The 57,671-nt window shown below is 38.7% G+C and carries 44 protein-coding genes and 15 pseudogenes (1 of these 59 running past the window's edge); 16 read left to right on the top strand and 43 right to left on the bottom strand.

From position 1 onward, the window contains the following. The 3 genes from EGT34_RS00285 to EGT34_RS00275 form a co-directional block, all read right to left on the bottom strand. A protein-coding gene (locus EGT34_RS00285) for a SurA N-terminal domain-containing protein (protein WP_000443420.1) crosses the window boundary here: on the bottom strand, positions 1–441 show its 5' end (the start). Its footprint begins 1,425 nt before the window's first position; only the first 441 of its 1,866 coding nucleotides appear in the window; it begins with the start codon at positions 439–441; its stop codon lies off the left edge, out of view. A 131-nt stretch (positions 442–572) separates the two neighbouring features. Next, the gene (locus tag EGT34_RS00280) at positions 573–845 is read right to left on the bottom strand and encodes an HU family DNA-binding protein (RefSeq protein ID WP_001043034.1); all 273 of its coding nucleotides are present in this window, start codon (positions 843–845) and stop codon (positions 573–575) included. Positions 846–1,014: 169 nt separating this feature from the next. Further along, the gene (locus tag EGT34_RS00275) at positions 1,015–1,470 is read right to left on the bottom strand and encodes a phasin family protein (RefSeq protein WP_000368000.1); all 456 of its coding nucleotides are present in this window, start codon (positions 1,468–1,470) and stop codon (positions 1,015–1,017) included. Positions 1,471–1,680: 210 nt separating this feature from the next. On the opposite strand from EGT34_RS00275, the gene EGT34_RS00270 reads away from it, so the two are divergent. From EGT34_RS00270 to fdx, 8 genes are all read left to right on the top strand, one after another. Continuing rightward, positions 1,681–2,328: a hypothetical protein gene (locus EGT34_RS00270; RefSeq protein ID WP_000005343.1), complete on the top strand. Its 648-nt coding sequence runs from the start codon at positions 1,681–1,683 to the stop codon at positions 2,326–2,328. A 110-nt stretch (positions 2,329–2,438) separates the two neighbouring features. Continuing rightward, positions 2,439–2,912, top strand: coding sequence for an Rrf2 family transcriptional regulator (locus EGT34_RS00265; protein WP_001241480.1), 474 nt, complete (start codon positions 2,439–2,441; stop codon positions 2,910–2,912). Position 2,913: 1 nt separating this feature from the next. Next, entirely contained in the window at positions 2,914–4,131 is a 1,218-nt protein-coding gene (locus EGT34_RS00260) for an IscS subfamily cysteine desulfurase (RefSeq protein WP_000828390.1), read from the top strand. 66 nt (positions 4,132–4,197) lie between these two features. Next, positions 4,198–4,584, top strand: a complete 387-nt coding sequence (iscU, locus tag EGT34_RS00255; RefSeq protein ID WP_000331712.1) for a Fe-S cluster assembly scaffold IscU — start codon at positions 4,198–4,200, stop codon at positions 4,582–4,584. Positions 4,585–4,614: 30 nt separating this feature from the next. After that, a complete protein-coding gene (gene iscA / locus EGT34_RS00250; protein ID WP_000581597.1) occupies positions 4,615–4,935 on the top strand; it encodes an iron-sulfur cluster assembly protein IscA in 321 nt (106 codons plus the stop codon). 85 nt (positions 4,936–5,020) lie between these two features. Further along, positions 5,021–5,539 carry a Fe-S protein assembly co-chaperone HscB gene (hscB, locus tag EGT34_RS00245; protein ID WP_001015254.1) on the top strand — a complete coding sequence of 173 codons (519 nt, stop codon included), beginning with the start codon at positions 5,021–5,023 and terminating at the stop codon, positions 5,537–5,539. A gap of 38 nt (positions 5,540–5,577) precedes the next feature. Continuing rightward, positions 5,578–7,437: a Fe-S protein assembly chaperone HscA gene (gene hscA, locus EGT34_RS00240; protein ID WP_001196574.1), complete on the top strand. Its 1,860-nt coding sequence runs from the start codon at positions 5,578–5,580 to the stop codon at positions 7,435–7,437. A gap of 18 nt (positions 7,438–7,455) precedes the next feature. Continuing rightward, positions 7,456–7,794 (top strand): ISC system 2Fe-2S type ferredoxin, encoded by a 339-nt coding sequence (gene fdx / locus EGT34_RS00235; protein ID WP_001137383.1) that lies wholly within the window; start codon positions 7,456–7,458, stop codon positions 7,792–7,794. Between the two features lie 48 nt (positions 7,795–7,842). Here fdx and EGT34_RS00230 read toward each other — a convergent pair whose 3' ends face one another. From EGT34_RS00230 to EGT34_RS00195, 8 genes are all read right to left on the bottom strand, one after another. Then, a complete protein-coding gene (locus tag EGT34_RS00230; protein WP_123785629.1) occupies positions 7,843–9,312 on the bottom strand; it encodes an adenylate/guanylate cyclase domain-containing protein in 1,470 nt (489 codons plus the stop codon). Between the two features lie 52 nt (positions 9,313–9,364). Further along, a complete protein-coding gene (locus EGT34_RS00225; RefSeq protein WP_000492048.1) occupies positions 9,365–9,799 on the bottom strand; it encodes an HIT domain-containing protein in 435 nt (144 codons plus the stop codon). 200 nt (positions 9,800–9,999) lie between these two features. After that, the gene (gene mfd / locus EGT34_RS00220; RefSeq protein ID WP_024432818.1) at positions 10,000–13,461 is read right to left on the bottom strand and encodes a transcription-repair coupling factor; all 3,462 of its coding nucleotides are present in this window, start codon (positions 13,459–13,461) and stop codon (positions 10,000–10,002) included. A gap of 134 nt (positions 13,462–13,595) precedes the next feature. After that, positions 13,596–13,952, bottom strand: a complete 357-nt coding sequence (locus EGT34_RS00215; protein WP_000473791.1) for a hypothetical protein — start codon at positions 13,950–13,952, stop codon at positions 13,596–13,598. Between the two features lie 79 nt (positions 13,953–14,031). Continuing rightward, on the bottom strand, positions 14,032–14,964 hold the full coding sequence (locus tag EGT34_RS00210; protein ID WP_001222567.1) for a Dyp-type peroxidase: 933 nt from the start codon (positions 14,962–14,964) through the stop codon (positions 14,032–14,034). A 145-nt stretch (positions 14,965–15,109) separates the two neighbouring features. Beyond that, a complete protein-coding gene (locus EGT34_RS00205) occupies positions 15,110–15,892 on the bottom strand; it encodes a glutathione S-transferase N-terminal domain-containing protein (protein WP_086241977.1) in 783 nt (260 codons plus the stop codon). Positions 15,893–15,916: 24 nt separating this feature from the next. Further along, the gene (gene rraA, locus EGT34_RS00200; RefSeq protein ID WP_000108830.1) at positions 15,917–16,423 is read right to left on the bottom strand and encodes a ribonuclease E activity regulator RraA; all 507 of its coding nucleotides are present in this window, start codon (positions 16,421–16,423) and stop codon (positions 15,917–15,919) included. A 12-nt stretch (positions 16,424–16,435) separates the two neighbouring features. Next, complete coding sequence (locus EGT34_RS00195; RefSeq protein WP_000156082.1) at positions 16,436–17,101, bottom strand: NAD(P)H-binding protein; 666 nt, start codon at positions 17,099–17,101, stop codon at positions 16,436–16,438. A 212-nt stretch (positions 17,102–17,313) separates the two neighbouring features. Here EGT34_RS00195 and rpsT point away from each other — a divergent pair, with 212 nt between their 5' ends. Next, positions 17,314–17,580, top strand: a complete 267-nt coding sequence (gene rpsT / locus EGT34_RS00190; RefSeq protein ID WP_000013652.1) for a 30S ribosomal protein S20 — start codon at positions 17,314–17,316, stop codon at positions 17,578–17,580. 56 nt (positions 17,581–17,636) lie between these two features. Here the strand turns inward: rpsT and EGT34_RS00185 are convergent, their stop codons facing one another. Both EGT34_RS00185 and EGT34_RS00180 read right to left on the bottom strand, forming a co-directional pair. Next, positions 17,637–18,371 (bottom strand): histidine phosphatase family protein, encoded by a 735-nt coding sequence (locus EGT34_RS00185; RefSeq protein ID WP_001162376.1) that lies wholly within the window; start codon positions 18,369–18,371, stop codon positions 17,637–17,639. Positions 18,372–18,428: 57 nt separating this feature from the next. Beyond that, entirely contained in the window at positions 18,429–19,286 is an 858-nt protein-coding gene (locus EGT34_RS00180; protein ID WP_000471059.1) for a 3'(2'),5'-bisphosphate nucleotidase CysQ family protein, read from the bottom strand. Positions 19,287–19,595: 309 nt separating this feature from the next. On the opposite strand from EGT34_RS00180, the gene EGT34_RS00175 reads away from it, so the two are divergent. After that, positions 19,596–19,964: a hypothetical protein gene (locus tag EGT34_RS00175; RefSeq protein WP_000979740.1), complete on the top strand. Its 369-nt coding sequence runs from the start codon at positions 19,596–19,598 to the stop codon at positions 19,962–19,964. Positions 19,965–20,017: 53 nt separating this feature from the next. On the opposite strand, the gene EGT34_RS00170 is transcribed toward EGT34_RS00175, so the two are convergent. From EGT34_RS00170 to EGT34_RS00140, 7 genes are all read right to left on the bottom strand, one after another. Next, positions 20,018–20,677 (bottom strand): SOS response-associated peptidase family protein, encoded by a 660-nt coding sequence (locus EGT34_RS00170; RefSeq protein WP_000332555.1) that lies wholly within the window; start codon positions 20,675–20,677, stop codon positions 20,018–20,020. A gap of 107 nt (positions 20,678–20,784) precedes the next feature. Then, positions 20,785–22,515 carry an ABC transporter ATP-binding protein gene (locus EGT34_RS00165; protein WP_001295043.1) on the bottom strand — a complete coding sequence of 577 codons (1,731 nt, stop codon included), beginning with the start codon at positions 22,513–22,515 and terminating at the stop codon, positions 20,785–20,787. A gap of 12 nt (positions 22,516–22,527) precedes the next feature. After that, complete coding sequence (locus EGT34_RS00160; RefSeq protein ID WP_000953840.1) at positions 22,528–23,670, bottom strand: ABC transporter permease; 1,143 nt, start codon at positions 23,668–23,670, stop codon at positions 22,528–22,530. A gap of 7 nt (positions 23,671–23,677) precedes the next feature. Then, the gene (locus EGT34_RS00155) at positions 23,678–24,616 is read right to left on the bottom strand and encodes an ABC transporter permease (RefSeq protein ID WP_000881924.1); all 939 of its coding nucleotides are present in this window, start codon (positions 24,614–24,616) and stop codon (positions 23,678–23,680) included. 12 nt (positions 24,617–24,628) lie between these two features. Continuing rightward, the gene (locus EGT34_RS00150; protein WP_086241976.1) at positions 24,629–26,662 is read right to left on the bottom strand and encodes a M3 family metallopeptidase; all 2,034 of its coding nucleotides are present in this window, start codon (positions 26,660–26,662) and stop codon (positions 24,629–24,631) included. Beyond that, positions 26,663–28,486, bottom strand: a complete 1,824-nt coding sequence (locus EGT34_RS00145; protein ID WP_086241975.1) for an ABC transporter substrate-binding protein — start codon at positions 28,484–28,486, stop codon at positions 26,663–26,665. It abuts the gene before it with no gap. Positions 28,487–28,501: 15 nt separating this feature from the next. Further along, the gene (locus EGT34_RS00140; RefSeq protein ID WP_001993958.1) at positions 28,502–30,292 is read right to left on the bottom strand and encodes an ABC transporter substrate-binding protein; all 1,791 of its coding nucleotides are present in this window, start codon (positions 30,290–30,292) and stop codon (positions 28,502–28,504) included. Positions 30,293–30,453: 161 nt separating this feature from the next. On the opposite strand from EGT34_RS00140, the pseudogene EGT34_RS00135 reads away from it, so the two are divergent. The 6 genes and pseudogenes from EGT34_RS00135 to EGT34_RS00110 form a co-directional block, all read left to right on the top strand. After that, positions 30,454–30,546: pseudogene (locus EGT34_RS00135) on the top strand (hypothetical protein); the annotation flags it as partial. Positions 30,547–31,066: 520 nt separating this feature from the next. Beyond that, positions 31,067–33,739 (top strand): TonB-dependent receptor, encoded by a 2,673-nt coding sequence (locus EGT34_RS00130; protein ID WP_000731496.1) that lies wholly within the window; start codon positions 31,067–31,069, stop codon positions 33,737–33,739. Between the two features lie 144 nt (positions 33,740–33,883). Then, positions 33,884–34,600 (top strand): energy transducer TonB, encoded by a 717-nt coding sequence (locus tag EGT34_RS00125; RefSeq protein WP_000525885.1) that lies wholly within the window; start codon positions 33,884–33,886, stop codon positions 34,598–34,600. Positions 34,601–34,640: 40 nt separating this feature from the next. After that, positions 34,641–35,522, top strand: coding sequence for a MotA/TolQ/ExbB proton channel family protein (locus tag EGT34_RS00120; RefSeq protein WP_031971902.1), 882 nt, complete (start codon positions 34,641–34,643; stop codon positions 35,520–35,522). Positions 35,523–35,537: 15 nt separating this feature from the next. Further along, positions 35,538–35,960, top strand: coding sequence for an ExbD/TolR family protein (locus EGT34_RS00115; protein WP_000525862.1), 423 nt, complete (start codon positions 35,538–35,540; stop codon positions 35,958–35,960). Between the two features lie 19 nt (positions 35,961–35,979). Continuing rightward, positions 35,980–36,393: an ExbD/TolR family protein gene (locus tag EGT34_RS00110; protein WP_000525666.1), complete on the top strand. Its 414-nt coding sequence runs from the start codon at positions 35,980–35,982 to the stop codon at positions 36,391–36,393. Between the two features lie 65 nt (positions 36,394–36,458). On the opposite strand, the gene EGT34_RS00105 is transcribed toward EGT34_RS00110, so the two are convergent. The 23 genes and pseudogenes from EGT34_RS00105 to EGT34_RS21150 form a co-directional block, all read right to left on the bottom strand. After that, a complete protein-coding gene (locus tag EGT34_RS00105; protein WP_000609116.1) occupies positions 36,459–36,908 on the bottom strand; it encodes a GNAT family N-acetyltransferase in 450 nt (149 codons plus the stop codon). Positions 36,909–37,011: 103 nt separating this feature from the next. Then, positions 37,012–39,177: a malate synthase G gene (locus tag EGT34_RS00100; protein WP_000126961.1), complete on the bottom strand. Its 2,166-nt coding sequence runs from the start codon at positions 39,175–39,177 to the stop codon at positions 37,012–37,014. A 461-nt stretch (positions 39,178–39,638) separates the two neighbouring features. Next, positions 39,639–39,836: a hypothetical protein gene (locus EGT34_RS00095; RefSeq protein ID WP_125305474.1), complete on the bottom strand. Its 198-nt coding sequence runs from the start codon at positions 39,834–39,836 to the stop codon at positions 39,639–39,641. A gap of 124 nt (positions 39,837–39,960) precedes the next feature. Next, the gene (locus EGT34_RS00090) at positions 39,961–40,515 is read right to left on the bottom strand and encodes a lysozyme (RefSeq protein ID WP_031975085.1); all 555 of its coding nucleotides are present in this window, start codon (positions 40,513–40,515) and stop codon (positions 39,961–39,963) included. After that, positions 40,505–40,723, bottom strand: a complete 219-nt coding sequence (locus tag EGT34_RS00085; RefSeq protein ID WP_001083663.1) for a hypothetical protein — start codon at positions 40,721–40,723, stop codon at positions 40,505–40,507. Before EGT34_RS00085 ends, EGT34_RS00090 begins: the two co-directional genes overlap by 11 nt. Continuing rightward, positions 40,720–41,076, bottom strand: a complete 357-nt coding sequence (locus tag EGT34_RS00080) for a hypothetical protein (protein WP_000138204.1) — start codon at positions 41,074–41,076, stop codon at positions 40,720–40,722. The genes EGT34_RS00085 and EGT34_RS00080 overlap by 4 nt, the downstream gene beginning before the upstream one ends. A gap of 438 nt (positions 41,077–41,514) precedes the next feature. Beyond that, positions 41,515–47,127, bottom strand: a pseudogene (locus EGT34_RS21185) (phage tail protein). A gap of 56 nt (positions 47,128–47,183) precedes the next feature. Continuing rightward, positions 47,184–47,849: a tail assembly protein gene (locus EGT34_RS20930; protein ID WP_171456078.1), complete on the bottom strand. Its 666-nt coding sequence runs from the start codon at positions 47,847–47,849 to the stop codon at positions 47,184–47,186. Further along, positions 47,829–48,571, bottom strand: a pseudogene (locus EGT34_RS21405) (C40 family peptidase); the annotation flags it as partial. The pseudogene EGT34_RS21405 and the gene EGT34_RS20930, both read right to left, overlap by 21 nt. A gap of 6 nt (positions 48,572–48,577) precedes the next feature. After that, a pseudogene (locus EGT34_RS21510) lies at positions 48,578–49,094 on the bottom strand (phage minor tail protein L). A gap of 151 nt (positions 49,095–49,245) precedes the next feature. Further along, positions 49,246–49,384, bottom strand: a pseudogene (locus EGT34_RS21505) (phage minor tail protein L); the annotation flags it as partial. Between the two features lie 25 nt (positions 49,385–49,409). Further along, a pseudogene (locus tag EGT34_RS00060) lies at positions 49,410–49,786 on the bottom strand (phage tail protein); the annotation flags it as partial. Positions 49,787–50,004: 218 nt separating this feature from the next. Further along, entirely contained in the window at positions 50,005–50,193 is a 189-nt protein-coding gene (locus tag EGT34_RS21170; RefSeq protein WP_228713126.1) for a hypothetical protein, read from the bottom strand. 153 nt (positions 50,194–50,346) lie between these two features. Further along, positions 50,347–50,732: pseudogene (locus EGT34_RS00050) on the bottom strand (phage tail protein). After that, positions 50,725–51,051 (bottom strand): annotated as a pseudogene (locus tag EGT34_RS21165) (hypothetical protein). The pseudogenes EGT34_RS00050 and EGT34_RS21165 overlap by 8 nt, the downstream one beginning before the upstream one ends. Positions 51,052–51,127: 76 nt before the next feature. Further along, positions 51,128–54,735: pseudogene (locus tag EGT34_RS00040) on the bottom strand (transglycosylase SLT domain-containing protein). Between the two features lie 445 nt (positions 54,736–55,180). Continuing rightward, positions 55,181–55,420 carry a hypothetical protein gene (locus EGT34_RS00035; RefSeq protein WP_125305473.1) on the bottom strand — a complete coding sequence of 80 codons (240 nt, stop codon included), beginning with the start codon at positions 55,418–55,420 and terminating at the stop codon, positions 55,181–55,183. Positions 55,421–55,441: 21 nt separating this feature from the next. After that, positions 55,442–55,655 (bottom strand): annotated as a pseudogene (locus EGT34_RS21160) (hypothetical protein). Between the two features lie 35 nt (positions 55,656–55,690). Then, positions 55,691–56,200, bottom strand: a pseudogene (locus tag EGT34_RS00025) (phage tail assembly chaperone family protein, TAC). After that, a pseudogene (locus EGT34_RS00020) lies at positions 56,200–56,668 on the bottom strand (phage tail tube protein). Before EGT34_RS00020 ends, EGT34_RS00025 begins: the two co-directional pseudogenes overlap by 1 nt. Positions 56,669–56,743: 75 nt before the next feature. After that, positions 56,744–57,109: pseudogene (gene gp17 / locus EGT34_RS21155) on the bottom strand (tail completion protein gp17). Then, positions 57,109–57,590, bottom strand: a pseudogene (locus EGT34_RS00010) (HK97-gp10 family putative phage morphogenesis protein). Before EGT34_RS00010 ends, gp17 begins: the two co-directional pseudogenes overlap by 1 nt. A gap of 3 nt (positions 57,591–57,593) precedes the next feature. Next, positions 57,594–57,671, bottom strand: a pseudogene (locus EGT34_RS21150) (head-tail adaptor protein); the annotation flags it as partial.

Raw genomic sequence — 57,671 nt, 5'->3', positions numbered from 1 at the left:
TAAGCCTTCGCTTGTCATACCAATCGAACGCAAATAATTTTCATATAATTTTTGTGAAAACTGGCCATTTTCTTGCAAACTTGGCTGCTGAGCTAACATTTGCTCGATTTGAGCATCGCTTAAAGAAATACCTAATTTTTCAGCTTGTTGAATGAGCAAATTACGGGATACCAATATATCAAGAGCTTTGGCTTGAATTACCGGTAAATTAAGTAAACTTTCATCACCCTTTACAGCAGCTAAATATTGTTCTTTATACCTTTGCGTTAAAGTTTCAAGGTCTTTTTTTGATATGTCCTGTCCATTTACAGTTTTTGCGACATCTGCCTTGTTTCCCCTATTAAAATATCCTTCAATACCTACAAGCGCTAAAGGGGTCAAAAACAAAACTAAAAGGACTTTGCCGAGCCAACCCTTAATGACTGTACGAAACGATTCCATAAGTATTCCAATATTTTATTTCGAGGAGAATTTTAACTGAAAAACCACAATGAATGAATGAGCAATATTGGTCAATTCAGATTTTTAATAAAAAACGCGCCTATATTGGCGCGTTTAATCATCTTAAAAGATTAAGCAACTGAATCTTTAAGACCTTTACCAGCTTTAAAGCTAGGTACTTTTGTTGCTTTAATTTGAAGCTCTTCACCAGTTTTAGGGTTACGACCAGTACGTGCAGCACGTTCTTTAACACTGAAAGTACCAAAACCAACTAAAGTTACTGTGTCACCTTTTTTAAGTGCTTCAGTAATTGACGCAATTGTCGCATCGAGTGCCTTGCCTGCATCAGTCTTAGATACTCCCCCTTTTTCAGCAATTGCATCGATTAATTCTGATTTATTCATGAATAAAACATCCTCTTAATATCGTTTGTTTAAGGTCCAAGGCTATAGTTTAAAAGGCCATGACGCCTTTATAGCAATGCTTTGGGGGAAAACGCAATACTAGAGCAGAGCTTTTAGCAAAAATAAATGCTAAAAAACTGTTATATATTTGCTAAATCCCTACATTTTTTTACTTTTCATTCAATTTTGCCTTCAATTTCTGATTTTCTTCAATTAAAGCATCTACCTTTATATGCAGTTGAACTAGGAGTTGTTCAATGTGCTGTAAATCCTTCGGAGTGACCAAGCCAATTCTATTTAAAGAGTGGTTTACACTCGTATCTAAAATTTTCTCGACCTTGTCTTTTGTATCAGAAACCGACTCTTTTGCTTTTTCGGTTACTTTACCAACAGTTGTATCTGCTAAATCACCTGTTTTGGATTCTAACTCTTCCCCTACTTTGACTAATGAGTCAAATAGTTTGTTCCCTTCTTCTTCGGCACGTGAAAAAGCACCCAAACCTGCCAACCAGATTTGTTTAGTATACTTTCTAAAATCTAATGCAGATTTCCTAGAACTTTTTGATTTTGATTTATTTTTTTCTCCTTGCTCTTCTGCTTGTGTTTCTATGTTTGCATTATCCATTGATCTAAGCTCCTGATCGGATGAGAGAGACGAAGTGTTATTTAACCACAAAATATTCTTATAATAACAAAGTCAAGACTTGATACATTTATGAAACTGTTCTACAAAACAATCATGTCATGTAAATATATTTAACAGGACATTGTGTTAAGTTTGAGATAGGATGTCTCATTCTCTCAATTAATCTCTAATATTTAAGGATAAACTTTTATGAGTGAAACGCAACAAAGACAAAAACATCCACGTCTGTTGCTGAATATTGTTCTAATTATTTTAGAAACTTTTTTCTCATTTATTCTCACCCACGATGGTGTTCTTCGCTTGCAAGCGAAAAAGTTTATCGCCAATAAAATAACAATCCGTATTAATAGCTATTTGCCATTTTTCGACTTCTATGTGCAGTTTACGGAAAAAGGATTGCTATTTGATATTCACTCATATGACCGTCGGATTGATTTAGAAATTAATAGTACTCTCGTTGACCTTATCAAAATTTTTGTTTTTTCAAATCAACGTAGCCTGAATAACATGCGAATTGATGGGGATGCAGAGACTAAAAAAGAACTCATCGATTTAATTTCGCATCTCACTTTACCTAAACTTCTAGCAGACTGGAAGCAGTGGTTCAACGCACCAGATGATGAAGCCGAAGCACTAGCCTCTCGCAAAAAAATTGCTCCATTACTTGAAAAAATCGACCAACAACGCTCAGAAATAAATTCGTTGCATGTCGAAATTAAACAGTATCAAAACCGAATTGCACGTTTACAACAGCGCCAACGGAACATTAACTTGTGCTTTGGTATAATTAGCCTAATATTTATTGTTTATTTCATATATAATTTGTGGGTAGCTTAACTTATTTTTTCTAATTTGATCCTGCACTTGAATTAAAATTAAAAAAACTTGACTATTTTAGTCGGGATTCATAAAATCCTATTATCTAGTCTTAACATGTGTATCGAATCATGCGCCTTACAACTCGCGGTCGCTACGCAGTGACTGCTCTACTTGATTTAGCTTTGCAGCCAACTGAACAAACGATCACGCTCGCCGAAATTGCCGCACGTCAATCTATTTCAGTTGCTTATTTAGAGCAGTTGTTCGCAAAACTTAAGCGTCATGGGTTAGTTTCTAGTGTTCGCGGTGCAAATGGTGGTTACCATTTGGCTCGAAACGCTGATGAAATTACTGTGTTAGAAATCATTGAAGCCGTAAATGAAACCGTTGATGCAACGCGTTGTGACCATAAAGGCAACTGCCAAAATGGTGCAATGTGTCTTACTCACGATTTATGGCAAGAACTCTCTCATCATATTGCCGACTATTTAGCTAAAATCACTCTTGCCAACCTCATTAGCCGAGACAACGTTCAAACTGTTGCATTACGCCAAAATGTAACTGGCACAGATTCAGCTCTTTTATCGGGTACAGGTATTTGATATGAAACGTCCAATTTATCTTGATTACGCAGCAACCACTCCAGTAGATCCGCAAGTTGCAGAACGTATGATGGAGTGTTTAACTTTCGACGGTACCTTTGGTAATGCTGCATCTCGTTCCCACGCTTATGGCTGGCAGGCAGAAGAAAAAGTTGAATATGCACGTGAGCAAGTCGCAAACTTAATTAAAGCTGACCCACGTGAAATCGTTTGGACTTCTGGTGCAACTGAATCAGACAACCTTGCTCTTAAAGGTGTTGCTCAATTCTATGCATCTAAAGGCAAACATATCATTACAAGTAAAATTGAACATAAAGCTGTTCTAGATCCTTGCCGTGAATTGGAAGAACAAGGTTTTGAAATCACTTATTTAGAGCCAGAACCACAAACAGGTTTAATTACTCCTGAAATGGTTAAGGCTGCCCTTCGCCCAGATACTATTCTTGTTTCACTTATGATGGTAAACAATGAAATTGGTACAGTTACAGATGTAGCAGCGATCGGTGAATTAACACGTGCAAATAAAACGTTTTTCCATGTAGATGCAGCACAAGCAGCTGGTAAAGTCGATATCGACTTATCTACTATGAAAATTGACCTAATGAGTTTCTCTGCTCATAAAATTTATGGTCCAAAAGGTATCGGCGCATTATATGTACGTCGTAGCCCACGTGTTCGTCTAAAAGCACAAATTCATGGCGGTGGACATGAACGTGGTATGCGTTCTGGTACTTTAGCGACTCACCAAATTGTTGGTATGGGTGAAGCTTTTGAACTTGCAGGCAAAACAATGCATGCAGAACAAGAACGTATTCGTAAACTTCGTGACAAACTTTGGAACGGTTTACAAGACCTTGAACAAGTATTCTTAAATGGCCACCCAACTCAAAACGTTGCTAACTATTTAAACGTCAGCTTCAACTTTGTTGAAGGTGAATCTTTAATGATGTCGCTTAAAGACGCTGCTGTATCAAGTGGTTCTGCTTGTACTTCTGCTACTTTAGAGCCTTCATATGTTCTTCGCGCATTAGGTTTATCTGATGAGCTAGCACACAGCTCAATTCGCTTTAGTTTTGGTAAATACACGACTGAAGAAGATATTGACCACGTGCTTACAATTACCAAAGCCGCTGTTGAGAAATTACGTGAACTTTCTCCGCTTTGGGATATGTACAAAGAAGGTATCGATCTTTCTACAGTTGAATGGGCAGAACACTAATTATTGAAATTAGTGTTTTAACCCTCATATTAATATTAGGCTGACCCCGAGGTTTGGAGAAGCGAAATGGCTTATAGCGAAAAGGTAATTGATCATTACGAAAACCCACGTAATGTTGGTGTTTTAGACAAAAACTCTGAGAATGTTGGTACAGGTATGGTGGGTGCACCTGCATGTGGCGACGTAATGCGTTTACAGATTCAAGTAAATGACAACGGTGTAATCGAAGAAGCACGTTTCAAGACTTATGGTTGCGGTTCTGCAATTGCATCAAGCTCACTTGTAACAGAATGGTTAAAAGGCAAGACTCTTGATGAAGCTCAAGCAATCAAAAACATTGATATTGCAACTGAGCTAGCTCTTCCGCCAGTAAAAGTTCACTGTTCTGTATTAGCTGAAGATGCAATTAAAGCTGCGATTGAAGATTATCGTAGTAAAAAATCAAAAGCTTAATTTGTTACCATTATAAACGTTGGAGTTTTCATGATTCATTTAACTGAAAATGCTGCGACTCATATTAGCAATTACCTTAAAAACCGAGGTAAGGGTGAAGGCATTCGCGTTGGTGTGAAAACTTCTGGTTGTTCTGGGTTGGCTTATGTTCTCGAATTTGTAGATGATATCGATGAACATGATCAAATTTTCGAACAATTCGGCGTTAAGGTTTTTGTAGATCCTAAAAGCTTAGTTTACTTAGACGGCTTAGAAATGGACTATGTTAAAAATGGCCTTAATGAAGGGTTCGAATTTAACAATCCTAATAAAAAGGGTGAATGTGGTTGTGGTGAGTCATTCACTGTTTAATCCTCTCCTTTCCTTTTTCTCATTAAAACAGTGCCTTTTAACAGCACTGTTTTAATGTATTTAATTAATGTGGACCTCATTTCTAATGAATCATTTTGAGTTGTTCAATTTACCTGTGGCACTCGATATCGATTTGGCGAGCTTGAAATCAAATTTCTTAAGTTTGCAACAACAATATCATCCAGATAAAGCCGCAGATAAAGATCAAGCATTGATCAAATCAAGTGAAATCAATCAAGCTTTTAAAACGCTTTCTCAAGTTGATAGCCGCGCTGCTTATCTTTTAGCTCTTAAAAAGCAAGATCATCATCTTGATCAATCTATTAGTGATTTCGAATTTCTACAATCCGCTTTAGAACTTCGTGAACAACTTGATGAAGCGACATCATCTGAACATTTACGTACTTTAAGATTAGAAGTACAACAATGGATTGATGGTTTGGTCCGTGAATTCAAAATTGATTACAGTGAAGAAGATTGGGCAGAAGCACGCGATACCGTACGTAAGTTACGTTTCTTTCAACGTGTTTTAAACGATATTGATAAAGCAGAAGATCAACTGTTAGATGATGAAGACAGTTTTGATTTAGACGACGATTTTTAATTTTGCTTTCTCTACTTTATTTTCAAGGGATTTAACTCATGGCACTTTTGCAAATTGCTGAACCGGGTCAATCCAGTGCCCCACACCAACATCGCATTGCGATTGGTATTGACCTAGGAACAACACACTCATTAGTTGCGACAGTGTTATCAGGCAAACCTAAAGTACTCAATGATGTTCAAAATAGAAGATTACTTCCTTCTATCGTTCATTATGGGGACAATACAACTCATTATGGTGAAGAAGCTAAACCGTTTATCATTGCAGATCCAAAAAATACAATTGTTTCTGTTAAACGATTTATGGGCCGTTCAAAGGCAGATATTAAATTTCAACACCCTTATGAGTTAGTAGGCTCAGAAAATGAAATGCCTGCTTTTGAAACCCGTGCTGGACGCAAAACACCAGTAGAAATCTCAGCTGAAATTTTAAAACAATTAAAAGATCGCGCTGAAGACAGCTTACAAAATCCTGTTAATGGAGCAGTAATTACCGTTCCTGCATATTTCGATGAAGCTCAGCGTCAAGCAACTCGCGATGCAGCTCAACTTGCAGGTTTAAATGTATTACGTTTATTAAATGAGCCTACAGCTGCCGCTGTAGCTTATGGATTAGATCAAGAAAGTAATTTAGCGACCGACCGTAATTATGTAATTTATGACTTGGGTGGCGGTACTTTTGACGTATCTATCTTACGTTTTTCACAAGGCGTATTTGAAGTTTTAGCGACTGGTGGTCACACTGCTTTAGGTGGTGATGACTTAGACCGTCTAATCGTAAAATGGGCTAAAAAACAGCTTAATATTGATGTATTAAGTGATGAAGATTATGCCGTATTTATTGTGGCAGCACGTCAAGCTAAAGAACAATTATCAACTCAAGATTCAGTTGAATTAAAGTTACTCGAAGCAACTCTCACACTAGATCGCCCTACATTTGAAAGCATTATTCAAGTAGCATTAGACAAAACGATTAGTGTTTGTAAGCGTGTACTGCGTGATGCAAAACTCGAGTTAACCGATATTCAAAATGTTGTTTTGGTAGGTGGTTCTACTCGCTCTTATGCTGTTCAAAAAGCAGTACGGGAAGTTTTTGCCCAAGAACCTCTTTGCACGATCAACCCGGATGAAGTGGTGGCAATTGGCGCTTCTATTACAGCCAACCAGTTAATCGGTAATAGCCAAGATGGCTCTCTTCTTTTAGATGTAACTCCTCTTTCTCTTGGTCTAGAGACTATGGGAGGACTCGTTGAGCGTCTGATATCTCGTAATACAGCGATTCCTGTTGCACGTCGTCAAGAGTTCACCACCTATCAAGATGGCCAAACTGCTATGTTAATTCATGTAGTTCAGGGCGAACGTGATTTAGTTGAACATTGCCGTTCATTAGGTAGATTTGTACTTCATGGCATTCCACCAATGACTGCAGGCCAAGCTCGTATTGAAGTCACTTTCCAAGTTGATGCAGATGGCTTACTCACCGTTTCTGCTCGTGAAGCAACTTCTGGCGTGCAAGCTCATATCGATATCAAACCATCTTATGGTTTATCTGAGGCAGATACGGAACGCTTATTAATTGAAGGTTTCCAACATGCCGAAGAGGACAAAAATCTTCGTCATTTAAAAGAAACTAAAGTTGAAGCAGAACGTGAGCTTGAGGCTCTTGAGCAAGCATTAAAAGTAGATGCAGATTTACTTGATGAAAAGCAGCTTGAAGCACTCAACTCTGCTAAGGAATCATTAAAAGCTCAGCTTGAAGGCAGTGATATTCAAGCAATTGAGCAAGCAGTTCAACAACTTAAAGTACATAGTGATGCTTTTGCAGCACTACGGATGAATCGACATATTGACCATGCCTTAAAAGGCACGAAGCTCGATGATTGGTCAAAATCAAATTAAAAGGTATAGGTGATCAATATGCCACGTATTAAAGTACTTCCTCACGCTCAATTTTGCCCAGAAGGAGCAGAATTTGAGGTTGAACAAAATGCAAATCTTTGCCAAAGTTTGCTCAACAAAGGAATCAAAATTGAACATGCTTGTGATATGTCTTGCGCATGCACAACTTGTCATGTGATCGTTCGTAAAGGCTTTGATAGCTTAGAAGAAATGAATGATGTTGAAGCCGATCTTCTAGACCGTGCTTGGGGATTGGAACCTGACTCACGTCTTTCATGTCAGGTGAAAGTTGTAGATGAAGATCTTGAAATTGAGATTCCGAAATACACAATTAACCACGCTTCGGAAAATCACTAATAAATAATAAAAAAAGCTGCTTAGGCAGCTTTTTTTATTTATATAAATTTATACCTGATCTTGTTCTTCATCGATATTTATAGGCTTAACTTCATCCTCAAGTCTAAGCTGAGCAACACCTTGAGTATTAACCAAAGTTTGTTGAACTTTAATGCGCTGAATCATTTTTTCAAGCACTTCAACCAACTCAGGGTATTCGTAGTTTTGTACTTCTTCTAAATTTAAAACTAAATGGAAACCTTTATATTCATAATCAAACCATTGTTGATGGTCTGATTTATTTCCTGTGTATTTTTCCATGACTTGCCATGTTTTTACTGCCCCTTGAATACCCTTTAAATAAATTGGGGTCTTAGGCGCACATAGAAAATCACTTTTGATTAATTGATAAGTATCATCAGAAATGAGTATTTCATCAATTTCAGCAGCATACTGTAAACGTGCCGCTAAATTTACGTCGCGACCTACAATCGTATAAGCCATACGATGGGTTGCACCATAATTCCCTACGTGGCAATAACCTGTACTAATACCCATACGGATATGTAAGGCCGAATATCCCATTTTCTTCCATCGTTCGCGCAACAACTTCATTTGCTGACGCATAGCAATTGCCATTTCTACACAGGATTTGGCATCTTGCTCAACCCCTTGTGAATTTGGATCTCCAAAAAATATGAGAATCGCATCTCCCATAAATTTATCGACCGTCGCTTCATATTGCTTTGCAATTTCAGTCATATGACTTAAATAATCGTTAAGCAAGAAAGCTAAGTCATCAGGAATTAAAGTTTCTGATAGTTCAGTGAACCCCTGAATATCAGAAAAGAATACAGTCATTTTTTTACGTTTATATTCGATTTTTGCTTCAGCTTCCCCACGCATAATCGACTGCCATAATTGTAATGGAGCATAGCGGCTTAACTGATTAGCAAAAGCAATATAACGTGTCATCTGGTCATAATAATGCTGACGTTGCTGACTAATTTTTTTAACCCAGCGGTGTTGGTAATAATTTCCGATAGTGATAAACATTACCAAACCAAGTAAGGTAATTACTGTTAATTCTTGGCTTGTGGCTTCGAAATATGGATGAAAACCAAATAGGAAAAATGTACTTAAATAAAAAATAATCGCCCCAAGCAGACTCGTTAAACAAATAACTGCAAAGGAAATACGACTATTAATTGCTGAGTAAAATAATGCAAAAAGGGCAATAAATGTTGGAACGAGATTAAGGTGCACTCCTGCTAGAGTAACAGCCACTACAATCGCATCTATTGCAAAAAAAACACTTTTTTGAGTTTTCTTATCAAACTGATACTGCAACCAGTGTTCTAGTTTAGAACTGACAAAAAGTAAAAAAGGAAAAAAAGGAGGAATATAGATTTGATAATTAGTATTCGGTGAGGTAAAGGCATAGATCACTAAAATTAATGACAGAATTGAATATCCCATCAAACGATGAAAATATGCAAACTGCTTAGGTTCCCGATCTATAAACCTCTCTAATTGCACTCTATCCTCCACATTTCAATGTTGCCACATTGATATGTGGCATTACATTGATTTAATCCATGCGCCAATCAAAAGGCATATCACCTTGGCCACGTAGAGCAAGCATAAGAGTCTGACGCATATGAGCTAAAACATCACTTGTATATGGCACAGCTGGTGTACCCCATACAGGTTTCGGCCAAGCTACATCATTTTGATAGCGGACAACATGATGGAAATGCAATTGAGGCACCATATTACCTAAAGCTGCTACATTCATTTTATCAGCACGGAAAACGCGAGATAACTGGCTAGATAACCAGCTTGATTCACGTAGAAACTGTTCTTGGTCAGCTTGACTCAATTCGTATAGTTCCGTGATTCCTGGTACGCGTGGTACTAAAATCAACCAAGGAAATTGCATATCATTCATTAAACGACATGTTGAAAGCGGGAAATCGCCTACAAAAAAAGTATCTTGAGCAAGTTGTGGATGCAAACTAAACATATCTTTTATAAATGACAATAAACAATAATGGCTAATACTATCACATCAGTTTTGATGTGAATATTATTAGTAGCCCGTTTGCTTACAAATAACAATGATTTTATGCACTTATTCATATCTCAAGGTATAAATAGTGCATAAAATCCGATTACATCAAAACAAATGTCCTAATTAGCTAGCGCTGGTTAGAAAAACAGGTCTCAGGCATGTAGTTCACTCATCAATTTTTGCAATAAATCATTGATAAATTGAATTCGTTTTTCATACTCTTCAAGCTGCACCATCACCTTCAAACGTTGTCCGCCTTCCATACGGTAATAGGTCGGATTTTTTTGCATTAACTGAATAATACTAATGGCTTGAACTGGCGTATCTGGTGAAAACTCAATATTTCCACCTTGAGTATTAATATCAATTTTCGTAATACCTAAATGTTCTGCTTTCAAACGGATTTGATGCACGCTAAACAAGTGCTTAACCGACTGCGGTGGAATACCGAAACGGTCAATAAGCTCCATACGGATGTTATCTAGTTTTTCCTGTGTATCGGTATTACTAATACGTTTATAGAATAATAGACGTTGATGAACATCACCCAGATAATCATCTGGAATAAGTGCAGGAATATGTAAGTTAATTTCGGCAGTTAACGACAATGGAGCATCAAAATTCGGGGTTTTACCTTGTTGAATTGCTTTAGTCGCTTTCTCAAGCATTTCCATATACAAGCTATATCCTATCGCCTGCATTGAGCCACTTTGTTGCTCACCTAACAATTCGCCTGCTCCACGAATTTCCAAATCTTCCGTAGCGAGCATAAAGCCTGCACCTAATGTCGAAGCACGTTGAATCGCATCAAGGCGTTTTTCGGCATCACCTTTTAAGTGTTTAATCGAAGGTACTAACAAATAGGCGTATGCTTGGTGATGTGAACGACCTACACGGCCACGTAACTGGTGTAATTGCGCTAAACCAAGTTTATCCGCACGTTCAATTAAAATTGTATTGGCATTTGGAACATCGATACCTGTCTCAATAATGGTTGAGCACACCAGCACATTATATTCTTTGTGATAGAACTGCTGCATAACTTGCTCAAGTTCGCGTTCACGCATTTGTCCATGTGCTACCGCTACACGTGCTTCGGGTACAAGCACACGAATATTTTCAGCAGCTCGCTCAATGGTCTCTACTTCATTATGTAAGAAATAAACTTGTCCACCACGAAGTAACTCACGCAAAATCGCTTCCTTGATTGAAGCATCTGTATGCTCTTGCACAAAGGTTTTTACTGCTAATCGACGGGCTGGCGGAGTCGCAATAATCGACAAATCACGCATACCCGAAAAAGCCATATTAAGCGTACGAGGAATTGGCGTTGCTGTAAGTGTCAACATATCAACATCGGCACGTAAAGCTTTGATACGCTCCTTATCACGCACACCAAAGCGATGCTCCTCGTCTACAACCATTAAACCTAAATCTTTAAACTGAACATTCTCTTGTAGAAGCTTATGTGTACCTACCACAATATCGACTTTACCATTTGCCAAGTCTTCAATATTTTTCAAATGTGTTTTGTTTGAACCAAAACGTGAGAGTACTTCAATACGTACTGGCCAATCAGCAAAACGGTCTTTAAAAGACTCATAATGTTGTTGAGCTAGTAAAGTCGTAGGAACTAAAACAGCGACCTGTTTGCCATTTTGTACCGCTACAAATGCTGCACGCATGGCCACTTCGGTTTTCCCAAAACCCACGTCGCCACACACCAACCTGTCCATTGGTTTTGCTTGCTGCATATCATAGAGCGTGGCTTCAATTGCATTAGCCTGATCAAGGGTTTCTTCATACGCAAAACCGCTTGCAAATTGCATATAGAGCGACTGATCCAGTTCAAAAGCGAAGCCAGGTTTTGACTGACGACGTGCCTGAATATGTAAAAGCTCAGCTGCAACATCATGAATTTGCTCTAATGCTTTACGCTTAGCTTTACTCCAAGCGTCAGTTCCGATTTTATGTAACGGTGCTAAATCCGGGTCGCCACCACTATAACGGCTAATTAGATGCAAGTTCGTTACTGGAACATAGACTTTTGCATCTTCGGCATAATCTAGTTGTAAGAACTCATAGTCTTGTCCTTCAATCGCGAGTGTAATTAAGCCAGCATAACGCCCCACACCATGATCGATATGTACAACAGGAGCACCAATGCTTAGCTCAGTTAAGCTTCGGATCAGAAACTCTTCTGAAACTTCCTGTTGACGCTTGCGACGACGCTGTACAACTCGGTGCTCGTAAAGCTGATTTTCTGAAATAACCGTTAATTGATCAGTTAAAAGTAAGCCACGATCCAGAGGCGCATTAGTAATAGCAATTGCAAACTGACTAATTTGGAATTGCTCAAAATTCTCTACATTCGGAATCTCACCTAAACTTGAACGCAACGCATCTTTTAAGCTTTCACGACGTCCTGCACTTTCCGCAACCAATAGAACAGGATGATTTGCTTCATCAATATATTTTTTTACGGCACTAAATGGTTTTTCTTTTTTCGGATCGACTGGCAACTTGGGTGGTTGTTCAGTTTTAAGATTAAGTGCACCAGCTTTTTCTTCAATAGTTTCTGCGCTTACAAGCATTCGCGGAAACTGGTTTAAAGCACTTAACAAATGATTTGGAGAAATAAATAGTTCTTCTGGAGCAAGAATAGGTTGATCCATATTATGGCGCCGGTCTTCATAACGACGCATAACTTCTTTCCAGAAGTTCGTTAAATCAGTGTCAATATCACTAGTTGTAATTACAATGCAATTCTTTGGTAAGTATGTTGTGAACATACTTTGTGACTGCATTTGTTCTTTATCAAAAAATAGCGGTAAATAAAATTCAATACCAGGCGATGCTATACCATCTAAAACGTCCTGATAAATTGGATTTTTCTTAGGATTGGCAGTAGGAAAAAACTCAGAATAACGATCTCTAAATACTGAACGTCCTTCTTTTAAAGGGAATTCTTTCGCGGGTAAAACTGTAAAACTTTTTAGTGTGGTTGTTGTTCTTTGAGTTTCAGGGTCAAAGAATTTTAAAGAATCAATTTCATCGTCAAATAAATCTATGCGGATTGGAGATTCTTGCCCAGATGCAAAAATATCCATAATACTGCCGCGTACAGCAAACTCACCATGGTCATAAACTGTATCTACTAAGTGGTAGCCCGCCTGAACTAACCTTAATTTTTGTTGTTCTAAATCAAATTTTTGCCCCACTTTTATATCAAAGTGTTCTCCCAATACCCATGAGTAAGGCGCAACCCGTTGAGCCAAGGTACTTGCTGAAATCAGTAATACGCCTTGCTGGGGCATATTAGATAAAATAGCAAGACGTTCTGACACAATATCTTGATGGGGAGATAAACGGTCATAAGGCAAAATTTCCCAATCCGGAAAAATTGTCGGCTTAACTCCATAAAACTCAAGTTCACTTTCTAATTGAGCAACATGTTGGTTGTTTCGAGCGACTAATACCAATAAAGAAGAATGCTGAGTGGCAATTTCTTTAAGCAATAAAGCTGCTGATGAACCTAATAATGACCCCACCCAACGCTTTTCACCGGCCTTGAGCTGTTGCAAATTCAATTGAGAGATTTCTTGTTGAAACATGTATATGGCTTTTATGAGCTAAAAAGATATGAGGTTAATAGTAGCATGATGTTTTTAGTGAATTGAGTTATTTTTCTGCAATCAAGCTACTACTTTATGATACTTTTTTATAGTTCTTAAACAATCATTTGAAGTTATTTGTCTCGTAAAAACATCACATAATATTGGTTTAATATCTGTATGATTGCTTTAAGCTCAAGTAACTTTTCTTGTGTATTACCTAACCTTTCCACATATCGTTGCGTTGCAATCTCTAAATCAATCTTTTCATTAATTTGTGGTGTAATTTGAAATAGCTTAGGTAAGTTATCAAAATTCTGTAATTTACGATTTGAAAAATACTCAAGGTGCTCTGACCACTTTTCATTAATCACGACATCTTTAATAACTGGACCACGCTCTGAATCAAAACTGAGCTGATTCTCTTGTAAATAAATTTGTTCTGGTGTCTCTTTCGAACCTTGAAAAAGTTGGGTTAATTTTTTAAACATCTCATCACATCATATTAATTTCAATTTATATAGTAGAGGTAATCTACTCACCTCTACCATCTAAGTTTATTTTTAATGCCTACTCGTCACCCAAGCCATCTAGAAAATCTACTGTCGGTACGAAAAATAGAGTTCCTGTTTGGGCAGTACTAAAGTCAAGTAATCGGTCAAGATTACCTTGCTCATTTCCTAAGAACATATTTTCAAGCATTTGACGTGTCGTACTAAATTTACGTGAGTAACCAATAAAAAAAGTACCATATTCATTTTTGGATGGATTCGAAAAAGGCATATTTGCACGCATAATTTTTAGTTCATTGCCTTCTGCATCATGCGCTTTACTTACTACATTATGTGCTGTTAAAGGCTTCTCGTCATCATCAAGCTCAATATCGTTGAACTTTTTACGCCCGATAACTTTTTCTTGTTCCTCATCGCTTAATGCACGCCATTTTTCCATATCATGGGTATATTTTTGGATAAATGCATAACTTCCCCCAATAAAGTCAGGATCTTCGTTACCCACTAATGCCCATTGTGCAGCAATTACAGGTTCAGGATTTTCTGTTCCATCTACAAAGCCAATAATCGCACGCCCATCGAAATATCGAAAACCATGCACTTCATCAATTGGGTAAGTTACTTTACCTAACTGTTCATTGATGATACTTCCTAACTCATAACATAAAGCTTGTCGATCAGCACGAATATGAAAGAATAAATCCCCGGGTGTTGAAACGGCTGTGTATTTTGGGCCTTTGATTTCTTGAAATGTTTCTAATTCTTGAGGCTTTGCTTGCTGTGGAAATAAAATATCCCACGCGTTTGAGCTAAAACCTAATATGGCATTAAATTTAGTTTCAGGATAACGGTTAGACAAACTTCTGGTTAACGCTGAGAATTTACCAGCAAAATCTTTTACTTTTTCTACAACAGAATCACCTTGAGCTAATCCTAATACAATAAATAAAGCATTTTCTCCAGGATGACTCGTTACAGGCTGAATTCTCATACATTCCATAAAACAGGCCTTATTTTGGTAATTTAAGGTAGTAATTTAGCATATTCATGTTTTTATCGTATGATTTCTTATTGTTGTCGCTTCTTAAAAGAGACTGAGTTATCTCAATCTCTAGTGTGTTTTTCTCATTTATATTTTAACTGCCATATTGCTTTTTTAGGTACTTTACAATTTCCGCAGATTCAAACATTTTAACGCCTGTATTTGGGTCCACTAAATAAGGCACTTGCATTTTACCTTGCATGACCAGCAACAATTTTTCTCGCTTTCCCTCTTTTAAAGGTTCATATTTGCCCGGTTTTAACCGAAGAATCGCAGGCCCCATATCTTGCCATCTTTCTTTGGCAACACTATGTAAAATGTAAGGTAGCTCAAGCTCACTTAATACACTTCTTACTACTCTTGAATACGGACTTGCTTCAAAGCTCCATAGTTCAAGTTTATGCTCAGGCGCAGCTCTATTTACTATTTTTTTATTAATCCAGACCCCACGAGCACCATTTAATAATGTTCCGGCAAACGCCAGATATGGCATTTTTGGATAATTTGAAAACTTATCAGGAGTTTGGCCTGTCTTACCATAGTATTTAAATAAATGATGAATAATATCTTGTGATTCGTATAATTTGTCACCTGTATTTTCATCAATAAAAAAAGGAAACTGTAATTTACCGCCAATTTCTTTAACTATGGAGCGATATTTTAATCCACCTTTCGGGCATGGATAAATTTCGACATCCAAATTTAAAAGTGTAATCACTTCACGAACGCGGCGACAAAATGGTGAACCCTCAAATTCATAAAGTTTAAGAGCTCTAACAGGCTGTTTAGGAAATGCTGTACCTGTAACACCTCTACCACCTTCAGCAATTGCAGACGCTAATGCTTGCAGTACTTTAATTTGATGATCCACCATTATGCATTCCTTTATTTAATTGTGAAGCTAGACTAGTTTTTCTTTAGCAATCACAATTCCATTATTATCTGCATAGATAAAATCACCAGATTGAATTGTGACTCCACCAAAATACAAAGGAATATCTACTTCACCAATGCCCTTACGGTTACTTTTTTGCGGAATTGCAGCCAATGCATGTACACCTAAATCTAAGGTTGCAAGTGCATCAACATCACGTACACAGCCATAAATAACCACACCATTCCAGTTATTTTTAACTGCCGATTCCGCAATCATATCTCCCATAAGTGCACAGCGCATTGAAGCACCACCATCCACAACCAATACCTTCCCTGTACCATCTGTAGCCAATAACTCTTTTACACGCGAGTTATCTTCAAAACACTTTACAGTCACAACTTGTCCACCAAAAGTTTGACGTGCGCCATAGCTTTTAAAGAACTTACCGTCCATTGATGGCGTGACCACTTGCAAATCTTTTTCCGGATTTTCATCTAATAAATCACATGTCACAAATGGTACTGTCGACACTTTTATTCTCCCTTATCGAGTTTGTTGTATGCTGAGATTATCATATCGTTTAAAAGCTTCAATTTGCGTTAGTGCCGCTACGACCATGGTATGAGCCAATTGCTCTGCTGTAACTGGTTTATATTTGAAAGGCTTAGTCCATTTATTTTCAATAAGTTTAAATAGACTTTGTCCTAAATCTTCAATAAAACGCACATCGCTACGCTTACCAATCAATAGAGAAGGTCTAAAAATAGATAATTTTTCGATTCCTAAACTTTGAATATAATTTTCTAATTCTCCTTTTACTTTATTGTAAAAAATTGGCGAATTAGCATTTGCCCCAAGTGCACTAACAATTAAAAAATGAATATGTTTATCTTGGATTAAATCTGCAAAGTGAGCATTTATCTCATAATCAACTGCATAAAAGCGTTGTTTTGAGCCTGCTATTTTTAAAGTTGTACCTAAGCAACTAAATGCATGAGTATGACCATTCACATCTTCATCATTGAGCAATAAAAAATCGTCTATAACGAGCTGAGTAACTTTCTTATATGTATTAAGTAGTTGTGATTCTTTTCTTACTACAACGGTAATGGCCTCAAATTCTGGTGTTTGCTCAAGTTGTTCAACAAGCGCTAAACCAACGAGTCCTGTAGCACCTACTACAATTGCTTTTTTCGTACTTATAGTCATTTTTTATCCAACCCTCTTTAAGTTTGTATCAAATTTAACCTTTTCTTACGGTTTTAGCAGCCCCTAAAACCGCTTAAAATGCTCTCAAGGCTTGACTTCACGGTATTGATTCATCACAATATGGCACTTGTTTACGGGCTGGTGATGGTTACACCAGTTTACTGGATTGACCACAGCCCGCCCAGACCAACTTATTTTCAAGGAGTGCAAGAGTGGCAAACTCTGCTCAAGCTAAAAAACGTGCGCGCCAAAACGTTAAAGCGCGTAAACACAACGCAAGCTTGCGTTCTATGGTTCGTACTTACATCAAACGTACTTTAAGTGCAATCGCTGGTGGTGATTATGCTGTTGCTACAGAAGCTTACAAAAAAGCTGTTCCTGTAATCGACCGCATGGCTGATAAAGGCATCATCCACAAAAATAAAGCTGCTCGTCATAAGAGCCGTTTAAATGCTCAAGTTAAAGCTTTAGCTAACTAATTGAAGCATGTAAAAAAAGCCCAACAGGGCTTTTTTTATTGTCTACGTTTTTGTGTTTACTGTACTTTATGGAACTCAGAAACATCTAACTCGTAAGTTTTGCCTCTCCAAATCCACTTTAATTTACAATTTGGAAATTCATCACCTTCAAACCATACAAACAGCCCTTCCATCATGGCAGGCCAATCTGCTTTTTGTATTTGGTTATTGCCTGAAATTACTGCAACAATCGCTGCAATAATTGTGTCGTGACTTACAGCTAAACTTAGACCACTTTTTGTTTTAGGATGAGTTTGATAGATCAGTTCTAATACATCTAATACGCCAGTAATTGGATGTTTCATACCCGGTAAGGCATTGTTCACAAAGCTATTAATAAAACCAAGTGCCCCTTGTTTACGGAAATAAGGCGCCGCCTGCTGAATATCCAGTACAAAGCTACCAGGTTCAACCAACAAACCTTGTTCAACTATTTCAATTGTATGTGTATTCGGCTCAGGACTCACCCCATCTGCTCCTTCAATCATAAGTGCAGCAGTGTCTACACAACGTTGAATTGGGCTAGAAATGCAATGTTGAATTACACGATCCGTGTTTTTAATTAAATAGCTACCCCATTCCTGAGCAAGCTCACGTCCTTGCGGTGTAAGCTGAAGATCATATCCTGCCAAGCCTTGCCCATCTACCAACTCTCTTAAGGAGTGACGTGTAAAAAGGGTTACAGGGGTCGAAGCATCAGGCAATAAATCAATTGCTTCAAACATGCTTTTAGGCAATAAATCGAGTGCCATTTTTATCTTGTCATCTTTTCTCAATATTTTGCCACTATAGCATGTCTACAATAACTCTCAATCCAAAACACCTGATTGAGCTAAAGCTTCAAATGCTATTTTTTTGCTTTCCTGATCACGAAATGCGATAAAGCCCCCATTTAATACGGTATCACGCTGGTTATATTCAAAGGGTTTACCTGTTAGAGTGAGTAAACCTCCACCTATACTTTCTAATAATCCTTGACCTGAGCTTGTATCCCATTCTGATGTCGGATGAAATCTAGGATAAATATCGATCTCGCCTTCTAACATCATACAAAACTTATAAGCGCTACCTGCTTCACGTCGAATTACGGTACGAATCTTTTCAATAGGTTCAATGAATTTCTGATATTTTGGATTTTTACTACTATGACTTAAACCAATTTGTACAGGTGCTTGTGTTGAATAAGGTGTTTTTTGATATTGATACCATTGTTGTTGGCTAAAGCTATATTTAAAAGGTAAATCTTTTAAATAACCTAAATAAACAACTTGCTCACATGGCACAACAATCACCGAAAAAATTGTTTCACGCCCTTCAATCAAACTCAAGTTTATCGTGAACTCATCTCGCTCATGTATAAACTCTTTTGTACCATCAAGTGGATCTAGCATCCAGCAAGAAGACCAAGCATGGCGAGCACTATAGTCACTTTCTTCTGACAAAACCGGTAACTCAGGTGTAATTTCTGCAAGATGCTTTAATAAAAAACGATTTACCTTTAAATCTGCTTGCGTTACAGGTGAATCGTCATGTTTTTCTTGAATCGTAAATTCATATCCAGCCGAATAGTTTTGATATTCTTGTAATAAGATTTGGCTAGCTTCTTCCAAGATTGGTAGTAGCTGTTCAATTAAAGCATCATTGGGGCGAGTTGTTGTTATAAACATAAATAAGCTCTATTTACTTTCCTTTTCATTATAAGTGAATTATGACAAATTCAATATTCACCAACAGTCTAGTATCCTTACAAAAAGACTTAACTTTTTATTAAGAACACTATTATTCCTTCAATAGCTGAATCTTTATATTTTAACTTGATCAGACGCTTATTACTCAAGAGAAAGCTAAGTTAATTTTTGTATAGAAAATATGCTATAACTTATGAAAAATAAACAACTTAAAGTAAATTCAACCATTTCTTTTTCACGCATTTCTTGCTATGTTCAATAGCACAATAACAAAATGGAAGACTAAATATGATGCTATATGGATATCACTTCTCAACAATTGAAAATAACTGGGAAGACTTAACTCCATTAAATGAGTTTTTACAAACATTTGCAGATGATGATGGTGATGTCTCCCAAAGAGATAAAGAATCGCTTAAAGAAATTATTGCTAAATCCGATACAGCTTTGGCCTTAGCTAAAGAAATGGGTTGGGATGGTAGCTATACAGGCTGTCCTTATTTATTTTGGTTACCAAGTAAAAATACGCAATCTTTTGAATATGGATTTGTTTTTAAACAAACCTCAGATAACTCAACTTTTGTAATCTCACCAATTGAATTGGCTTATCTGGCGCAAGATGAGCAGGTACAAACTTTAAGTAAGAATATTGATTAAATATCAAAGGTTATTGACTTAAAAATTAAGCCAATAACCTAACTCCAATGCAGTTATTCAAACATACTTAATTGAGGTGTAGGTTTTATAATCTTCTCTTTAGGAACATGTAAACATTCAAATTCCTCAACAGGAAAGCCTTCAATAAAGCTTGAAATATCTGGTGTTTCTAAACTTAACCATTCATCTAAGCGGTCATGTGGAATCACAATGACTGATCTTTTAACATCACCCGGTTCATGGAAGTCTTTCATCATGGGATGATCAATCGCATCCATGGTTAACATACTCGCAGAACGGACAATCGTTTCATTCATTTTGCAAATTTCATAGATTGCTGCGATAAAAAAAGCCTGCCCATCTTTACGGCGTACGCCCCACCGCTCAGGTTTATCATTTATATATTTACTCTCATAAAACTCCGTGACGGGTATCACACCGAACTTACATTTAAGAGCAGCTTCTTGAAAACTCGGTTTTTGGAAAATCGTTTCATGACGGGCGTTATAAGTATGTTTTGCTATATTCGTATCTTCTGCCCATTTAGGAACCAAACCGAACATGACTTCACGCCACTCAAAACCTTGCGGTGATTTGAATAATAATGGCATTGTCCCACCCGGATAAACCTCATCGGCATAGCTAAAGCCGACCACAGGCAACTGAAGTTGCTGCAATTGGGCAAGAGTTAAAGGCTTAAAGTTGGCACACATAGCAGGAATAAAATACTGTACTTTTACATCTCTTATTTTATAAGTATTTATTCTATAAACCAAATAAAAAGGCACTCGAAAGTGCCTTTAACGACATAACTTTACGCTTAAGAAACGTGCTGAATTCCTTGTGGAATGGCCTGCAATAGTCGTTTGGTGTAGTCATGTTGCGGATATGCATAGAGCTCATCCGAGTTGGCAATTTCAACAACTTCACCATGATTCATGACCATAACCTGATCAGAGATATATTTCACAACCGACAAGTCATGTGAAATAAAAATATAACTAAGCCCAAACTCATCTTGTAAGTCTTGTAATAAATTAAGTACTTGTGCCTGAACTGAAACATCTAACGCCGAAACAGATTCATCACAAATTAGAATTTCAGGCTTTAGCGTTAAGCAGCGCGCAATCGCAATACGTTGGCGTTGACCGCCCGAGAACTCATGTGGGTATCGATAATAAGCTTGTTCAGGCAGATTCACTCTCTCAAGTAAACCAAGCGCAATTTGCTTACGTTCCGCATCATCTTTACCAATTCCATGAATTTGCATAGGTTCCAATAAGATCTGCCCAATCGTAAAGCGTGGATTTAGTGAAGCATATGGATTTTGAAAGATGATTTGGATCTTCCTTTGATATTTGGCAAACTCTTTTTCAGTTAAAGAAAGAATATCTTTACCTTCAATTAAAGCCTGTCCCCCCGATGCTTGATGTAAGCGCATGAGCAATAACCCAACAGTCGTTTTACCGGAGCCCGATTCTCCTACCAAACCAAGCGTTTTTCCTTTAGCCAGTTTAAAAGAAACACCTTTTACCGCCTGAAATTCTTCTTTGCCAAACAATCCTTTACGACTATAAAAGCTTTTTTTCAGATCTTTTACTTCTAAAATAATTTGCTCATCGCCATTTAAACCACGTTTACGCTCAGGAATTTCTGAAACATCAAAGCTTTGCTCTACCAATATATTGTTTTCTTGTCGCATAAAATCACTGGTTACAGGCAAACGATAAGGTCGTTGTGACATTTGAGGACGACAGTAAAGTAAGGCTCGGGTATATACATCTTTAGGCTGTTCCAAAACTTGTTCAGCGGTACCTTGCTCTCTAATTTCACCATGACGCATCACAATCACTTGATCTGCAATTTCACCAACCAAAGCCAAATCGTGAGTAATAAAAAGCATCGACATTTGACGGCGCTGACGCAATGATTCAAGTAAATCAATAATCTGTTTTTGAATGGTGACATCAAGTGCCGTAGTCGGTTCATCGGCAATCAGTAGTTTGGGCTCACAAGCAATTGCCATTGCAATCATGACACGTTGCTGCTGACCACCCGAAAGCTGGTTAGGATAAGCATCAATTTTCGTTTCTGGTGAAGGTATACCGACCTCTTTAAGCAACTCTAAAACACGTTGCCGCGCCTGTTTTCGGCTCATACCCATATGTAAACACAACACTTCTGCAATTTGATTGCCAACCGTAAAAACCGGATTTAATGATGACATCGGTTCCTGAAAAATCATGGCAATATCTTTACCACAGATTTTTCGCATCTCTGTACGCGATAAGCCAAGCAAGTCTTTACCTTCAAAAATAATCTTACTTTTCTCATCAATCTTGCTTTGGCCCACAGGTAATAAACCCATAGTTGCTAAAGAAGTAACAGACTTACCACTACCTGATTCACCAACCAAAGCTACAGTCGTATTGGTCGGAATATCAAAGGAAATTCCTTTCACAGTTTCGATATATTGTTTATCTTCACCTTTAAAGCTTACACGTAAGTTTTCAATGTGAAGTAATGGGGTCTTTTTTTCTTGTTCTGACATTTGGATTTCCTCTTATTTTAGTTTCGGGTCTAATGCATCGCGTAGCGCATCAGTAAACATTGAAAATGCCGTAACCAAAACAGCCATTGCGACAGAGGCTGCGACAAGCTGCCACCACTTACCTAAAAGAAGTTCACTTTGTGCTTCATTTAACATACTGCCCCAAGACACTACACCTACTGGCACACCGAACCCTAAGAAACTCAAAATAACTTCCGATTTAATAAAAGAAACCACCAAAATAGACATTTGGACCAATGCAATATGGCTGACGTTAGGAAAAATATGAATAAACATACGGCGAAAATGCCCGACACCAATGGCTTTAGCTGCAAGTACATATTCGCGTGCCGTATGTTTCATATATTCAGCACGAATTAACCGATAGACACCTGTCCAGCCCGTTAAGCCTAAAATCAGAACAATAGATAAAATGCCCTTTTGTTGTAGTACAGCAGCAATCGCAAGAACTAATAATAAATATGGAATGGAAGTAAAAATATTATAAAACCAGTTGAGAATATCATCGACCCAACCACCAAAATAACCTGAAATTGCCCCTAAAAGCGTTCCTAATGTGACTGCCAGTAAGGCAGAAACAAGCCCTACAATAATTGAAGTTTCAGCGCCTTTAATGGTTTTTTTAAGGACATCTTGTCCCCATTTGTCAGCACCAAAAATTAGGGTACTTTTTAGTTCACTTTGCTGATCAAGTAAATGTCCACCGAGTTGCTGATCAATTGCTTTCATATCATCAGCTAATGGATCAACTACACCATAATAATCAATTGCACTTCCAGAGCTCTTTTCTTGTTTGATTTCAGCCTTGAGTTGGTGAATTACATCTTTTAAGGGATCGACTGGATTTTCCGGTAATTCCTCATCTACAGCGGCTGTACTTTTCAAAGCTTCAGTTGTCTTATCTGCACCTATAAATGTAGGAGGCGCATAACTGACAGCAACTTCTTTATTCCAATCAGATGCAATCACACCCGTTAGAGATAGTATTAATACGATCAAATAGAACAACACAACAATGAGCGATGCCATTGCAATTTTATCGGCCCGAAGGCGACGCATGGCAAGTCGCCATAGCCCCGCTGAAGCAGGAGCTGTCTGGGTTTCTAACTTTCTTTTTGATAAAACACTCAGCATAACCCACCTACTTCAACTGTACACGTGGATCAACCACTTTGTAGACCAAGTCCGCAATCAAATTAAAAATCATGGTTGCAGCTGCAATATATACAGTAATGGCTTTGATGACAGGAAAATCACTACGCTCTACAGCAATAATCACTTCACGACCAATACCGGGAATACCAAAAAAGCGTTCAATTAAAAATGCACCTATCAATAATGCCGGTAAATTTGACATCACATCAGTAATAATCGGAATTGAGGCATTACGTAGAACATGCACACTTAAAATTCGGCTTTCCCCTACACCTTTAGCACGTGCGGTTCTCACATAATCCTGATTTACCTCATCAAGCACAAAGCTACGATATAAACGTAAAGTAGGTGCAATACTCACCACCAGCATGATTAGAATTGGTAGTAAGGAAAACTTAAATAAATTGTCGGTAAAACTATCGCTCCATCCCTGTACTGGAAACCAGCTCAGTTGATAAGCCAAAACATATTGAAAAACAATAATGTAAACCAAAATACTAATCGACATACCGATGGTACATAACATCATGACCATACGATCAGTTAGAGAGCCACGTACCGCCGCTACAGCCAATGCTAAAATAATTGAAATGACTGTTTGTAAAATGGTGAGTGGAATTAAAAGTGTGAGCGACGGTCCTAAACGGGTTAAGATAATTTGTGAAACGGATTCACCTGTGCTCCAACTTGCGCCATAGTCAAAAGTAAGAATTTGCTTAATAAAAATCCAAAGTTGAACATAATAAGGTTGATCAACACCTAACTGTTTACGGATATTTTCAATCTGCTCAGGGTTAGACATCTTACCTGCCAGAATATAGGCAGGATCTCCACCGACCCAATTAAATAAGATAAAAATAAGCAGCACTACTCCCAACATGGTCGGAATCATCTGCCATAAACGCCGAATAACATATGCCAGCATAGTGATAATTCCTTATTTAACCCGTTGTCCGGTAATTTCGTTAAAGAATGCTTTATTGTCAGGATCACGACCAAGGAAATCTTTAACCAATTCAGCTGCCGGTTTTTGGCTACCCTGCGATAAAATCGTCTGACGATAACGTTGTCCCACTTGTGGGTTGTTCAGGTTGTCACCATAAGCAGAAAGCATGTCTAGCGCTAAAACCTCAGACCACATATAACCGTAATAACCTGCCTGATAACCACCCATTAAATGCCCGAACTGTCCAGGAAACTCTGTTGTTGGCACATATCCTAAGGCTGTAGCAGCTTCCATTTTTTGCCAAGTTTCTAAAGGTTTTACTTTTAAGGCATCTGCCGTATGAAGTGCCATGTCATATTGTGCATAAAGCGTCTGACGGGCATAACGCAAGCCACGGCCATAATTATGTACTGCTTTTAAACGGGCAATTAATTCATCGTCAACACGTGGACAAGCTGGATCACAATAATCGGCCACTTTAGATAAGGTTTCTTTACGGCGTGCCCACTCTTCATACATTTGAGAAGGTGCTTCTACAAAATCACGCTCTACAGAAGTTCCGGACTGACTGGTATAGCGGGTATTTGATAAGATGCCATGTAAAGCATGACCGAACTCATGTACAAAAGTTTCAAGCTCATCACTATTTAAACCTTTACGGTTAAAGTTGGTCACCAATACTGAAATCGGTAATCGGTTGGTTAAAGTGCTGCCACCATATACTCCCCAAACTGCTGCATGGCCATATTTCCCTTCACGGGGGAATTTATCCATATATAAGCCACCAAGGAGCTTTCCTGTCTTTTTATCAACTACATCGTAATATTCAACTTCATCCTGCCATGCTTTAACTTTGACAGGTTTAAAATCAATACCGTAAAGATCAGATGAAATGGAAAATAACCATTTTTGAGCAGCTAAAGTTGGAAAATAATCACGAAGCTTTTCCTGATCAATCTGATATTTACTCTTACGAAGTTTTTCGCTCCAGTAAGCTTCACTCCAACGCGTTATCTCGGTTTTGTCTAACGGCGTCTTTAAGGTTTGTGCTTTAAATACACGAAGCTCTTCTACTTCTTTACGTTCAAGTGGTGCTACCGTTTTTTGTACTTCTGCCAAGAACTTGTTTACAGCCTCTGGTGTTTTTGCCATTCGGTCTTTTAAAGCCCAATCTGCATAACTTGCTTTTCCAAATAACTGTGCAAGTTCATAACGTAAATCTATTGCCTGTTTGAGTAGTTTTAAATTTTGTTCAGTCCCACGTCGTGTAAAGGCAATCTGGTATTTTTTTCTGGCATCATCATTATCCGATAGCTCCATAAATGGACGATATTCCGGATACTCAAAACCTAATAGATAATTTCCTTTCGTATTTTTCTTTAACCCCGAAATATAACTTTCCGGTAAGCCTTTCATCTCTTCAGGAGTAAATTCAAGTTTTTCCGGGTTATCACGAATATTACGATTATATTCTTGTTCAAGTTTAGTCAACTCATCCAGAATAGCCTTCATTCTTGCGCGTTTTGCTGGTTCTAACTGAACCCCTGTGTCTTCAAATTGATCCAGAATATCTTGACGGTATTTCTGGTCAATCGGATCAGTCGCTTTTGTATTTTTAATTACGTTATACAGTTTGGAGTTTTGGAATATATCCGTATGAAATTGATTAATTTTGATTTCGCAGTCTTCTGCTGCCTTACGTAATTTCGCATCTGGGTCGACGTTACTATATAGACCTATGGGCCCCGAAAAATCTTCAAGATGAGCAAAAATTTTATCCCACCTGGCTAATATCGGAGCAGCGGCAGCATCGTTTTTAACAGGCGTTTTTTCAAAACTAGAAATCTCTTGCTGAATTTTTTTTAAATTAGAATCGCACCATGCTGGGAGTTGCTCTGCTTTGAGTAATGGTAATGTCGCACGCGTCACTTCAGCCGATGCAAATTGACTTATACCTATGGTCAACATACATAATGTAGTCATTTTCAGTGTATTATTTTTCATCGTATCTCCAATTTTTTTCATTTAATGATTAGATTTCGTATTTGTATCAATATCGAAGTACATCCATTCAGCATGTAAAATCGGATGCTTCTTATATCCAATAATTCGTGGTTGGGCCAACATATTGCGATAGCGTGCATAAGACATTTGCACAGGCATATAAACCTCTAACAAGCGCGTCATTTTTCGATATAACGCATCTCTTTCTGGGCCTGGCTTCACTTGTTGAGACTGGCGGTACAACTCATCAAACTCTGGTATCGAACCACAAGACCAGTTAGTCATATGAGTATTTGGGCCATAAAAATTCTGCATAAAATTATCCCCATCCGGATAATCAGCTATCCATGCAGAAGAACCAAACATTCCCTCACATTGTTTTTGTGATCGAAGTAAGTCTGAAAAAAGCATTGGCTTATACACCATGCGAATATGTAAGCTATCGAAGTTTTTCTTCCAAAGTTCAGCACTTTGTTGGCCAATACTGTCATTGCGCGCTTTATATTCGACCACGAGCGGCTTGCCGTTTGGTTGTGTACGCCAACCAGAAGCATCTTTTTTGTAGTGATATCGATCCAACAGCAGATTGGCTGCTTTTACTGAATATGGCGTACTGCTTCTATACTGTGGGTCATATCCCACTACACCAGGTGGAACTGGGAAATGAAGACGTTCTGCATCACTATTCCTTACCAATTTAATCTCTTGATCTATTGAACGGGACATCGCAATAGCACGGCGTAAGGCAATTTTTTCTTTACTCATTCCTCCAACAACGGGATCTTTGAGATTCCAATAGATATAACTAATTTCTGGATCAACAATACGAGATAATTGCACGCCTTCTTTTGCGAGCTCAGGTCTTAATTTACCGCCTTTAATCGCTTTTGAAACTAATTGCCCTTCAAGCTGAATGATATCTACCTCACCACGCTGGAATGCTAACCATCGTGACTGGTTTTCTTCCATCACCTGAATATCAATTGTGCCGATTTGAGGCATTTGTTTACCTTTAAGGCGCTTTACAATTGCTTCATCCCCGGGGCTACTGGCATTAAAGTTCCAGGTAAAACCTCGATATTCAGGATTTGCTTTTAAAACAATACGTGAGGCAGGTATCCACTTACTGAGCATATAAGGTCCAGTTCCTACTGGATGCCCCATAACAAAACCAGCTTTATCTTTATATTTCTCGATGACTTCGCGTGCCACCGCACCTGTCGGATCATGGGCCAGTAATAAAGGAAAGTTATAGTCTGGTTTTACTAACCGAATCACCAAAGTGTACTTATCAGGTGTTTGTAAACCACTTACATTTTGATCGTAATTAAATTTTCCGGATTTATTGGCTGCTTTGACTAAAGCATTCATACCTTCAATTTTATCTTCCAATAACCAACTATTGGGTGAGCGTAAATTCGGGTCTAATAACCGCTTAAAAGAATATGCATAATCGTAAGCTGTTAACTCTCTAGGTTTACCTTTAAACGCTGGGTCGGCTGTAAAGTAAATACCCTTCTTAATGTGAATGGTATAAGTCAGACCATCTGCACTCACTTCTGGCATAGCCGTAGCCACGTGTGGGATTAATTTTGCTGGTCTTGCCAAATAGTCATAGGTATATAAAGTTTCAAATATAGATGTGAGTACATGCGCTGAATATAAGTCATGTACATAAGCTGGGTCGAAGCCTGTTTCAGCTGTTGGGAATACATAACGCAAAACTTTATTTGGATCGGCTGGGCTTTTCGCAAAAATAGATATAGAACCCGTTAAAGCCATTCCAGCAAAGAATAGGCCGACACTACAGTGCTTAAGCTTTTGTTTTAAATTTTCGGTCATGATGATCTTTATCTAAAATTATTTTTTAATAGGGGTAATATCAAGATATTGCCAGTTTGTATTCATCATTGGGTGAGCTTTAAACCCCTGAACTTGAGGCTGTATCAACCAATTACGAATTCGTGTTACATGAATAATCCAAGGGTTATCAGCTTCTATCTGACGGTTAAGTTTTTCGTAATATGGGAGCCGTTGTTGAGGTGGTAAATGAATGGCCTGAGTATAAAGAGCATCATAGGTTTTAGACTGATAACAAGCATGGTTTCCCTGCCCAGCATTTGGTCCATATAGTAATTGTGCAAAATTATCTCCTTCAGGATAGTCAGCAATCCATGCACCGCTCCAGATCATATATTTACATTGAGTAGCGGCTTTTAAGTTATCTGCAAAGTTACTTACCTTAAAGTCAGCTCGAATGCCAATCGCATCTAGATTTTTTTTCCAGAGTTCTGAATGAATAACCGATGCTGAGCTATTTTCTGTATTGATTTTTAAAATTAAAGGTTTGCCATTTGGTAAGGTCCGATAGCCATCAGCCGCTTTTTTATAACCATAATAATCAAGTAGTTTATTTGCTAACAGCGGATTATATCCTACGCTACTTTTATATTTAGGGTTATATCCGTTTACACCTTCAGGTATAAACATTTGTGATCTAACAGCCTGACTTTTATAAGCTTGTTGTATGCTTTCTTTTTGATTGTATGACAGAGTAATTGCTCTACGAAGCGCTATTTTTTCTGGGTTAAAACCACCGATCACTGGATCCCGCATATTCATCATCGTATAGGTAATCTCAGGATCCTTATTTGGATAGTGCTTAATTCCCCTCTTCTTAAAAGAAGCTTTAAGCTGATTTCCATCTAAAGCTTGAGGAACAGCATTCGCTGTGAGTTTATCAAAGTCTAGTTGTCCAGACTGAAAAGCTAACCATCGTGACTGCTCTTCTTCAATGATACTGACCACCACCTTGCCAACTTGTGGCATTTTCTTTCCAGACATTTCCTTAACAAGTTGGTTATCCCAAGGTGTTCCTGTTGACTTAAAATTCCAGACAAAACCACGATAATCAGGATTGGCAACCAACTCGACCTTACTTCTCGGTACATATTTACTTAACATATAAGGACCAGTCCCTACGGGATGCATACCAATACGGTCACCGTAATAGTCAACAACCTCTTTAGCAACAGCACCAAAAGTAATATAGGCAAGAATATAAGGAAAATTAAAGTCTTGGCGAGTCAAAGTAAATTGTAGAGTATATCGATCAAGAGCTTTAACTCCAGCAATCGGAGCAGCATAATCAAATTTTCCAGTTTTCTTTGCTTGAGCTACAACCGTATCGGCACCTTGTAACTTACCATCAATAAAAGAAACAGAAGGCGCTCTATTTTTAGGGTCTAAAATGCGTTTAATTGTATAGACATAGTCTTCAGCTACCAACTCACGGCGTTTACCTTTAAAAGCTGGATCATTGGTAAAATAGATACCCGGCTTAATTTTAAATATATAAACTTTACCGTCTTGTTCCACTTTGGGCAGGCTTTCTACAGTATTGGGAACTAACTGTAATGGACGTGCTAAATAGTCATATTTGAGTAAAGGCTCAAAAATTGCCTCAGCAATACTAGCACTATAGAAATTGGTGGTTTTGACCATATCGAAACCATCATCTGGGGCCTCATAGGCAACATGCAAAATTTTGTTTGGTTGCGCTGGCGTAATTGCGTAAGCACAAGGAACTGATGTAATAGCCAGACTTAAAATGGCGAGCTTAAAAAATTTTAATTTCAAGTTCATACCCACGTAATTAGTTTTTTAAAAGATATTATCCTTTTGAGTAACATCTAAATCTGCATAAGAAAAGTTCTTTTTCAACAGATAGGCCTATTTAGGATTTAAAATTTGCTTTCCTTTATGCTCTTTCGATTTGATCAAATGGAAAAATAAACTCAAATACCTAGTGTTTTGTAACCATTGAATATAAAGCGAATTTCATGCCATTTATTAATATCCATCTTAAAATATTTAAAAATATTAAAAATTCATATTTTTATTAGATACTTAAAAACGTTTGAACTATATAAATAAAAGTAACTTTTTGCCAAATATTATATTCATATAAGTTAATCATCTAATACCTTAAATGCACAAATAAAATACATTAAAAATTAATTATGATCCACATTAGATCAAGCCTAAATTACAGATATTTTTAAAACAATCTATTGATTAATAATAAAAATATAATTTAACCATGTAGTTATAAATATTATAACATTACATATTAAAAGGCTCTAAAACGATACATTTTTATTTAATAAGTATGTGAAGAGTCCAGTAATGTATATTTTTTATACAAATAATTTTGAAACTTTTCGCCAACAACAAAAAATTTTCCAAACGGAAAATTTATTTTTATATCAAAAAAGCTAAAGCATCATACTCAAGCATAATAAAATCAATATTTATCAATATTTTGCATAAACTAAAAAAAGAAAAATATATAGTTGGCACTTGCTTTGCTTAAAAACTTTCCAGCAATATCGCTAACGACAACAAAAAGGGATCAAGTCCACGATGAAAAAAAAATACAATGTTCGATCTCAGGCAACCCCCAAGATTGGCAAAACAATTCTTAAATTAAGCACCCTTAGTTTAAGCATGATGTGTCTTACCATGGCACAAGCAGCAGAAACCGAACAATCAAGTACCGATGAAAAACCAACAAAAGTCGTAAAAGTTGCCGTTACAGGTTCTTCAATTAAAGGGGTTGCGGCACAAAGTGCTTCGCCAATTACCGTGGTGAAAGTTGATGAAATATTAAAACAAGGGGTAACAACAACAGAGGAAGCATTATCTAAAATCACCGCAAACCAAGCAGGATTTGTTACGGCACAAAATGTAGGAGCAAGCGGTACAGCTGGTTCAACAGCAAACCTACGTGGTATTGGCGCCAATAAAACCTTAATCTTACTTAATGGTCGTCGTTTAGCTGCTAATGCTTATGATAGTGGTGTCACTAATTTAAATATTATTCCACTCGCTATGTTAGATCGCATTGAGGTCTTACGAGATGGAGCATCAGCAATTTATGGTACAGATGCGATTGGTGGTGTTATTAACTTTATTACCAAAAAACAATTCACTGGTTTAAATATTAGTGCCGGGTTAACTCAGCCAGAACAGACTGGTGGAGATACGCAAGATATTAGCGTTTTTGGTGGTTTTGGTGATCTTGATGAAAATGGTTTCAACGTTTTTGGTGTTGTAGATTATCGTCATGGTAATGACATCATGGCAAAAGACCGTAAAGTCAGTGAACGTGGTGGCTTACTACCTGAGCTAGGTGTTAAAAGAAGTAGTAGCGGTGCATTTCCTGCAAATATTTCAAAAAATTTAGGAAATCCTTACGCTGCAACAGGTTGTGGAGATAATCCTCTTGTTTACGTTGATGAAAATACCTGCCGCTTCAATAGCCAAGCGGTAATCGGTATTGTTCCAAAAACAGAAGACATCTCAGCAATGGGACGTGCAACCTTCAAACTCAATGATAATTTTAATGCTATAGCTGAATATGTATATGCACGCAATGAAGTAACTACCTCGGTTGCTCCAGATGTATTCTTTGACTTACCACTTGAAGGAAATAGTAAATACTATCCAGGTAACGGCATTACTCCTGCATTAGCAGGCGTCAATGGACAAGACATTACCCTATCTCTACGCTCGCAAGCTGGCAATCGCGTAAGTACAAGTGTCAATGAATCCCATCGTATCTTTGGTGGTTTAGAAGGCGAAGCTTATGGTTGGGATATCAATACAGGCATTACCTATGCGAAAAGTAAAGCCTCAGATGCATTAGACAGCGGCTACTTAAACTACGGTAAGACTTCTGAAGCACTACTTGCAGGGAAACTTAACCCTTTTGGTGCACAACAACCTGAAGATGCTGGTTTATGGGGGACTTTAGGCGTAACTGGTAAATATATGGATGCCGATGTTGATTCAACCACAGTTGATTTCACAGCAAGCAGACCAATTTATACATTACCAGCAGGCGACGTTGGCTTCGCAGTCGGGGCTAGTTACCGTCGTGATGACTGGACATCGAAAGTAAATTCAGAAATCGCAAGTCTCGCACCAAGTACTGGTGTAGATCCAGATGAACCAGTCAACAAAGGGAAACGTGAAATCAAAGCTGCTTTTACCGAGCTGCACATTCCACTTCATAGAACATTAGAAGCTCAACTTGCCGCACGTTATGATGATTACAGTGACTTTGGCGATACTTTTAATCCTAAATTTGCACTTCGTTGGGAACCAATCAAACAATTAATGTTCCGTACTTCTTATAGTACAGGTTTCCGTGCCCCTACTCTTTGGGAAATGAATGCACCAAACTCTGTAACTAATACATCTGCCAGCTATGATGATCCGATTCTCTGCCCAGGTGGAAAAGTAAACGAAGCCGCTGGCGGTGATAAAAGCCGCGATTGTAATATGCAATTTGACCGTAAAAATGGTGGTAACAAAGATTTAGATGCAGAGGAATCAAAATCATTCACAGCCGGCTTCGTGTTAGAACCAATCAAAAACCTAGTCTTAACTTTAGACTATTACAATATCGAAGTTGAAAAACAAATTTCAGCTCTGCCAGAAAGCGATATTTTTAACAATCCAACTAAATATGCAGATAAGTTTGTACGTAATTCTGATGGTTCACTCGCATATATCATCACCACTCAACAAAATATGGGAGATTTAAAAACTTCCGGGATTGATGTCAGCTTAAACTATGCTACACCAATCACAGCAACAGGCCGTTATAGCTTTGGTATTGATGGTACTTATGTCATCAAATATGACTACCAAAATGAAAAAGATGGCGAATGGATTCACAACGTAGGCAGCTACGAAGGTACTGGTCCAATCATTCGATGGAAACATGTGGCCAATCTAAACTGGAATTACCAAGACTGGGCTCTCAATTTCCAACAACAGTTCACTCGTGGTTATGACGATCAAAACGCCAATGATCAAAACCATAAAGTCAGTGACTACACACTCTACAACGTTTCGGGCACATACAAAGGCTTTAAAAATTTAGAGTTAACTGCTGGTATCAAGAACATCTTTGATGAAGAACCCGCTGCAACTAATGTTGAGGACAACTTTCAAATGGGTTATGACCCCCGTTATAGCGACCCTACAGGCCGTACGTACTTTTTACGTGGTACTTACAAATTCTAAATGGGTGTTTTTGCAAATATGGCTCCATAACGTTGATGGACCATATTTGCAGAATAAAATTCTCACTTAGCCAAACAAGAAATGCATAAATCTTTAACCAAGCATTTCAATATAAATTGTTTGTCTACAGTTTCAGGAGTAACTATGGGCATGACTTTTACAGACATAGAAAATAAATCTGCCAAACGCCTAATTGGTATTGCTGCAGTCATTTTTCTGCATCTTCTTGTTGCCTATATTCTGATGTCAGGTTTAGCAAACAATATTCAAAAACCAGCAGAAAAACCTGTGGAATTACAAATTATTCAGGATACTAAGCCACCTCCTCCACCAAAACCGGAAGAGCCGAAACCAAAGGAAAAACCACCTGAGCCACCAAAAATGGTAGAAAAAGTTGCCAAGGTTCCTGAGCCACCAAAAGAAGTAGAGAAAGTAGCAACACCAGTACAAAAAACGACGCCAGTAGCTCAACCGACTAAAGTCGCTACTCCGGCTCCTGCTGCACCTAGTACTCCTTCTCCGAGTCCTGTTGCTGCACCAGCTCCAGTGGCAGCTGCTGCACCAGCACCTAAACCCGCTGGTGTAACTCGTGGTGTTTCAGAAGGCTCTGCGGGCTGTGAAAAACCAGAATATCCACGCGAAGCACTCATGAACGAAGAGCAAGGAACGGTGCGTATACGTGTTTTGGTTGATACATCCGGCAAAGTCATTGATGCCAAAGTAAAAAAATCGAGTGGCAGCAAAATTTTAGATAAAGCAGCAACTAAAGCCTACAGCTTATGTACGTTCAAACCAGCAATGAAAGATGGCGTGCCTCAGCAAGACTGGTATGAAATTGAATATCCATTCGTAATTGAATAAACAATTGAATTAGCAAGAAATTAAAAAATATTGGAGATATATGATGAAAAAATCAACTCAACCACTAGTACATTTCGCTTCTGCAAGTTTAATCGCAGCTTGCTCGTTACTTCCATTAAGCTCAGTTTTCGCAGAAGAAACGAGCAATGCTCCTGTGGCAACAGCAACTACTGAAGCTACTTCAAATACAACTACTCCAACTCCACCACCAAAGCCTTCAACAAGTGAAACTGTTAAAAATCCATATGGTCTAGAAGCCCTTTGGCGTGAAGGTGACTTAGTCGCTAAGTCTACCTTATTTATTTTAGTACTCATGTCGATTGGTACTTGGTACATCATCATCTCTAAATTATTACAACAAGGTAAAGTCAAACGCCAAGGTAAAGAAGCTGAAAAACATTTCTGGGAGGCAACTTCGCTTGATAATGCTGCAGAAGGTTTAGAACAAAGTAGCGCATACCGTTTTATTGCAGAAAAAGGCATTAACTCGACTAAATCACACGGCGGCTCTCTACTTGAACGCATTGACTTTAATACTTGGGTGAGCATTTCAATACAACGTGCCATCGAAAAAGTACAAAACCATTTAGGCGGCGGTCTCGCTTTTTTAGCAACAGTTGGCTCTACAGCACCTTTCGTAGGTCTTTTCGGAACAGTATGGGGAATCTATCACGCTTTAACTGCAATCGGGATTTCAGGTCAGGCATCTATTGATAAAGTTGCAGGCCCAGTTGGTGAAGCTCTCATTATGACAGCTATTGGTCTTGCGGTCGCAGTACCTGCTGTACTGGGTTACAACTGGTTGACTCGTCGTAATAAAGCAGTGATGGAAAATGTTCGTTCATTTGGTTCCGATTTACATGCAGTTTTATTAAGCGGAGAAATTAATACCAACAATTCAATTAATCGCAGCATTAAATAATCAGGAGCAGACATTATGGGTATGAGTGTTGGTTCTGAAGATGATGACGAAATGATTGGAACGATTAACACGACACCTCTCGTAGATGTCATGTTAGTTTTACTTATTATTTTTCTTATTACTATTCCGGTAGTTACACATACAGTTCCGGTGAAACTACCAGAAGAAAAAAATACTCCGTACGCGACCACGCCTGAAAATATTCAACTTTCAGTTAATAAGAAAGGCGATATTTTCTGGAACGAGAGTTATGTACCGAATAAAGAAATATTGTTAGCAAAATTACAAGCTGTGGCACAAAAAAGACCGCAGCCGGAGGTACATATTCGAGGAGATCAGCTTACCCATTTTGAAGCGATAGATCAGGTCATTAGTACGACCAAACAAGCTGGTATTGGCAAAATTGCCTTTGTTACTACCCCTCCAGCTTCCCCGTAATGATTTTAAGGAGAATTTTATGGGTATGAATGTTGGCTCAAATAATGATGACGATGTAATGCTAGAGGTGAACATGACACCGCTTATTGATGTCATGCTGGTACTCATTATTATGTTTATTATTACTATACCTGCACCAAACAATGCGATTAATATTAATTTGCCAAATGGCACACCGCCACCAACAAATGAAAAGCCACCTGAAATCATTGATGTAAGAATTGATGCAGCAGGCAAAGTATTTTGGAATAACCAACAGGTTTCTGACCGCAAGGCACTAGAGACTTTATTTCAAGGTGTTGTCGCCAAAAAAGATCAAGACCAAATCAAACTTAAACCAGACCAAATGGCTGAATATAAAAATGTAGCGATGGTCATGGCTACGGCGCAGCGTTTAGGTGTAACTAAAATTGGGATTGTGAGTAGCAATTAATATCGCTTTTAACTTTAGTTAATTCCATTTCCTTCAACGCTAACTTGAATTCTCAGTTAGCGTTTTTAAAAAGAAATACCCAACTCTAAAATAATATCACCACATTCATCATATTCCCCAGTTTCTATAAAATTCATTTTTTTATAAAGTTTTCCAGCAATGTTATTAGAAGATTTATACATCGTTCGGATTCGTTTAGCCCCTTTTGAAGCCATTTCATCAATTGCCATTTGCAACGCTAAGGTACCATAACCTTTAGCTTGATGATCTTTGCCAATCATAAATCGAAACAGCCAAAATAATGTCTCATCAGGGGGAGCAATTTCCACACAATACATTAAGAACCCAACCACCTCATCATTAAAACAGATCACTCTTGGGCAATAGTGTTCCTCAACTTTAGACTCAGCAATAGAAAATACATTTGGTGCGACATAGTCCTTTTGAGATTCATCTAATAATAATTTTGCGCATAGAAGCCAATTCTCACGATCAAGATTTTTTAAGTTAATCAAACTTGAAATCCTTTATTTATAAATTCACGTCTTATCTATAAGCACAAAATATACCGAAAATAAAAAAGCCTCCGAAGAGGCTTTTTTTTATAACAGGTTAAAATTAGTCACCTGTATAACCTTTTAATTTTAAACGAGCCGCATGTAGTAATGGCTCAGTATAACCAGAAGGCTGTTCACAACCTTTAAAGATAAGATCTGAAGCTGCTTGGAAAGCAATATTAGTTTCAAAGTTAGCTGCCATTGGTTTATACAATGGATCATTCGCATTTTGTTCATCAACAATTTTTGCCATGCGTTTAAGCACTTCTTCAACTTGTTCACGAGTCACGATACCGTGACGTAACCAGTTGGCAACATGTTGAGAAGAAATACGTAATGTTGCACGGTCTTCCATTAAGCCCACATTGTTAATATCAGGAACTTTTGAACAACCTACACCTAAGTCCACCCAACGAACAACGTAACCTAAAATACCTTGGCAGTTATTTTCAAGTTCGTTATTAATTTCTTCTGCTGACCAGTTTGTATCAGTTGCAAATGGAGGAGTTAACAAGTCATCTAATGACAACATTTCTTCAGCTTTTAACTGATCTTGACGTGCTTTTACATTTACTTGATGGTAATGCATCGCATGAAGTACAGCACCAGTTGGTGATGGAACCCAAGCACATGAAGCACCAGCATTTGGATGAGCAGCTTTAGTTGCTAACATATCTTTCATGCTATCTGGTTTTGGCCACATGCCTTTACCAATTTGAGCTTTACCTTGTAAACCACATTTCAAACCAATTGCAACGTTACGGTTTTCATAAGCAGCAATCCATTTTTGTGTTTTAACTGCTTCTTTACGAACAACTGGAGCAGCTTCCATAGAAGTATGGATTTCATCACCAGTACGGTCCATGAAACCAGTGTTAATAAAGATTGTGCGATCTTTAGCAGCAGCAATACAGTTTTTCAGGTTTACAGATGTACGGCGTTCTTCATCCATAATACCGATTTTTAAAGACTTCGCTGGTAATCCTAGGGCTTGCTCAGCACGCTCAAATAACTCAACAGCAAAAGCAACTTCTTCAGGACCATGCATTTTTGGTTTAACAATATACATAGACCCTTTACGAGAGTTTTTATTTTCGTTTTCACTACGGATGTCAGCAATTGATAACAATGGCGTTACCAACGCATCCATAATACCTTCGAAAATTTCTTCACCATCAACTAAAATCGCTGGATTCGTCATTAAATGACCTACGTTACGAAGTAACATAAGTGAACGACCATGAAGTTTTGTTGTGCCACCGATCAAATTTTTAATTTCACGGTCTTTATTCAAAGCGCGAACAATTGTTTTACCATTTTTTTCGATAGATTCTTGAAGAGTACCCTTCATCAAACCTAACCAGTTACGATAACCTTCAACTTTTTCTTCTGCATCAACAGCTGCTACAGAGTCTTCAAGATCCTGAATTGTTGTAACCGCAGCTTCAAGTGTTAGATCTTTAACACCCGCTAAATCAGTTTGGCCAATTGGGCTATTCGCATCAATTTCAATAATGACATGTAGGCCATTACTCAAAAGAACAACTTCTGAAGGGTTCGCTTCTTCACCATTGAAGCCCACAAATTGAGCTTCATGAGCTAAGCCAGTTTTAGTACCATCTTTTAAAGTCACAACCAGTTTATTCTGCTCGATTGCATATTTAGTTGCATCAGCATGTGAGCCTTGCGCAAGCGGGAAAATTTCATTTAAGAAGTTTTTAGCAAACTCAATAACTTTCGCACCACGTACAGGGTTATATCCTTTTCCTTTTTCTGCACCGCCTTCTTCTGAAATTACATCAAAACCGTAAAGTGCATCATATAAAGAACCCCAACGCGCATTTGCTGCATTTAAGCAATAACGTGCATTACGTACAGGCACTACTAATTGTGGCCCTGCTAACAATGCAATTTCTTCATCTACGTTTTCAGTAGTAATTTGGAAGTCTTCAACTTCTGGTAATAAATAACCAATTTCAGTTAAAAATGCTTTGTAAGCACCTAATTCAAATTTATTGTTGCGGTGCCATTCATCAATTTTTGCTTGTAATTCATCACGCTTAGCCAATAATGCTTTATTCTTTGGACTAAGGTCGACAACAACTTGCTCAAAGTTCTTCCAGTAAGTTTCACTATCTAAACCAGAACCTGGTAAAGCTTCATTTTCGATAAAATCGTAAAGTTCTTTAGCAATCGCTAACTTGCCTTTTTGAATACGTGCAGTCATTGTCTTTCCTGAAGTTGCTACTTTTTATACCAAGAGAATCCTAGTATACCGATTTAAATTAAGCTGAATACTAATATCACATTCCTAAATAGTAAGCATTTTCCCTTGCATAACTATTGACAAAGATAAATTTTTCTATATAGGAAAATATTAAAATTCTAACTAGGATTCCCAACAATTTATTCAATATTTAAAGATACTGAAACTAGACTTTTTGTTAACAGACAAAAAATTTCACTATCTTGTTTTTTCTAAAGCGTATTTAGTTATATCAAACTTTGCACAATGAAAAAGTACTATTTCGCTAAATTTATCTTTTTTTGTTGTAAAAAAAGCGCTCAATTTAGAGCGGTTGTTACTTATATAAATCAGTAGGTTAAATAATATTGCTACACTTTTGTTGCACTATTTTTTAAATCTGCATTTGTCTTGTTTTACGTATTTTTAAACTACATTTAAAATTATTTTAAATCTACTTTAATGGGAAGTTCCCAACGGCGTCTATTAAATGTCACGGTTCCATCCAAATTAATAGGCAACTCTTTTAATGAATAGTCATAGATTTTAAGAACATTCCCGTTCTTATCTAAATCAGCGGGTAGATTGCAAGTATTCTCCATTCTGCCCACTTCCGAAACCATGATCATGACTTGCGACATCACAAAGCCCTTACACAAATCGAGACATTCACATTACTATTAATAGTGTGAGCTGTGCAACCTGAGAATAGGAGGCACAGCAATGTGATGATCGATGCAACTTTGGTACGTTTACACATATAAGTTACTTCTTTAAAAAGAGTGCTCGTTCTGCTTCTCGGCGACGAACTAGGCCCTTCATAACCTTGCCACCTGCTTTGTTCCAAACTAGGAATTGATCAGCAGCACCTTGATAGTCACGTTTATTGAGTTTCTTTAATAAGGTTGAATTATTAAAAGCACCAGAGCCAATGTTGTAAGTCAGCGATACTAATGCATCAAACTGATTTTGAGTTAAAGGTACAGTTACCGATTCATTTACAGTCTTTTCAAATTTGGCTAAGTCATGCTTAAAGTAAGTCTTAGCTTGCTCAGGTGTGCAAGTATCACCTTGCTTAACCTTCACGCCATTTGGATAAACTGTTGTGCCAGTGCCAATAGTCCAGACTCCTACACCATCGTCATAAGCTTTGAATCGTGTGTCTTCAAATCCTGAAATTAGATTTACACCAACATCACTTGTAGTCATGCCAGAAGGCGCAAGTTTATCGACCACCTTATTTAGATCATCTACTTGTGCTTGTGTAAGCTTGCCACCTGCAATCACACGAGCAGCATCAAAGAATGGTTTAGTTGTCATTGGATTCACCTTTCTTTTTCTCTAACTCAGAGCTACCAAAATAAAAGCCACATGCAGTTGTCATAGCCCCAGCAATAAAACCCAATGCCGTATTAATCAGATTGCTGTTTTCTCGCGGCATATCCACAAAAAATAAAGCAATCACTAAAACAAACATCAGTCCCACTAATGCGAAAGCTAGATAAGCTCTTGTGTTTTCACTATTCATCGTCCTGCTTCCTCTAACCGTGAAACCTTCTCTTTAATTAAAGATTGATCTTGGCTTAATTGAATAATTGAAGATCCAACCCAAGCGCACAGCGAAAATACGATTCCTGCAAAGATGCCAAGCAGTACACGCAATACAGAAATTCCACCATCTTGCGCTGCTGTGCGGTTTTCTAAATTGGCGACTTTGATATCCAATGTATCGATATCCTTTTTGTTCTGTTCGCTAGTCTCTTTGTGTGCTTCATTAATAAAAGTCAGTCGAGTAACATGATCTGACAACATGCGAATATCACTCTGAATTGAGTCAATTTTCTTTTCAAATCTCAACCCGTATGATTCATTTTCAGTCATGCCTTCCCCCTTTCGTTTAGGCAATAAAAAGCACCCGGTTGGGTGCTGTTACTTTTTCATTTCAATAACACTTAACGTTCTCGAAGTAATCATAAAGTTGCTTCTTGATTCCACATTTAATGGAATATTAACGCCCTCCTGTCGAGCAAATCCTGCTTTAAGTGTGTAGGTAACATTGCCAATAGTACTGTTATCATCAATAGCTGAAACGATAACCGCAGTCCCGTTGAAATTGACATTAATAGTACCAGTTTCAAGATTTGCACCTAATGAACCCCGTCCAATTAAATTTCCATTCCGATATATAGAAATATAAAAGAAGCCATGGCCCTGTCATTTGCTGCAATTGGATTACCTCGTCCGTCACTTACACTAAAAGCGCCAAAAGTAGGTGTGCAAATATTTACTGAAGCATCAATTCTAACTTTTCCACCACTTCTATTTAACGTTACTTGTAAAAGTGTACCTATATGATTTCCCACGCTGATAGGTGGTTATTAAAATCATTATTAGGCAACCCACCAGTTGATCCTCCTGAAAACTATTGATAGTTTTGATATCAATTGCTTTAACTCCTATCGGTACAGTTACAGCCTCATCCTTGATCTTTAGAGTATCAATTGCGCCATCTTCAATATTCGCAGTTTTGACTTTAATTGTTCCCAAGTCCGCACTAATAACACTTAAGTTTTCTGCCCAGATCCGATTGGCATTGATATATCCAAAACTACCATTATCGACATACAAACCACGCGGAATAACAGTACCGTTTGGCAAAGTAACTGGAGTATTTTGCAGTGTCATTAATGGTTTAGGTTTTACACCATCAACACCGACAGGCGTACCAAACTGAATTGCATCATAATTGAATATGAAAGTTGAAGTCGTACCATCATTCATTGAACCATGTCCTGAGACATGGCCATTCACATCAAACTTCATGAATTGCTCTGCATAGACACCATCTACACTTTTTGACACTTCCTGAATCGATGCTGTATGTCCGTCAACAGTTGTTTGAATAGTATCAACTTTCTCTGCTGTCGCACTCTGAGCATCCGAAACCGCATTCACTTTTTGTTGAACTGTTGCCAAATTGGTGTTTGCTGTATTTGCCTTATCCAAGGCATCATTAGCCGTTAATTGTGCATTACCCGCTGCTGCATTTGCAGATGAAGCAGAAGCTTGAACAATATCAATTTGACTTGCTTGCGAAGACTGACTATCTGTAAGCGTTTTGATCTGGCTCTGAACTGTTGCTTTGTTACTTTCAAACTGAGTTTGAACAGTATCAATACGTTGCCCAAGTGCGCTATCAGCATTTACACGCGCAGTAGATTCAGAGGCAATAGTTGCCTTATTTTCATCTATCTGAGCCTGAGTAATATCAATCCGCTTACTTAAAACCAAGTCACCTTCAGCTGCTGCTGACTGTAATGACCATGATCCAGCCTCTGTTGATGAGCTGTCAGCAGTTAGTGAAGTACTATCTGCGGTTAGTGGGGTAACTTTTGCATAGACTCCGCTTAATCGCTCAGTATTTGCATTGATCAAATCACCCTGCTCATCAACGGTAGCTTTCACACTATCCACATAACCTGTTGAGGCCTTGTCACTAAGCTCAGCCTCTACAGACTCAACACGCTCAATTGCAGCACTAGATGCATCTGCTGCTGCATTGGCTTGTGATAGTGCTGTGGCTGCATTTGCCTTAGCTGTTGCAGCATCACTACTTGCAGTGCCAGCTGTTGCTTTTGCCTGATTTGCTACAGTAACAGCAGACCCAGCTTCCGAAACTGCTGCTTCAGATTTAGTTACAGCAGTAGCACTATTTTCAAGTGCCTGACCTGCTTGATCAGTTGCAGTATTGACTTTGACATCAATTGCATCAACTTTTAAAGCGGTTGCTTCATTGTCTGCAGTATTAATATCAACTCGTTGACTCACTGCTGCTAAAGCTGCATCGTTACTCGCTTTATAAACATTTAAAGCTTGGACTGTAGCAGCATCACCACTCGCTCTTGCTGTAGCTTCCTGTTGAATTAATGCAGTGTTTTCACCAACTGAAGCTGAAACGGTATCGATGCGCTTACTTAAAGCTAAATCGCCATCAGCATAAGCAGACTGAATTGTCCACGCCCCTGCTTGGTTGCTACCACTATCAGCTGTCCAGTTGTTTTGGTCAGCAGTTAATGGAGTAACTTTTGCATAAACACCATCAAGCTTCTGCGTTTGAGCTTTAACAACGCCATCAATATCCTCTACATCCGCTTTGACTTCTTCAAGCGCACCAGTTGAAGCCTTGTCCTCTAAAGCAGCATTGATTTCATTAATAGATAATGCATTAGCACTAGAAGCATCAGCAGCAGCTTGCGCTTTACTGATAGCAGTTGCAGCATTGGTTTTTGCAGTTGCAGCATCACTACTAGCGGTATTGGCTGTATTAATAGCACCATCTGCTTTTGAACTTGCCGATTGTGCTGTTGCTGTTGCTTCCCGTGCCATTGATGAAGCTGAACCTGCTTGAGACACCGCTGTATCAGCCTTGCTTATGGCAGTAGCACTATTTTCAAGTGCTTTGCCAGCATCATCCGTGGCAACCTTTACACTGGCTCTTAAACCATCAATTGCCTGTGTATTTGCACTAGTGTCATCAACAACTGCTGTTACATCGTCTATAACCGAAGCCAGAGCCAAGTCATTGGAAGCAATGTAATTATTCAGTGCCTGAACCTGTGCTCCATCGGCATCAGCCAAAGCAATAAGTTTTGCTGAACAGAAGCATTGTTATTGCCAAAATCTGAACTCAACGTATCAATTCTTTGGCTTAGTGCGCTGTCACCATTGACTCTTGCTAAGGCTTCTTGCTGAATAGCAGCTTGGTTATTTCCCACCTGAGCATTAACAACATCGATACGTTTACTTAGGGCTAAATCACCTTCAGCAAATGCTGACTGAATTGTCCAAGCAGCAGCTTGGTTACTTCCATTATCTGCGGTCCAGTTGTTCTGATCAGCCGTTAAAGGTGTTACCTGTGCGTAAACACCGTCCAGTTTTGTTGCTGTAGCATGTAAGTCATCTGCAACAATATCAACCGATTCTTGAACAGCTGCAATTGATGTGTCGGTGCTTTCTTTATAGGTAGTGACAGCATTAAGAATCTGCTGGTCACCATCAGTTCTAGCCTGAATCTCTTGAGTTAAACCATCACTGACACCTTTAACTGCAGCAATGCGGTCATTGGTTTCTTTCGCAACGGCATCAGAAACTTGCTTAACTTCACCCTGCCGTACCAAAGATTCTTGTGCAATTGCATCTGCACGGGCTTGTGCTTCAGCTGCATCTGCTGCAATTCGATCACTAATTTCTTGTGTAAGGCTATCGTTTAATCCAGAAACATCACTTACTCTTTGCTGGGTTTCAGCATCGATTGCTGCATTCGCAGAATCAATTTCACCCTCAAGAGCAGTAACTTTGTCAATTAAATTTCCGATATCTCCATCAAGACCTTCAATCGTATCAATCTTATTGATCGTATCTCTTAAGTCCTGATCTAACTGCGTTGCAGAAATTAAGCCATCAAGCGCATCAAGAATATCATTCGCCTGTGCAGTTGAAGTGCCACTAACCCAACTAGACCAATCCCCTTTATTACCGATCCGGTCAACCAACCGCCCCGATACCAGAGTGTCACATTAGCAGCCAAACCCTGCTGCTGTAGTGAAGTCGTTGGATAAGCATAAGAACCCAGAGGCTGAATATTGGCACCATTGGAAGTCGTAGAATATTCAATTTCCGTATATGCAGTATCTAATGCGCCAGTTGCAGGAAATTCCCATTCCACTTTCATTCCGAACATTGTGCCAATCGCTCGGATAAAAGCTAATTTTGGTGGTAACCCCTGCTTACCAGTCAATGCAGTCAAACTGAGTATGCCGGTAAAGAAGAAATTTCAAATGCTGAAATTGCTGTTACACGCGCCTGATATTGACCCGCATAAATACCTGGTACCTCTACCGAGTTATTGCCTGTCAGTGGTAATTTAATCCAGCTCCCGTCATCTTTACGCCACTCAACCAGATACTTAACTGCTCCACGGGCTTGTGCCCATGACACAATCATTGTGGCAACATTAATACCTTGATCTACTCGGCTTTCACTTGTAATGGTGACGTTTGTAACCGCATCCTGAACAGTAGGATTAACAATTGAAATAGGTGCTTCTTCAAAATGTGCTCCAGTGTCGATTGCATCAAACTTTGAAGGATTGTATTGAAGAGCAGTAATGCTAAATTGATGTTTATCATCTTGAGTAATAGAGATGACCCGAAACTTCATTGTTGCCAAGTCTTGAGCATCTAAACCCAAATGTTTTGCACAGCAATCGAATTCACATCAAAGCCGTGGTTACTGTAATAACTCTACCTGCTATTGACTGAACAATACGTGTTTGGGCTTTGCCATTTTCTCCATTAATTACGAGTCGGTCGCCAGCTTTTGCAACCACATTATCTCGGTCCAAAGTAATACTTTTACGATCTGCCGAAATAGCAGATACACGACCACCATTTGCACGACCTGCAAATAGAGGATCAGCAACTTCAATTACTTTCCCTGGCAAGGAATGTGTCCATCTAGACCAACTTTGAAGACACTGTACGTGTTTCAAGTTGCTCTGACTTTAAAGCCCAGTGACCTGCTCTCTGCGCTTGTCCGCGCGAAGTGCATCCCCAAGCATCAATTTCCAAATACGAACTTGGCCCGCTTCAGCAATTGCTTTCTCATCACGAACAAACTCATATTCGGTTTTGTAGTGATTAGCTGGGTTATCCCACGCAATTTTTACAACATTATGGCGATCACGCGCACGGGTTCCTGAGTATTCAAAATTGCCATCAATGACATTGGCACGTGTATAAGTGAAATATGTATCTTGGGGAATATCCGCATCGCAAATAATGCTATTACCATCCCAAACGTTATCGCACGAAACACACCAGCTAACTTAGTTAAAATCTCAAATGCACCTTCTGCGCTCTGAAGATAAACGTTACAAGTAAAGCGTGGTTCCTGCCCCCCTAGACCATCCGGCACCATTTGGTCACAGTATTGTGCTAAACGATATAAAGACCACTTATCAATCATTAACGGGGTTAAGCGGTCACCCAAAGCATAACGGTCTACGGTACATATATCGTAATAGATCCATGCCGGGTTATTTGTGTATGCCTCTTTAAATGTACCGTCCCAAATTCCTATATATTGACGTGTAACCGGATTGTAGTTTGTGGGAACCTTGATAATCCTACCTTTCGTATCCATTGCAACTTTAGCAACATTCCCAAAGGTTTCAGCATCGTACTGGAGGCCCAATAATGCTGTATTTGGATAACGTAATTTTGCATCAATTACCTCTGTTACCGCAGATACATACATCTTGTCGCTGATATATTCGGATGTTGAGTTGGGAGTAATTCGGCGAACACGAACCAGCCAGCCTGAATCGGCTTTGGGTAAGTCAATACGATGTGGACGCTCATAATTATCAGATGTTTTATCTGAAATTTTTGCTCTTAATACTTCTGACCATGCTCCGCCATCAGTTTGCAAGTCCACCGCGTATTCAATGGTATAGCCAGTAACATCACCTGTTGTTGGGTCTTGGTTGCGTAGTGGACCCCAACGTAATCGTAATCTAACCGCATCAAGATCAAGGTTATTAAAAGAACGTACCCAAGGTGTAGATGATTTAAGCTCTACGTCAATCGGGATTTCATTTTCAACTGCCGGGAAGCCTTCAATGTATTCCTGATCATTAGTACCATTTCTAAAATCAACTTTTACATTTTCAAAGTTAAGGCTTCCATCTGCATTTTGAAGTGGAGTTTCTTCTAAATAAATTGACTGAAGCCCATTAGCTAAACCTTCAATCTCGCCTTCAGCTAAACCATATAGAACCTTGATAAAGGTTTTCGATTGAGCAGAATCTGGTGAAATGACAGGTTGCCGTTGTTTTTTACTGCCTTTTTTTGCGCCTACTACTGCATTCATAAGAAATCTCACGCAATAAAAAAGGCGCTAGAAAGCGCCTGTTAAATAATTAAAATTTACATCTGATCTTCAGGATATTGACCAGCACTGATAATGAAGCCGCCGATTTCCCGTTGACCATAAAGAATTGGAACAGGATTACCTTGTGCAACTGTAGTTACTGCACCGCCAAAGCCTTTGTTGGCACGGTTGCCATCTTGGTTTTGGTCTTGAGTATTATCAATTTTTGGCATGAGCATTGATGCAACCCCTCCCATAGCCATGCCAGCACCTGCACCTATCAATGCAACCTGAGCAGCCTGACCAATACCTGGTATAAATGAAGCAGCTATCAGAATCGCACCAAGTACAAGTTGCAAAATCCCATTATTGCCACCAGCCCCCATTACACGCGGGACGATATGAATAGTGTCTGCTTCAGTATGCATGTCTAGCTGCTCTTCACCGATGTTATCGCCGGTAATGAGCCGCTTAGTTTCATGATCGTAAATTGCTGGGCGTTTCTTGCCTCGTTTATTACTCGAGTTCTTTCCTTTTAGAAACACGGCAAAGCGTAGCCCTTGCTCATGTGCATGCAACATAAAGTGTTCAAAGCCAGCGATCTGAACAGATAATGCACGCATGGCTTCACGTGTATTTGCGACATCGAGCTTAAATTCACGACCGAATTTTTGCCCCAAGATGCCGTACAACTTAATTGTTTTAACATCTCTATGCCTCAAGATTTTTACAGTACGTTCAAGCCATTGTTGACCATATATTTCCCGCACAGATTTACGGTTATACGGATGATGAAGGATTAAACTTGAACCGATGCAATGCTCAGTTTGTTCCGATTTAAGCTGCCCATTATTACCCAACCATATAACTGCATGATTGGGATGTTCAGTACGCCCAACACGACAAACAAGCATATCGCCATATTGTGGTGTATCTACTTCATAGAAGCCTGCTTTTTCATAGTTTTCAAGATAAAGTGATGGATGGGATTTATCCTCCCACCAAGCATCTTTTCGCTGAAATCCAACAGCTCCACACCTAACTCACGGCTATAAAAATCACGAATCAGCGCGTAACAATCTTGCCAGCCATGAAAATAATTACGCCCCACTAAAGGGCGCGATAATCACACGGCTCGTAGATTTGAAATCCAGATCCGGATATGAACAAATTACCCACGGCTTTTTATGTAGTTCAATCTGAATCAGATCGAGTTCCGATGCTCTTGTTGTTCCATCTGGATGGGAATGCACATAAGCTAAGATTTCGCCTTGATCTTCAGCCATAGCTAAATCTTCAGGATGGATTTCAAACTGATCAGATTGAGCTGAAACATTGCGGCAGCGGATATATTCTTTTCCAACAATTACCCCACAGCATTCATGCGGATAGCATTCATCGGCATGGGTCATGATTGCTTTTTGGTTTTTGCTGTAAGTTTCATAAAACCTCACAATAAGCTTGAAGCCGGGAACCCACCGAAAGGCAAAGGTTTATTGTCTCCGTGACGCAATCGGCAGTCTCTTAAATGACCTCCACAATTATCTTGTGCCGGGTCATCTGTTGGCTCACCTTTTCTGTGAACATAGCCGCGCCCGTATAACCACACTCTTCGCCGCGATACTTCCCCATCATGCACCAATGACAAAGTGAAGTAATTTGACGTACAGGAATTTTCAAACCCTCAAATCGATTGGATTGGACAGCTCGAAAGTCACTTGTTGTGCATTTTCAGATGTCTTTTGCTCGATGTACCAGATTTGCTCTTTTGATTCATTCGATGCAATTGGATTGCCTTCTGTGAAGTTTTCAGCATCTAAGTATTTAGCAAGTGTGGTAATCACTTTAAGTTTTGCACCAGCAAAGTCTTTAAACTGCAAACAGTAAGCAGACACAGCATTTTGAATGCCGTTGATATTGTTGGCCATGCTTAAAGTTGGTGCTGAAGCTTTACCGTCCGAACGCATTTCAAGGCCAGACACCTCAAGCGCCATTGGCTCAAAAACTTGACCTTGCCAATAATATTTCGCATCCATACTTTCTGATCGCCAATATTAAAAACTTTATCGGCCTTGATTGTTGCTGTGTCAGCCTTCCAACTTGTTAAGTCAGCTGAGACATAAATCTTTTCCCAATCTTCATAAGAAATATGCCCATGGAAACGTAAAATGCCAGCACCTAAGCTGCTGGCATCTAATTCATACAATGTTATAAGGCCGTCTACATAAAGTTTCTGGAAATCACTATTCAGCGTCATCTGGTAGTGTCTCCTCTAAAACTAGCTCTTCATGTAATCGAACGTCTATCCACCGACCATCAGGAATGTCCATTGGATTTTCATGATCACCAACGATTGCAGCAAGCTCAATATCAAACTTACGCTTGTATGTCTTGATTGAAATGTCGCCATTTTCTAGGGTTGAGTATTCAACAGCAACTACCGTATTACCGTTGGCATCTTTAGGTACTTCGATGTACCAACCTTCCTGAGCAAAACCGAGCGAACCCTGAATTAAGTAATCACCAACACCTAGCTTGTCAAAGTAATTTGCTGCTTTTCAGCATCATTATTTAATTCGATATGATCATTAAATAACTTAACAATTGGTGAAGCTGCTTTAATAAATCCATTACCATCGACAGTCGTATTTTTCTGCGTCCACATTTTATAAAGTGAATATGCACCAGAATTCACATTAGAATGTCTTACTCGGTAATAAATTTCATGACTACTTGGGGCAGCTAAAATCTGTGCGTGTACACCACCACCGCGAGTCATAGTCAATCCACAACAATATGCTGGTATTGTTGAGGAAGCAGTGGTATTAGACCAAACAAAACCATTCGCAGGTGGATAATCCGATGCATCTGACTCGGTTAAAGCATAAGCTCCCGTCCCAGTAGCAAGAGAATCACCAAGACCAAAGCTCCATTACGCATTAATGAATTTTGTGTAGTATCAGTTTTTGATGTCTGGGCTGTGCTTGTTGCGGCAGTCCCCAAACCTAATGCAGTTCGAGCAGATGTTGCACTGGTTGCCCCTGTACCACCCTTTGCAATTGGCAAAGCAGTTGGAATCGTAGCTCCATTAGTGCTTCCAGTTAGGAATCATATAGCTCAGTAAAGTTTGCGTTTATATACTGGAAAGCTGTTCGAGCTGGTGTTCCTGATCCGTCATTTGCAGCTGAACCAACATTAATAACTTGCTTAGTCATTTTCTTACTCGCATAAAAAGCCCCTAAAAGGGGCTTTAAAGGGGTTTAAATTAAGGGTAAAAACTTGGGTGAATGTCGTAGAGATTTGCCAACATCACCGCCCAAACAGCGTGGTTGATATTCACCTGTTTTAACTCGGACCTCACCGTCTAAAGGTGAATCCCAAAGGAACGAGTCAGCACCCTTATGTTGATCGAAGAATGCTTTGATTTGCATAATTTCGGCTTTATAAGCCGTTCTTTGATAAGTCCATTCGCCAGCTCGGTTATTGATACCTACAGCAATGTTTTGTTCATAACCATCGCCAAATTTGCTTGATAACGTATTAAAGCTCTGCGAACCTGAATTACCTTCTAAGTCTTGGCACCAAGTGAATTTACGATTACTCATCTTTTTTTGACCACTCAACTTTCATACTAACCGGACTATCTTTAAAACGTTTTTGCAACTTTCTAGATCCTTCGTATCTTGATCTGGAGCCAATAAACCTGCCACCTACTTTCACGAACTGCCCATTCTTTTACATGTTTGTTTAGTAGCTCTGCAGCTTTAGAACTCTTAGATTCCTTTTGAAAAATGAGTGTGAGCGCCAAACCAAATACAAAACCTGTTGCATATGCAATATGATTAGACTTAATCAACTTAAACTTATGTAAAAAACTGCAGTTATCAAAAAAGCAAAGAGGAATGCTATAAAATATCTTTTCATATTCTCACTTCCTGAAAAGCAATAAACCCACTCAGTAAAGTGGGTTTATTTGGGTTTAAGTGGTTAAATTTAGGTATTAGCGTCTCACTAGATTAAACAAGACACCACCTTGACGACTTTCACGTCTAGCCCATGCGTCCATTGCATTATTCAGAGATTCAGCAATTTGCTTTTGACCTTGTGTATTGACGCTTGCAGATCCATCAGCAAACGTAATTTGCTGACTAATTTGTACATTGCCCTCACTAGCCCCGTTTTGACGATTATTTAAATAATTCGTCAAATCTTTGTTCTGTTGAGGGTTTAATACACGTTCACCACCATCTAAAAGCCATGTGCCTTCACGCGGGATATTATCTATACCGTTGTGGGCCATACCTTGGATTGTTTGGGCTGCCATGATGCCAACTGAAGCGTAACCTGTTGCCCTAACAACTCCAGCCAAAACACTCCCATAAGCACCACCTTGCGCCAGTGCCTTAGTAGCACCTTCCTCCGTATTAACAATTGCTTGAGCTATTGAAGCAGCCTTAGAGGCAAGAACATAGTTTTGTAAAGTGCATTTGACTTCCAACACTTTGCTCTAATAGTGCGGTCATGTCTGAAAAGACCTGCCCAGTCATTCCAGCAATTTGCGAATAGACTTGCATTTTGGTTTCAAAATTCTGTTGATCCAAATCACGCTCTTTTTGTGCGTAATCTGCATCAAGTGCAGCTTTCGCTTGCAAATACTGCTCATGTGCATCTAAAGCATAGAATTGCGAAGATTCTCATCTGATATTGCACTTATTCCAGCAACTTCATCGTTATAGGATGTTTGGAGTCCTCCGAAATCTGAAGAATATTGATTTTGCAAATTAAACTTTGAAAACTCTTCAGGATTAAGTCTATTAAATAGAGATTGAGCAGAGTTCTGACCAACTTGAAAGACGCTGTCAGAAGCTTGGTTTAAAGTTTCAAAAATTGCATAATCCTTAGATTTTGCCATCTCTTCGCGAACACGTTTACTTAAACTATAAGTTTGAAGTATTTCTTCACGTTCACGTTGGTAACGCTTCACAACAATTTCAGTCTGGTTTAGATAACCTCAAACGCCGACTGAATTTGTGCATCTTCTTCGCGTTTTACGGCAGCAATTTCAACTTGTTTTTGACGCTCAAGAGCAGCTTTAATCTCTAAAGCTTTTTCGATTTCCCGTACTCATACTCGGCATTAGAGTCGATTAACTCTTTTTGTCGATCAAAGTTTTGTTCAATCTGCTTGATTCGATCAGTTTCAAAAGCAAAGTACTGGTTGTACTCTTCCTTTTATCAGACTCAAGTTTTGCAATTTGAGCGGCATATAGGGCATTTTCCTTATCAATCATCTCCTTAAGCTGCGGTGTACCAGCATAGGCGAAGGTAATCTTTTCAATATTATCTTGATGCTCTTTTGCAAGTCGTTGAGCTTCGGTGTAATACCGAGCATCGACATCTTTTTAGCATCATCAATGGCTTTTTGAGATTCAGCAGCCTTATTAATTAATTCAAGTTGATCTGCCTGTGTAGGCATTAAAATTGAATTGTCTACAGTAGATTTTCCAGATACTCCGGCGAACCACTTCTGGAAACCCGGTGCGTAACCAGCAACCTCTTTACGCTTGCTATCTGATAGACCACCTTTTAAATAGGTTCTTAAGCCACCTGCACCTGCATTGTAGGCCATGAGTGCTTTATCCATGGCTCCAAAATCAGCCAAATGTTTAGATAAGTCTTTAGCTGCTGCTGTTGCAATTTCTTCAGTAGAACTTTTGGCATTAAGACCATACTGCTTTCTAACACACTCGTTGTTTGGAAAAGACCTATTGCCCCAGTATGACTTTTGCTCCAGCATTCGCCCAGACTCTTGAAGAATCAAGGCAGCAAGTGTTCCAGCAGGCAAACCATACAAACTTTCAATCTGAGCAAAATTATTTGCCTTAGCAATACCTTGCGCACGAGCAATTGCCGCCAACTCGTCTTTACTAAAGTATAATTTTTAGATTGAAGTTTTCGCGGGCAGCAAGTAGCACATCCTTTGGCAATGGTGCTTTAAAAGCATTTTCTCCATTTGCTGCGATCTGTGCATCAGCATAAACATTCGCTTTATCTACACTTACCCCTCTCTTACAAGTGTCTTGATATATCCTTCTCTAAGCACATCTTGTTTGGCTTGGGTAATGTAGTCACGTTGTTTTTGTGTCAGTGATTGCCATGCCTTAGTAGAGTCTTTGACAGCTTTTGCTTGAGCTTGCTGTGATTTAGTTGTCTCATCAGTAACATCTTTAACTAATTTTTGGATCTCTTTTTGACGATCTATAGAGTTATTTGCAGCATTAATTTTGTATCTAATTCAGCAACAACTTAAGTGTACTCTCACTAACCAAGCCTTGCTTTTGTAGCTGAGCAAAAGCATTCTTAGCTTCATCCCCACCTTGTTTTAAGCTAGCAAGGTACGCTTGAACCGCTGTAAATTGCTTAATATCACCTTGAACTTTCAAGTCGTTTTCAAATTGTTCTAACGCTGTAAGAAGACTTTTTAGTTCTTTGGTTTGTTTTTCAACCTCCTCACTTGCCTCAATACCTTTTATAGCTAACTGTGCTGCGGTAAAGCTTTATATTTTTGTCGAAGTTCACTAAGTGCTAAACCTTGCTCTTCAAATGCACTTGTTGCATCTTGAGTGTGTTTGGTCATCAATAAATATGCACCACCAGCTACAGCAATTGTGTTGCTAACATTGCCAATCCAGCAGGACCACCAAGTAAAGCCATGACTCCAGCTGTAGCGCCAGCAGATCTTGCAAAGCTTGCTAAGCCCACGCCCGCACGAACTGCAAAATAGCAGTTTGCCCAAGTTGATATGTAGCGACAACCAAAGCAGGAACAAATCTAGTTGCAATGCCAGCAGATACGGCAATAGTTACCGCTTAATATCATCCCAATTCTCTATAACTGTTTCGATAGCAGGAACAACATTATTTACAAGTCTTGCCTCGACTCCTGCCATTGTAAATCCATTAATTGAAGGTTTTCTCTGCTTGAGCTAGGCTTTTAACCAAATCATCAGACATGATTGCACCAGCTTTTTCAGCCGCGTCACCCCATTTTTAAATCCTTCACCACCATTTTCTAGCAATGGTATAAGTAAAGAAGAATCTGAAATGATTGCTTCCATGTAGAATTCATATCATTGGTAGAGGCTCCAGCTTTTTCCAATGAGTTATAAAATAGTTGAAGTGCTTCTGGACCGGACAGCTTTTGAAACTGTTGAATCGTTACACCAACTTTAGGGGCTATATTGGTGAAAAAGTCAGCTAAAGGCCCACCACCAGTTTGTTGGAAATCGCCTATACGATCTGCATGTCTTTCATTTTATCTGCAAAAGATTCCAATGAAATTCCAGCAGTTTCTGCCCCTTTGGCGTAATACTGAAATTCACGCACTGAAGCATTCGCAAGTTTTGAAAACTTTTGAATATCATTTCCAGTCTGAATAACTTGATCACTAAATTAACAAGTTGAGCCACTGAAAGACCAGCCACCGCACCACTTAATGCACTTACAGCAATAGCTGCAATATTTAAAGAATTGGCAATCCCTTGACTCGATGTTCGCGCCTGCCGTTCAGCTCTACTTAGTGGCTCTGAAAAACTAGCCGTCTGAACCACTAGATCCAGTGTTAATCTGCCAAGTGATTTGTAGCCATTTCTTTCTCCGGGCAATAAAAAACCGCCTTACGGCGGTTCATTGAGATGGTCTGGTTTAAAGTTTACTCTCAGCCTCACTAAACCAGTTGTGTTAAATTTGAATTGTCTTGTTCCATTTCTATAAAATGGAACCTCAATAGTAATTGAATTAAATTTTTAATATTTCTAAAAAGCAGCAGAATTACCATAGAAGGCAAGAATAGTCCCATCTGTACCTGTACATCATGAATGGAAACATCCATTTTCTGTACTGAATTTTCGCCAAATTTCACAAAACATCACATCCATATCGCCCGCAATCATATTGGCCTTTATCTATTGTTAAAAAACTTGGTGTGCCTGTTTTAGAATCTAATATATCTAGTTGAAGTTATTTTCTCCATCATATGGGAATTTTAGATCTGCATTATTCTCCGACTAACAGCAAGCCATTTAATTCCTTATTACGCATTTCATCTTTACTAACTACAACCTTCCAATTGGATTCAGAAACTTTTCCCTGCTTTCTGAAGCGAAAGAGAAGATATTTTATTGTCTTTTCGCAACCAGCACCCACCAAACATAGGGCAAAAATTATCAAGACTCTATTCATAATCACACCGTTTTCAATTTTCTTCAATTTAACAAAACGGTATGTAAATGTCACATGCCCCACCTTATGGCAGGGCTAGTTACTATGATACTTCTCAAAATACTCCTCTAATGACAATGAATTGTCATCGTCTGGAGGCGTTTCATGAGGCATAAATATATAAGGTCTACTTTTGTTCCCTCTTTAACTTTGAAGCCTGTGTAATGCGCCATCCAGCTTCCAAAGCTTTGCTCTAGCCGGCGACCAAAGAAAAGAGAGCCATATTTTGACGATAGGCTCTCCATTCCATCAACTCTTTATGACTAATGTTTAATTCGGCTTCTGCTAAAGTGCTTCCACCGATTCCATTGAGGACGAGTTCAATGAGGAGTTCTCTGTCTGCAAGCTCTTCTTCCGAGACTTTCCCAAAAAATTATTAACTTCATCAGCAGCAGCATACATAGCATTTATTAAACTAGGCTCTGCTTTATAGATGTCATTAACACTTGAGAAAAAGGTGTTCCCTTTTGATCTGAGCAAATTGAACCAAGTAATTGAGCAGCTTGCATGTGAGTTGAATCGATTTTCTTAACCTTTGAATCCTCAAGATTCTCATAATTAAGATCCCATTCAATTGCTTTGGATGCCTCGCGACTTTCCTTGAAGTTCATTTTTTGACAAAAATATCAGCTTCAAGCTCAACAATATCACCCAGCTCTAATGAATTTTTTTCGTCAATTTTTTAAGTGACTCAATATTACTTTCAGTCACTTCAACATTCCACTTGACGGCTTTTTTAACTGGAACGTTTAGAGTAGTTACACTCTTTAAGTCTGTAATGCTGATCTTAGCCATTATGGAGCCACCGTGCGTTAGTTGGAGTTACGCCAGAAGTACGAATCAATGTGAATGAATAACCAACTACAGAATCGACTTCAAATGCATTAGGTGCAGTAGGATAATATAACCTTGAATGACCACCACATACGATCCTCTGGCAAATCAATACCGGTAGTAGCATCATAAGTTGGAGCGGTGGAAGCATGACCCGAACCAACATGCCACTCTAAAATCTCTCCGGATTCGGCAATTTCAATTAATTTGTCATGACTGGTGTTCGTATCATCGTAATCGATTTCTACTGCACCTTCACCAGGATCACGCATACCGCGAACATACTGTTTTGATTCTGCATCAAGACAAGTTACATCAATTTTTTGAAATGAATCTTGCCCCAAGTCAATCCGTTAGAGCAAACAAACGAACCACTTGACCATTTAACACAGTAAATAACTGTGTTTTTTGAGTTTTAACATTAGCCATTAAGAGCGCTCCTTAATTTTAGGCATAAAAAAGCACCCGAAATGGGTGCTAAGTGAAAATATGGTTTAAGTTTTATTAGCGGTTTACGATCCAGCTAACATCAAAAGATAGTGGGGCATTCCTGTTACGGGTCCTTATCTGCCTCGCCATAACGAACCACATAACAATCAAGTTCAATTGCGAAGCGAATTGCTTTTGCAACCTGCTCAACAACCTCCTCATCAGTTGCATATACATCAATTTGAATAATTGCATTATCTGAAACAGGACGTGAATCAAGGTGCTATTGAATCACCAGAAATTGTTTGCCAAGTAACATACGTGTTTCTGGCTCATCTGGAGCTAATCCAAACTTCCAGACACGTAAATATTATCGTTTTCAAGTAGAGCCTTAACCGCTGGATCTGCTCTGGCTAATTTAAAAATTGGAACATCAATCATTAAGCTGCACCTAAAACCACGCTGAGTTCAAATTAAACACCTGAACAAATTTATCGGTAACTTGTTCAATGTTTTCGTATAAAGCAGGCGTAAAAATGGAGTAGCAGGTTGTTTACTTGTGCCTAACTCAAGGAATCGCCAGTAAAAGACTCGGCCGTCCGCTTGGTAAGTTTGACCAACGCCCAGCACGTCTATTTTGAGCATTGTTTGTATGGGATACGTGCACCACCACGCACTCCACGCGCATAACCAAAGTGTTTTTATTTCTACTCCTCCGGCCATTTTGAACCACAATTTCTTTCCAGATTTTTTCAGGAGTGGTGGGATCATCTAAACGTTTAACTTTTTGACGAGCTGCATCTCTTGCAATGTTCATTGCCTGCCGCATCGCTTTACGGGCAATACGTTTTACAGTCTTGTCATTACCAATTGCCCGCATTCGTCTTAATGCAGGCTCCAAGCCATGTATTTGAGTTGTCATAATTTACCCATTCCATGCTTTATCACCTGTTGCAAGGTTGATAGTTAAATACTCACGGCGTGAGTCTGGGTCTCGCATTGG

The sequence above is a fragment of the Acinetobacter sp. FDAARGOS_558 genome (assembly GCF_003937785.1).
In the GTDB taxonomy this organism is placed as follows: domain Bacteria; phylum Pseudomonadota; class Gammaproteobacteria; order Pseudomonadales; family Moraxellaceae; genus Acinetobacter; species Acinetobacter baumannii.
The sequence above is the reverse complement of the archived record's forward strand: the minus strand, read 5'-3'. Positions and strand labels throughout refer to the sequence as shown.

Coding starts and splice junctions, on each gene's coding strand:
- EGT34_RS00210 (WP_001222567.1), bottom strand. CDS start 14,964: ATGAGAATTCAGCCTGTAACGAGTCATCCTGGAGAAAATGCTTTATTT.
- iscA (WP_000581597.1), top strand. CDS start 4,615: ATGATTCATTTAACTGAAAATGCTGCGACTCATATTAGCAATTACCTT.
- EGT34_RS00280 (WP_001043034.1), bottom strand. CDS start 845: ATGAATAAATCAGAATTAATCGATGCAATTGCTGAAAAAGGGGGAGTA.
- mfd (WP_024432818.1), bottom strand. CDS start 13,461: ATGTTTCAACAAGAAATCTCTCAATTGAATTTGCAACAGCTCAAGGCC.
- EGT34_RS00195 (WP_000156082.1), bottom strand. CDS start 17,101: ATGACTATAAGTACGAAAAAAGCAATTGTAGTAGGTGCTACAGGACTC.
- fdx (WP_001137383.1), top strand. CDS start 7,456: ATGCCACGTATTAAAGTACTTCCTCACGCTCAATTTTGCCCAGAAGGA.
- iscU (WP_000331712.1), top strand. CDS start 4,198: ATGGCTTATAGCGAAAAGGTAATTGATCATTACGAAAACCCACGTAAT.
- EGT34_RS00080 (WP_000138204.1), bottom strand. CDS start 41,076: ATGACTGAAAATGAATCATACGGGTTGAGATTTGAAAAGAAAATTGAC.
- hscB (WP_001015254.1), top strand. CDS start 5,021: ATGAATCATTTTGAGTTGTTCAATTTACCTGTGGCACTCGATATCGAT.
- EGT34_RS00150 (WP_086241976.1), bottom strand. CDS start 26,662: ATGAAAAAAATTGGAGATACGATGAAAAATAATACACTGAAAATGACT.
- EGT34_RS00260 (WP_000828390.1), top strand. CDS start 2,914: ATGAAACGTCCAATTTATCTTGATTACGCAGCAACCACTCCAGTAGAT.
- EGT34_RS00275 (WP_000368000.1), bottom strand. CDS start 1,470: ATGGATAATGCAAACATAGAAACACAAGCAGAAGAGCAAGGAGAAAAA.
- EGT34_RS00185 (WP_001162376.1), bottom strand. CDS start 18,371: ATGGCACTCGATTTATTGCCTAAAAGCATGTTTGAAGCAATTGATTTA.
- EGT34_RS00175 (WP_000979740.1), top strand. CDS start 19,596: ATGATGCTATATGGATATCACTTCTCAACAATTGAAAATAACTGGGAA.
- EGT34_RS00100 (WP_000126961.1), bottom strand. CDS start 39,177: ATGACTGCACGTATTCAAAAAGGCAAGTTAGCGATTGCTAAAGAACTT.
- EGT34_RS00265 (WP_001241480.1), top strand. CDS start 2,439: ATGCGCCTTACAACTCGCGGTCGCTACGCAGTGACTGCTCTACTTGAT.
- EGT34_RS00110 (WP_000525666.1), top strand. CDS start 35,980: ATGGGTATGAATGTTGGCTCAAATAATGATGACGATGTAATGCTAGAG.
- hscA (WP_001196574.1), top strand. CDS start 5,578: ATGGCACTTTTGCAAATTGCTGAACCGGGTCAATCCAGTGCCCCACAC.
- EGT34_RS00085 (WP_001083663.1), bottom strand. CDS start 40,723: ATGAATAGTGAAAACACAAGAGCTTATCTAGCTTTCGCATTAGTGGGA.
- EGT34_RS00095 (WP_125305474.1), bottom strand. CDS start 39,836: ATGTCGCAAGTCATGATCATGGTTTCGGAAGTGGGCAGAATGGAGAAT.
- EGT34_RS00130 (WP_000731496.1), top strand. CDS start 31,067: ATGAAAAAAAAATACAATGTTCGATCTCAGGCAACCCCCAAGATTGGC.
- EGT34_RS00170 (WP_000332555.1), bottom strand. CDS start 20,677: ATGTGTGCCAACTTTAAGCCTTTAACTCTTGCCCAATTGCAGCAACTT.
- EGT34_RS00215 (WP_000473791.1), bottom strand. CDS start 13,952: ATGTTTAAAAAATTAACCCAACTTTTTCAAGGTTCGAAAGAGACACCA.
- EGT34_RS00125 (WP_000525885.1), top strand. CDS start 33,884: ATGGGCATGACTTTTACAGACATAGAAAATAAATCTGCCAAACGCCTA.
- EGT34_RS00090 (WP_031975085.1), bottom strand. CDS start 40,515: ATGACAACTAAACCATTCTTTGATGCTGCTCGTGTGATTGCAGGTGGC.
- EGT34_RS00225 (WP_000492048.1), bottom strand. CDS start 9,799: ATGTTTAGTTTGCATCCACAACTTGCTCAAGATACTTTTTTTGTAGGC.
- EGT34_RS00120 (WP_031971902.1), top strand. CDS start 34,641: ATGATGAAAAAATCAACTCAACCACTAGTACATTTCGCTTCTGCAAGT.
- EGT34_RS00155 (WP_000881924.1), bottom strand. CDS start 24,616: ATGCTGGCATATGTTATTCGGCGTTTATGGCAGATGATTCCGACCATG.
- EGT34_RS00270 (WP_000005343.1), top strand. CDS start 1,681: ATGAGTGAAACGCAACAAAGACAAAAACATCCACGTCTGTTGCTGAAT.
- EGT34_RS00115 (WP_000525862.1), top strand. CDS start 35,538: ATGGGTATGAGTGTTGGTTCTGAAGATGATGACGAAATGATTGGAACG.
- EGT34_RS00165 (WP_001295043.1), bottom strand. CDS start 22,515: ATGTCAGAACAAGAAAAAAAGACCCCATTACTTCACATTGAAAACTTA.
- EGT34_RS00160 (WP_000953840.1), bottom strand. CDS start 23,670: ATGCTGAGTGTTTTATCAAAAAGAAAGTTAGAAACCCAGACAGCTCCT.
- EGT34_RS00180 (WP_000471059.1), bottom strand. CDS start 19,286: ATGTTTATAACAACAACTCGCCCCAATGATGCTTTAATTGAACAGCTA.